Origin of the sequence: Phoenicibacter congonensis, from assembly GCF_902386915.1 — a bacterium.
Lineage (GTDB): Bacteria > Actinomycetota > Coriobacteriia > Coriobacteriales > Eggerthellaceae > Phoenicibacter > Phoenicibacter congonensis.
Map to the genome: position 1 here is coordinate 1 of NZ_LR698997.1, position 57,671 is coordinate 57,671.

At 42.7% G+C, this 57,671-nt stretch carries 53 protein-coding genes and 1 tRNA gene; 5 read left to right on the plus strand and 49 right to left on the minus strand.

Annotated features, from left to right (window positions below; genetic code table 11):
* Positions 1-566 precede the first annotated feature (566 nt).
* From FXZ76_RS00005 to FXZ76_RS00185, 38 genes are all read right to left on the minus strand, one after another.
* The gene (locus FXZ76_RS00005) at positions 567-1,565 is read right to left on the minus strand and encodes an NAD(P)H-dependent glycerol-3-phosphate dehydrogenase (protein ID WP_079535102.1); all 999 of its coding nucleotides are present in this window, start codon (positions 1,563-1,565) and stop codon (positions 567-569) included.
* 566 nt (positions 1,566-2,131) lie between these two features.
* A complete protein-coding gene (plsY, locus tag FXZ76_RS00010; RefSeq protein WP_079535103.1) occupies positions 2,132-2,794 on the minus strand; it encodes a glycerol-3-phosphate 1-O-acyltransferase PlsY in 663 nt (220 codons plus the stop codon).
* Complete coding sequence (locus FXZ76_RS00015; RefSeq protein ID WP_079535104.1) at positions 2,782-3,006, minus strand: glycerol-3-phosphate acyltransferase; 225 nt, start codon at positions 3,004-3,006, stop codon at positions 2,782-2,784. Before FXZ76_RS00015 ends, plsY begins: the two co-directional genes overlap by 13 nt.
* The gene (locus tag FXZ76_RS00020; RefSeq protein WP_147571462.1) at positions 2,994-3,218 is read right to left on the minus strand and encodes a glycerol-3-phosphate acyltransferase; all 225 of its coding nucleotides are present in this window, start codon (positions 3,216-3,218) and stop codon (positions 2,994-2,996) included. The genes FXZ76_RS00015 and FXZ76_RS00020 overlap by 13 nt, the downstream gene beginning before the upstream one ends.
* Positions 3,219-3,222: 4 nt before the next feature.
* The gene (gene der / locus FXZ76_RS00025; RefSeq protein ID WP_079535105.1) at positions 3,223-4,560 is read right to left on the minus strand and encodes a ribosome biogenesis GTPase Der; all 1,338 of its coding nucleotides are present in this window, start codon (positions 4,558-4,560) and stop codon (positions 3,223-3,225) included.
* 346 nt (positions 4,561-4,906) lie between these two features.
* Entirely contained in the window at positions 4,907-5,047 is a 141-nt protein-coding gene (locus FXZ76_RS06280; RefSeq protein WP_157887260.1) for a hypothetical protein, read from the minus strand.
* A gap of 71 nt (positions 5,048-5,118) precedes the next feature.
* Positions 5,119-6,300 carry an iron-containing alcohol dehydrogenase gene (locus FXZ76_RS00030; protein WP_079535106.1) on the minus strand — a complete coding sequence of 394 codons (1,182 nt, stop codon included), beginning with the start codon at positions 6,298-6,300 and terminating at the stop codon, positions 5,119-5,121.
* A 179-nt stretch (positions 6,301-6,479) separates the two neighbouring features.
* The gene (ispH, locus tag FXZ76_RS00035) at positions 6,480-7,403 is read right to left on the minus strand and encodes a 4-hydroxy-3-methylbut-2-enyl diphosphate reductase (RefSeq protein ID WP_157887261.1); all 924 of its coding nucleotides are present in this window, start codon (positions 7,401-7,403) and stop codon (positions 6,480-6,482) included.
* Positions 7,393-8,217, minus strand: coding sequence for a lysophospholipid acyltransferase family protein (locus FXZ76_RS00040; RefSeq protein ID WP_231961706.1), 825 nt, complete (start codon positions 8,215-8,217; stop codon positions 7,393-7,395). Before FXZ76_RS00040 ends, ispH begins: the two co-directional genes overlap by 11 nt.
* 24 nt (positions 8,218-8,241) lie before the next feature.
* Positions 8,242-8,916 (minus strand): (d)CMP kinase, encoded by a 675-nt coding sequence (gene cmk, locus FXZ76_RS00045; protein WP_079535109.1) that lies wholly within the window; start codon positions 8,914-8,916, stop codon positions 8,242-8,244.
* Entirely contained in the window at positions 8,917-10,242 is a 1,326-nt protein-coding gene (gene aroA, locus FXZ76_RS00050; RefSeq protein WP_079535110.1) for a 3-phosphoshikimate 1-carboxyvinyltransferase, read from the minus strand.
* Between the two features lie 39 nt (positions 10,243-10,281).
* On the minus strand, positions 10,282-10,998 hold the full coding sequence (locus tag FXZ76_RS00055) for a pseudouridine synthase (RefSeq protein ID WP_079535111.1): 717 nt from the start codon (positions 10,996-10,998) through the stop codon (positions 10,282-10,284).
* Positions 10,999-11,631 (minus strand): SMC-Scp complex subunit ScpB, encoded by a 633-nt coding sequence (gene scpB, locus FXZ76_RS00060; RefSeq protein ID WP_079535112.1) that lies wholly within the window; start codon positions 11,629-11,631, stop codon positions 10,999-11,001.
* Positions 11,632-11,644: 13 nt separating this feature from the next.
* Complete coding sequence (locus FXZ76_RS00065; protein WP_079535113.1) at positions 11,645-12,376, minus strand: segregation and condensation protein A; 732 nt, start codon at positions 12,374-12,376, stop codon at positions 11,645-11,647.
* A gap of 10 nt (positions 12,377-12,386) precedes the next feature.
* Positions 12,387-13,061: a site-2 protease family protein gene (locus FXZ76_RS00070; protein ID WP_079535114.1), complete on the minus strand. Its 675-nt coding sequence runs from the start codon at positions 13,059-13,061 to the stop codon at positions 12,387-12,389.
* A gap of 10 nt (positions 13,062-13,071) precedes the next feature.
* The gene (locus FXZ76_RS00075; protein ID WP_079535115.1) at positions 13,072-15,141 is read right to left on the minus strand and encodes an ABC-F family ATP-binding cassette domain-containing protein; all 2,070 of its coding nucleotides are present in this window, start codon (positions 15,139-15,141) and stop codon (positions 13,072-13,074) included.
* A gap of 9 nt (positions 15,142-15,150) precedes the next feature.
* A complete protein-coding gene (locus FXZ76_RS00080; RefSeq protein WP_157887262.1) occupies positions 15,151-17,268 on the minus strand; it encodes a DUF2207 domain-containing protein in 2,118 nt (705 codons plus the stop codon).
* A gap of 79 nt (positions 17,269-17,347) precedes the next feature.
* Complete coding sequence (locus FXZ76_RS00085; RefSeq protein ID WP_079535117.1) at positions 17,348-17,899, minus strand: LemA family protein; 552 nt, start codon at positions 17,897-17,899, stop codon at positions 17,348-17,350.
* Positions 17,900-18,485: 586 nt separating this feature from the next.
* Positions 18,486-18,560 (minus strand) — tRNA-Val (locus FXZ76_RS00090).
* A 96-nt stretch (positions 18,561-18,656) separates the two neighbouring features.
* Positions 18,657-18,995 carry a P-II family nitrogen regulator gene (locus tag FXZ76_RS00095; protein WP_079535118.1) on the minus strand — a complete coding sequence of 113 codons (339 nt, stop codon included), beginning with the start codon at positions 18,993-18,995 and terminating at the stop codon, positions 18,657-18,659.
* 18 nt (positions 18,996-19,013) lie between these two features.
* The gene (locus FXZ76_RS00100) at positions 19,014-20,288 is read right to left on the minus strand and encodes an ammonium transporter (RefSeq protein ID WP_079535119.1); all 1,275 of its coding nucleotides are present in this window, start codon (positions 20,286-20,288) and stop codon (positions 19,014-19,016) included.
* 337 nt (positions 20,289-20,625) lie between these two features.
* A complete protein-coding gene (locus FXZ76_RS00105; RefSeq protein ID WP_079535120.1) occupies positions 20,626-21,834 on the minus strand; it encodes a chloride channel protein in 1,209 nt (402 codons plus the stop codon).
* 330 nt (positions 21,835-22,164) lie between these two features.
* Positions 22,165-23,499: a threonine/serine exporter family protein gene (locus FXZ76_RS00110; RefSeq protein ID WP_079535121.1), complete on the minus strand. Its 1,335-nt coding sequence runs from the start codon at positions 23,497-23,499 to the stop codon at positions 22,165-22,167.
* 27 nt (positions 23,500-23,526) lie between these two features.
* Complete coding sequence (coaD, locus tag FXZ76_RS00115) at positions 23,527-24,012, minus strand: pantetheine-phosphate adenylyltransferase (RefSeq protein WP_079535122.1); 486 nt, start codon at positions 24,010-24,012, stop codon at positions 23,527-23,529.
* A 9-nt stretch (positions 24,013-24,021) separates the two neighbouring features.
* A complete protein-coding gene (gene hypD, locus FXZ76_RS00120) occupies positions 24,022-25,116 on the minus strand; it encodes a hydrogenase formation protein HypD (protein ID WP_079535123.1) in 1,095 nt (364 codons plus the stop codon).
* Positions 25,116-25,346 carry a HypC/HybG/HupF family hydrogenase formation chaperone gene (locus FXZ76_RS00125; protein WP_079535124.1) on the minus strand — a complete coding sequence of 77 codons (231 nt, stop codon included), beginning with the start codon at positions 25,344-25,346 and terminating at the stop codon, positions 25,116-25,118. The genes hypD and FXZ76_RS00125 overlap by 1 nt, the downstream gene beginning before the upstream one ends.
* A 2-nt stretch (positions 25,347-25,348) precedes the next feature.
* A complete protein-coding gene (locus FXZ76_RS00130) occupies positions 25,349-27,910 on the minus strand; it encodes a carbamoyltransferase HypF (RefSeq protein WP_079535125.1) in 2,562 nt (853 codons plus the stop codon).
* Positions 27,911-27,912: 2 nt separating this feature from the next.
* A complete protein-coding gene (locus tag FXZ76_RS00135) occupies positions 27,913-29,622 on the minus strand; it encodes a glucose-6-phosphate isomerase (protein WP_079535126.1) in 1,710 nt (569 codons plus the stop codon).
* A gap of 188 nt (positions 29,623-29,810) precedes the next feature.
* Entirely contained in the window at positions 29,811-30,761 is a 951-nt protein-coding gene (locus FXZ76_RS00140) for a thiamine pyrophosphate-dependent enzyme (RefSeq protein ID WP_079535127.1), read from the minus strand.
* Positions 30,761-31,978 (minus strand): hypothetical protein, encoded by a 1,218-nt coding sequence (locus FXZ76_RS00145; RefSeq protein WP_079535128.1) that lies wholly within the window; start codon positions 31,976-31,978, stop codon positions 30,761-30,763. The genes FXZ76_RS00140 and FXZ76_RS00145 overlap by 1 nt, the downstream gene beginning before the upstream one ends.
* The gene (locus FXZ76_RS00150) at positions 31,978-32,301 is read right to left on the minus strand and encodes a 4Fe-4S binding protein (RefSeq protein ID WP_197682067.1); all 324 of its coding nucleotides are present in this window, start codon (positions 32,299-32,301) and stop codon (positions 31,978-31,980) included. Before FXZ76_RS00150 ends, FXZ76_RS00145 begins: the two co-directional genes overlap by 1 nt.
* On the minus strand, positions 32,301-32,873 hold the full coding sequence (locus tag FXZ76_RS00155) for a 2-oxoacid:acceptor oxidoreductase family protein (protein WP_079535129.1): 573 nt from the start codon (positions 32,871-32,873) through the stop codon (positions 32,301-32,303). Before FXZ76_RS00155 ends, FXZ76_RS00150 begins: the two co-directional genes overlap by 1 nt.
* Before the next feature lie 167 nt (positions 32,874-33,040).
* Positions 33,041-35,575: a FeoB-associated Cys-rich membrane protein gene (locus FXZ76_RS00160; RefSeq protein WP_172618926.1), complete on the minus strand. Its 2,535-nt coding sequence runs from the start codon at positions 35,573-35,575 to the stop codon at positions 33,041-33,043.
* Positions 35,575-35,796, minus strand: a complete 222-nt coding sequence (locus tag FXZ76_RS00165) for a FeoA family protein (protein ID WP_079535130.1) — start codon at positions 35,794-35,796, stop codon at positions 35,575-35,577. The genes FXZ76_RS00160 and FXZ76_RS00165 overlap by 1 nt, the downstream gene beginning before the upstream one ends.
* A 502-nt stretch (positions 35,797-36,298) precedes the next feature.
* A complete protein-coding gene (locus FXZ76_RS00170) occupies positions 36,299-36,850 on the minus strand; it encodes an LOG family protein (RefSeq protein ID WP_079535131.1) in 552 nt (183 codons plus the stop codon).
* 494 nt (positions 36,851-37,344) lie between these two features.
* Positions 37,345-39,285, minus strand: a complete 1,941-nt coding sequence (lysS, locus tag FXZ76_RS00175; protein ID WP_079535132.1) for a lysine--tRNA ligase — start codon at positions 39,283-39,285, stop codon at positions 37,345-37,347.
* A gap of 11 nt (positions 39,286-39,296) precedes the next feature.
* Positions 39,297-39,764, minus strand: coding sequence for a transcription elongation factor GreA (greA, locus tag FXZ76_RS00180; protein ID WP_079535133.1), 468 nt, complete (start codon positions 39,762-39,764; stop codon positions 39,297-39,299).
* Positions 39,765-39,870: 106 nt separating this feature from the next.
* Positions 39,871-40,209 carry a twin-arginine translocase TatA/TatE family subunit gene (locus tag FXZ76_RS00185; protein ID WP_079535134.1) on the minus strand — a complete coding sequence of 113 codons (339 nt, stop codon included), beginning with the start codon at positions 40,207-40,209 and terminating at the stop codon, positions 39,871-39,873.
* Positions 40,210-40,311: 102 nt separating this feature from the next.
* Between FXZ76_RS00185 and FXZ76_RS00190 the strand changes: the two genes are divergently transcribed.
* The 3 genes from FXZ76_RS00190 to FXZ76_RS00200 all read left to right on the plus strand — a co-directional run bounded on the left by FXZ76_RS00190 (position 40,312) and on the right by FXZ76_RS00200 (position 42,991).
* Entirely contained in the window at positions 40,312-41,808 is a 1,497-nt protein-coding gene (locus FXZ76_RS00190; protein WP_079535135.1) for a CCA tRNA nucleotidyltransferase, read from the plus strand.
* Between the two features lie 143 nt (positions 41,809-41,951).
* A complete protein-coding gene (locus tag FXZ76_RS00195; RefSeq protein ID WP_079535136.1) occupies positions 41,952-42,368 on the plus strand; it encodes a C-GCAxxG-C-C family protein in 417 nt (138 codons plus the stop codon).
* Between the two features lie 170 nt (positions 42,369-42,538).
* The gene (locus FXZ76_RS00200; protein ID WP_079535137.1) at positions 42,539-42,991 is read left to right on the plus strand and encodes a C-GCAxxG-C-C family protein; all 453 of its coding nucleotides are present in this window, start codon (positions 42,539-42,541) and stop codon (positions 42,989-42,991) included.
* A gap of 6 nt (positions 42,992-42,997) precedes the next feature.
* On the opposite strand, the gene FXZ76_RS00205 is transcribed toward FXZ76_RS00200, so the two are convergent.
* From FXZ76_RS00205 to FXZ76_RS00240, 8 genes are all read right to left on the minus strand, one after another.
* Complete coding sequence (locus tag FXZ76_RS00205; protein ID WP_147571464.1) at positions 42,998-44,413, minus strand: TIGR04283 family arsenosugar biosynthesis glycosyltransferase; 1,416 nt, start codon at positions 44,411-44,413, stop codon at positions 42,998-43,000.
* A 163-nt stretch (positions 44,414-44,576) separates the two neighbouring features.
* Positions 44,577-45,596: a phosphotransferase gene (locus tag FXZ76_RS00210; RefSeq protein ID WP_079535139.1), complete on the minus strand. Its 1,020-nt coding sequence runs from the start codon at positions 45,594-45,596 to the stop codon at positions 44,577-44,579.
* 200 nt (positions 45,597-45,796) lie between these two features.
* Positions 45,797-46,570, minus strand: a complete 774-nt coding sequence (locus FXZ76_RS00215; protein ID WP_079535140.1) for a heterodisulfide reductase-related iron-sulfur binding cluster — start codon at positions 46,568-46,570, stop codon at positions 45,797-45,799.
* Entirely contained in the window at positions 46,570-47,259 is a 690-nt protein-coding gene (locus FXZ76_RS00220; RefSeq protein ID WP_079535141.1) for a TVP38/TMEM64 family protein, read from the minus strand. Before FXZ76_RS00220 ends, FXZ76_RS00215 begins: the two co-directional genes overlap by 1 nt.
* A gap of 2 nt (positions 47,260-47,261) precedes the next feature.
* Positions 47,262-48,743: a TVP38/TMEM64 family protein gene (locus tag FXZ76_RS00225; RefSeq protein WP_197682068.1), complete on the minus strand. Its 1,482-nt coding sequence runs from the start codon at positions 48,741-48,743 to the stop codon at positions 47,262-47,264.
* Between the two features lie 115 nt (positions 48,744-48,858).
* Complete coding sequence (locus FXZ76_RS00230) at positions 48,859-49,578, minus strand: YdjY domain-containing protein (RefSeq protein WP_197682069.1); 720 nt, start codon at positions 49,576-49,578, stop codon at positions 48,859-48,861.
* 278 nt (positions 49,579-49,856) lie between these two features.
* The gene (priA, locus tag FXZ76_RS00235) at positions 49,857-52,010 is read right to left on the minus strand and encodes a replication restart helicase PriA (protein WP_079535142.1); all 2,154 of its coding nucleotides are present in this window, start codon (positions 52,008-52,010) and stop codon (positions 49,857-49,859) included.
* Between the two features lie 134 nt (positions 52,011-52,144).
* Positions 52,145-53,488 carry a hypothetical protein gene (locus FXZ76_RS00240; protein WP_079535143.1) on the minus strand — a complete coding sequence of 448 codons (1,344 nt, stop codon included), beginning with the start codon at positions 53,486-53,488 and terminating at the stop codon, positions 52,145-52,147.
* Positions 53,489-53,566: 78 nt separating this feature from the next.
* Here FXZ76_RS00240 and FXZ76_RS00245 point away from each other — a divergent pair, with 78 nt between their 5' ends.
* Entirely contained in the window at positions 53,567-54,229 is a 663-nt protein-coding gene (locus tag FXZ76_RS00245; RefSeq protein ID WP_079535144.1) for a lipoprotein intramolecular transacylase Lit, read from the plus strand.
* 61 nt (positions 54,230-54,290) lie between these two features.
* Positions 54,291-54,584, plus strand: coding sequence for a hypothetical protein (locus FXZ76_RS00250; RefSeq protein WP_079535145.1), 294 nt, complete (start codon positions 54,291-54,293; stop codon positions 54,582-54,584).
* 180 nt (positions 54,585-54,764) lie between these two features.
* On the opposite strand, the gene FXZ76_RS00255 is transcribed toward FXZ76_RS00250, so the two are convergent.
* From FXZ76_RS00255 to FXZ76_RS00265, 3 genes are all read right to left on the minus strand, one after another.
* Complete coding sequence (locus FXZ76_RS00255; RefSeq protein ID WP_197682070.1) at positions 54,765-55,574, minus strand: serine O-acetyltransferase; 810 nt, start codon at positions 55,572-55,574, stop codon at positions 54,765-54,767.
* A gap of 5 nt (positions 55,575-55,579) precedes the next feature.
* Entirely contained in the window at positions 55,580-56,512 is a 933-nt protein-coding gene (gene cysK / locus FXZ76_RS00260) for a cysteine synthase A (RefSeq protein ID WP_079535146.1), read from the minus strand.
* Between the two features lie 134 nt (positions 56,513-56,646).
* On the minus strand, positions 56,647-57,450 hold the full coding sequence (locus tag FXZ76_RS00265) for a UTP--glucose-1-phosphate uridylyltransferase (RefSeq protein WP_079535147.1): 804 nt from the start codon (positions 57,448-57,450) through the stop codon (positions 56,647-56,649).
* Positions 57,451-57,671 lie beyond the last annotated feature (221 nt).

Below are 57,671 nucleotides of genomic sequence, written 5' to 3' on the forward strand. Positions count from 1 at the left end.
TGGCTCAACCGACGATTTCTGCATTCATGTCTGTCACCAGTGAAATTTATAGGCAGAGCTGTGAAAATTGAGTCAAAAAAGTCAAGATAATTAGTAAAAACGAATTTTTGCTACAAATGAACAATTCATAAAAACACCTTTATACAGGTAATTTCCCGATAAATCCCACAGTAAATTACCGATACATCACAAAATAATTGAACGAACCAAGTCAACTGTAGTTACTAATCATTACATCTGCGAACAATGTGTTATGCCTACCACCAGTGCAAGATCAGTACGACATGACTGACACCAATGAGACATGTCTGAAACCAGAACTAAAGACTATCATCTAATCCCGAATTCATGTCTGTCACCAATGTAACACGTTTGTCACTTTTGCGAATTTAGATCAGTCTGATGCGTTTAAACCAATCCCGAATTCATGTCTGTCACCACCGCTTGAAGACTGTCATCAATGGCAGCACTGGCACATGCAATCTTGAATTCATGTCTGTCACCAATGTAACACGTTTGTCGCCAGTGATACATGTCTGGCACCGACATTCAACGTGTGACACTATTTAAAACTCTTGTTTTAAAGGACGCGAAGCTAAGACTTTCACTTGCTCTAGCACATTTGCCCCATTCCATATAATGTCGTTAATCATGTTTGTAATCGGAAGTTCAACATTAAATTTCTTGGAGAGTGTTTGCAGATTCTGCGCAGCGACAGCGCCTTCAACAATCATCTTTGTGTCATGTTTAAAATCATCGAGCGTCTTGCCTTTCGAAAGATAGTCCTCTCCGAATCGTCGGTTTCTCGAATGTCTTGACATGCAAGTCACAACCATATCGCCGATTCCCGCAAGACCCTGGCATGTCCTCTCATCTCCACCTGCGCTTTTAACCATACGACTCATCTCAGCGACACCGCGCGTGATAATCAGAGCCGCAGTATTATCTCCAAAACCGAGCCCATAACAAAGCCCCACTGCTATAGCTATAACATTCTTAAAGGTTGCACACAACTCAACACCATAGACGTCTGTCATAGTGTAAACACGAAAATATTCAGAAGAAAAAACGTCACGGATTCTGTTCGCAAGTTCAAGATCAGAGCAGGCGCAAGTTGCTGCACTGTAGACCTGTTTTATCACCTCTTCTGCGTGGGTTGGACCACTAAGAACAGCGATTCTTCTCTCATTCCCCAAAACATCTGCTAAGACTTCGCTAGAAAGCAGTCCAGTGTCGTGTTCGGCGCCTTTAGAACAAATCACAATAGGTAAATCATCGTCGACAAAAGCCTTAAAACCCTCGGCAGTTGAACGTAAAAATTGTGATGGAGTCACCACAACACAGAGTTTTGCTCCATCTAAAGCCTCCTCAAAAGAATTTGTCGCCTTAATCCTGTCATCAAGAACTATGCTTGAGAGATAAATGGGGTTCTTGTGGGATATGTTAATCCCCTTCTCAACTTCAGGCTCAAGAGCCCACAGCATTATGTCATTTCCATTCTTCGCAAGAAGTTGAGACAGAGCACATCCCCAAGAGCCAGCTCCAATTACAGCTATCTTCGACACTTTCTCACCTCACAACTATTAAAGTTTCGAATCATATTTAGTATATTGTCTCATGCAAACAAACATCTTTTTGCAATTTGAGTCATGTTTCCATCAAGTATGTTAAGTATTTTTTATGTCTGGCACCAGTGCATCATGACTGTCACCAGTGCATACAGCGCAAACATTCAAGACTGTCACCAGTGTAAAATTTCTAGCACCATCGTGAAGAAAGATACAAAAAATCATGTCTGGCACCATTGGCAGACTTCTATCTCCCCCGACAAATCCAACTTATATGAATCAAGTATAAATTTGGGCATAGTGGTTGACAGTATTCGTTGGGTTAATGCAATTTATGTCTGGCACCATTGCATCAGTATTATTTATGTCTGGCACCAGTGCATCATGACTGTCACCAGTGCATACAGTGTAAACATTCAAGACTGACACCTGTGTAAAATTTCTAGCACCATCATGAAGAAAGATACAAAAAATCATGACTGTCACCAGTGCGGACAGTGCAAACATTCATGACTGACACCGTTGTGAAACGACGTAGCCGCCACTGTAGTAGCTGCAAGCAACTAGTTGTCGCTCTTCTTCGAAGCTCCTATTTTTCGCTCTGTTCCATTTTTAATGCGCACAATATTGCCGCGATGCGCCCAGATAACGACAAGACCCGCTACGCTTAAGATGAGCGCAGGAAGCGGGCTATTCCAATGGGTAACAAACGCAGCTAAAGGATAAAGCGCAGCTGCGGTCACCGAACCCGCTGACACATATTTCGTGGCCAAAACTACAAGTAAAAAAGCTCCAAAGAGTATACAAGCTACCGGAACGCTCATGGAAATGAAGCTAGCTCCAAACGCGGTTGAAATTCCTTTTCCACCTTTCCAACCAAGCCATGGACAAAAAATGTGGCCCATAGTTGCAAAAAAAGTTGCCAAAGCCGCAGTCAGCTCCGCTGGGTTTTCACAAAGCGGAAATTGAGCACCAGTTAAAAAAATTGGAGCAACATAGAGCCCAATTGCGGCAGCAAGCATGCCTTTCAAAAAATCACCAACAAAAACGGCTCCTCCGCCGACTTTGCCCATTGATCTCATCGAGTTAGTAAAGCCAATGTTTCCAGAGCCTTCATCTCTAACATCCTTATGAAAAAAGACTTTAGAAATCAAAACGCCGCAAGGAATCGAGCCTAGCAAAAAAGATACAAGCGACAAAAGCAGTAAAACAGCTATATTCTGCAACTCTCTAATCCTTTCAAAAAATCACCAACAAAAACGGCTCCTCCGCCGACTTTGCCCATTGATCTCATCGAGTTAGTAAAGCCAATGTTTCCAGAACCTTCATCTCTAACATCCTTATGAAAAAAGACTTTAGAAATCAAAACGCCGCAAGGAATCGAGCCTAGCAAAAAAGATACAAGCGACAAAAGCAGTAAAACAGCTATATTCTGCAACTCTCTAATCCTTTCAAAAAATCACCAACAAAAACGGCTCCTCCGCCGACTTTGCCCATTGATCTCATCGAGTTAGTAAAGCCAATGTTTCCAGAGCCTTTATCTCTAACATCCTTATGAAAAAAGACTTTAGAAATCAAAACGCCGCAAGGAATCGAGCCTAGCAAAAAAGATACAAGCGACAAAAGCAGTAAAACAGCTATATTCTGCAACTCTCTAATCCTTTCCGCGCATAAATATCTTGATTGGCGTTCCACTCAAATCAAATGAATCCCGCAGCTTATTCTCCAAAAACCGCTTGTAATTAGGCGTTACTATGTCGGGGCGGTTGCAAAAAATTTGGAAAGTCGGCGGTTTTACACCACTTTGAGTAATATATTTCATGCGAAGAATGGCCTTTCCAGAAGTGATAGTGTGACCTGAACTTCGTATGTCTGCAAGCCATTCGTTCAATTTGGCAGTGGATAATTTTTTGCAGTAATTGTCATATGCTATGTTTATTGAATCCCAAATCTTATCGACTTTCTTTCCTGTCAAGGCAGAAATAGACTGAATTGGAGCATAACTAGCAAACTGCATAAATTCTTCAAGGTCAGCGCGAATTTCTTTCTTCGCTTCTGCGCCTTCTACAGCATCCCACTTATTAAGAGCAATGCACATAGCGCAGTGCTTCTCTTCTGCATAATTTGCAACACGCTGATCTTCGTTCGTGATGCCAAGCGTGCCATCGACAACAAGTACAGCAACGTCAGCCCTATCAATTGCACGCATTGCTCGCACATAACTGAAATATTCCACATTGTCGTCAATCTTTGATTTCCTGCGCAAGCCAGCTGTGTCAATAATGCGATAGGTTCGCCCCTCATGTTCAACGACTGTGTCTATCGCGTCGCGGGTCGTTCCGGCGACATCACTAACAATAGAGCGGTTCTGATCGGTAAGCTTGTTAGTCAAAGTAGACTTACCAGCGTTAGGACGCCCTATTATCGCAACATTAATGAAATCATCTTCCTCACCAATAAAAGAATCCGCTTCGTCTTGATCTTGCTCAGCAACTCGTTTCAAATCGTCAACAACAATGTCTAGAAGATCCCCCGTTCCATGGCCATGAACAGCGCTGACGGCGATTGGCTGTCCGAAACCAAGCGACATGAAATTCCAAATCTCGCCTTCATCATCGGGGTTGTCCATTTTATTGACAGCTAAATGAACTTGTTTTTTTGTTTTCTTCAAAAGACAAGCAACGTCCTGGTCATCAGATTGAATTCCAACTTTTCCATCTACCAAAAAAACAATGGAATCAGCCTCTTCTGCCCCCATCAGAGCAGAACTGCGAATGTCCCCTTTAAAACAGTCGTCGTCCGACATCTCAAGTCCGCCGGTGTCAATCAAATCAAAAGCAACACCGTTCCACTCGCAAGGGTGGTATGTGCGATCGCGGGTCACACCACGACGCTCGTGAACAATCGCCTCGTCTCTCTCGCACAAACGATTAACAAGTGCCGACTTGCCAACATTTGGCCTTCCTACTATTGCAACTTTTAAATTCTTCATTTTGTCTTTCTTAACTAGTTAAAGATTCATTAAACCCGATAAAGTTTTTGCCTAACGTGAATTCTATCAACAAAACGAACATACACAAAGTGATGCTATATGCTAAGCAACCGCTACCAGATCCCGACAGCGTAACCATACCTACAGTCCTCTTGGTTAACGCAAAATAAAACTGACCTAGTCATAAAACAGCTAAATCTATAACCCCCCAAAACTCTAACAGAGCTTTAATGAACAACGCAGGCTAAACTTCTTCAATTAGTACGCACATTTGCGCGAGCTATTCAATTCGAGTTGTGCCCTCAATTTAGCTTGCACGTTTGAGGAAGACATGGGCACATTGTTATTAAAGCCACGAGATTATGGCAAAAATTGGGACAAATGCCAAAATCTCATCGGCAAGGCGCATACTTGGTTCGCCATAAAAGCCAACAAGCAGCTCCAGGATAATCACTAACACGTCGTCACACCCTGCAAAAGCAGGCATCACATTAGCTTGCGCCGCACATTATCGATGCGAGCATCTCACAAAACTACAACCTCTCGGTACCAAAAACCCTAGAGAGCGCTCTTGTAGATGTTTACTGCGTCTCCCATAGTAAGTTTCTTAAATGAACCAAAAAGCTCACCTTTGTTTTCCTTTAAAGTAGGAAGCATTTTTTCAATGTCGTCTTCCACAAATCCAAACTCTGAAAGCCTTGTTGGCATGTTCATCGAAACAAAAAATTCACGCGTAGCCCGAATCGCAGCACGGGCGTCGGCCTCAATGTCGTCAGTTGTGGTAATTCCAAAAACTTCTCTGCCATAAAGCGCAAATCTAGCAGGGTTTTCTTTGTAAACATAATCCATCCATGCAGGAAAAAGAACAGCCAACCCCGCTCCGTGGGTCACGTCTGGCTTTAATGCCGACAGCTCGTGTTCCATGCCATGGGTCGCCCAATCTTCATGTCGACCACATCCAGCAATTCCATTGTGACACAAGGCACCTGCCCACATGATGTTTGCACGCGCATCATAGTTATCAGGCTCCTCTAAAACTCGGAGAGCGTTAGCACGAATCGTCTTCATGAGCGACATGTTCAAGTTGTCTGTAGCTGGAATGTTTTCTGCATCGTCAAAGAAACGCTCTAGAAGGTGAGCAAACATGTCGGTACAACCCGCAGCAGTTTGATAGGCTGGAAGGCTCATAGTGAGTTCAGGATTCAAAAAAGCAAATTTTGGACGGTTAATGTCGGATCCAAAACCAGTTTTTAATCCCAACTCATCATTTGAAATTACTGAGTTTTTGGACGATTCACTTCCTGCGGCAGGAATAGTTAACACGACCGCAATTGGTAAGGCCTCTGTAACGGGTATTTTTTTGCACACAAAATCCCAGGGGTCACCATCATAGTGAGCAGAATCAGCTATACACTTAATCGAATCAATCACTGACCCACCGCCGACGGCAATCAAATAGTCAATATCATGTTCTTTGCAGAGTTTTTGACCTTCACGAACAAGGCTAATCTCGGGGTTTGGTCGAACTCCACCAAGATCAACCCATTCAACACCAGCGTCTTCTAGTGACTTTTCAACTTTATCAATCAAACCTGACTCTTTAGCGTGGTGACTTCCAAAATGAATCAATGCGCGTTTTGCTCCGGCTTCTTTTAATCTTTCTCCGACTTTGAGCTCAGCATCCTTTCCAAAAATAAATCTTGTTGGAGAATAAAATTCAAAATCATTAAATGCTGTCATAGCCCCTCCAAATCTACACACAAAAGATTATTTATTACAAAACTAGTATAAAACATGCCCATTAAATTCCCCTATCCAAGCGCTTTTCGCAAAATAAACGCAAAAATTGGAGAGCAAAAACTCAGCAAAAGAACAACGTTTCTATTCCGTGAGATAAAGAAGAAATGCAATCAAACTCTTTAGGAAGCTACAAAATTTTTATCTAAAAAAGATTCGAGCTCATCAATCTGAGAAGCAGGTGTGGAAGCACCAGCAGTTATACCGATTAAAAATTCAGAATCAAAGTTTTCACATAAAATCTTGCGAATATAGTCAACTAACGCGTCTAATTCCACCATTGATTCAATATGAAAGCAATGCTTGCATTTTTCTTGACAGAGTTCAAATAGACGCCGGGTGTTTGCCGACTTTTTCCCACCTAGAACAATCATTACATTGGCTTTAGCCGACAAGTCAAGTGCTGCCTCCTGCCGTTCTTTCGTTGCATTGCAAATTGTGTTCTTGATTTCCAGGTTTTGGGAACCCTCTGGCGAAAAAGGTTGCTTCTGTCCCCGGTTCATTCTTTTTTTAACTTCGCGCACAATTTTTGAAAAAGTTTCTTCAGATTGCGTGGTTTGCGAAACAATTCCTACACTATGCGGATAAGAATCTGGAAGATTATCAACATCCGGAACTAAGACAACTTTGGTTGCACCCTGTTTTGCATATTCAACAATCGCCTCAACCTCAGGATGCCCTTCCTCACCGACGACAATCACAAGTTCATGTCTCTCGCCTAAATTCTTAGCAGAAAGCTGTGCTTTTTTGACATAAGGGCATGTTGCATCGATTACTTTTGCATGTTTCTCAATCTCTCGCTCAACGCTTGGTTTAACACCATGTGATCGCAAAACGACAGTTCCACATGCCTCAGCCGGCGATTTGATAACAGAGACACCCCTGCTAGAAAAATCATTAACGACTATTGGATTGTGAATAATCTCACCAAATGTAGATACATTTTGTTCACTGTCAATAGCTTTGCTCGTTAACTCTAACGCGCGCACAACTCCATAACAAGCCCCTGCAGGATTGGCACAAACTACTTTTACCCTAGCACCCACCGAGAAGTTCCTCCGTTGTGTGATGAATGTGCAGGTTCTTTACCTCTTCGACATCAGAATAGTCAATATCATTAGGAAAAAGAGTTTTCATATCGACTTGTTCAGGCTTAATCGCATCCCTAAGCGCAAAAACCTCTCGCATAGCCCACCAACTGCAAATCGCAAGCCTATCTTTCTTCTCAAAACAGTCAAAATCAGAGAGCAAAATCGGATCTCCATATTCAATTTCAACTTTTGGAAAGTGCAAGCGCTCACCCTTTTTCTTAATCTTCCCAACATTTCTAAATGCACAAGGAATGATTGGAGCATCACCAGCCATCTTAGCTATGAACGCAAAGCCGGAATGAAGCGAGAGATCAGCCGTTCCGCGCCCTCTTCTTGTGCCTTCAGGCATAATCGTAACCATTTCTTTGCGTTGCAGCATCTTTACGGCACGCTTTAAAGATTTTCTGTCGGAAGTTTCACGCGAAATTGGGAATGCACCGGCACGCGCAATGATTTGCCTAGCAATCCATGGCTTACCTTCGAAAAGAGTCTCGCGAGCAACAATTCGTGGACAGCATTTGGGGCGAGGTCCAAGAAAAGCAAACACAGCATCAAGATAGGATTCATGATTTGCGATTATTATGCATCCGCGTTTGTCTTTAAAATCAGTAACTTTTCTCTTGTTAATAACTTTATAACGAAACGCGACTTTTGCAATAAAACCCAGCACAAAGAAAGCAAACCAACTAAACCAGTGGGTAATTCTGCGTTTAATTGGGATGCCCTCTTTATCAACGTTAAACTCTCCATCAAAGGGAAGGTCAAACATTTCCTCGGTTCGAAGTATTTTCATCTATCGTCTACGCTCGTTTGCAAGCTCGCAAATTTTTGCAATAACTGTTTCGATGTGATCGCCAGTAGAGTCAATTTCTACTGCGTCATCTGCTTTCTTTAAAGGAGAAGTATCACGGGTTGTGTCAGCTCTATCGCGTCTAATAATGTCGGCCAACACCTCTTCATAATCAATGGAACCCACGCACCTATCGGCATTTTGTCGCACTCTGCGATGTGCTCTTTCCTCAGGAGAAGCCGTCAAAAAGACTTTAACTTCAGCATTTGGAAAAACAACAGTGCCAATGTCGCGTCCCTCAACAACATAATCGCCAGCATTACCAATTCGTTGCTGCTGTAAAACCAACGCCTCACGAACGGCTGGTGCTGAGCTAACAGGAGACACGGCCTTGTCGATTTCTGCAGTTCTGATGTCGCTTGTGACGTCGTGCCCATCAACGAACACCTGATTTGGTGTTGGGTCTTCATTCGTGTGCCCAAAAGCGATTTCACATTCTCGAGCCACTTTACCAAGGGCCTCATTATCGTCCAAATCCACGCCATTGTGCTTGGCGAGCCATGCAACTGCACGATACATTGCGCCAGTGTCTAGGCATGAAAACCCGAGTTCACGTGCAACAACCTTTGCTACAGAAGACTTCCCCGCACCACAAGGTCCATCGATTGCAACAATCATTTATTCTCCTTTTGTTAATTTTTTAACGTCGTCAAGAAAGTGTGGATAGGAAACATCTATGCAGTCAAAATCTTCTACAGAGATTGATTTCTTACCCACAAGTCCGGCAATCGCCCAAGTTATTGCCATTCGGTGGTCGCGATGAGAAGGCATAACAAGCCCATCAGGCAAATCAAAGTCAGGATCTCCCTCGATAAACAAATCATCGCCATGGGTCCAAACACTTGCGCCAAGCTCAGTTAAACCATCGATTATTGCTTGCAGGCGGTCAGTTTCCTTGGCGCGAAGTTCTTCGCAATTCCGAAAAACCGTGACACCCTTTGCACAAGATGCAACAAGAGCAAGAATTGGAACTTCATCAACAACTGTTGCGAAATATTTAGCAGGAATCTCACAGCCCTTGATGTTTGGGGAATATTCAGCGTGAATGTCGCCATAATTTTCCTTGCCTTCCGAGCCTTTCACTTCCCAAGTGATTTTAGCGCCCATGCGCTCAAGGGTTCGCAAAAAACCAGTTCGAGAGGGGCTTAAAAGCACGTCTTTAACTGTAATAGAGCTCCCCTTTAAAAGAACAGCAAGGCAGCACAAAAAAGCAGCAGAAGAAGCATCCCCTGGAACATTCAAATCAGCTGCCTTCATTTGCACAGGTCCTGAAACTTCGGCATATCTGGTTTGAGCAACAGTTTCAACGCCATATTGGCTCAACATCAATTCGGTGTGAGTCCTCGATTGTTCTGGCTCTGTTACAGATGTCTTTCCATTAGCATAAACCCCAGCAAGCAGTACTGCCGACTTTAGCTGCGCAGAAGCCATTGGGCTTTCATATTGAATAGCCTTTAAATTCCTGTTTCCGTGAATTGTAATTGGAAGAGTTTCTGCGCCCTCCGGAGAGAATTTTGCGCCCATCAACATGAGCGGGGCCGTAATTCGGCGCATTGGTCGCATGCAAAGAGACTCATCACCCGTAATTTCAACCTCGATGTTCCAAGGTGCCAAAATTCCCATGAGCAAACGTGCCGTGGTTCCCGAATTCATACAATTAATTGGAGCAGCGGGTTGCTTTGGTCCTTTGCTTCCCCAACCAGTTATCTCTCCAGTAAGAGAGCCATCACTCTGCTTTTTTAAATCTACTTTGGCTCCCAGAGCAGTCACCGCCTCAATTGAAGCTCGAACGTCGGCTGAATCTAAAACCCCAGAAACTTTCGAAGTTCCTTCGCTCATTGCAGAAAAAAGAATCGATCGATGTGAGATTGACTTATCGCCAGAAACCGCGACAGACCCTTTAATTGGACCTGATAGAGGCTCAATTTTAACCGTGTTAGACATAATCTCCCCTCGCTTTATTGTTATAAAAACAATTCTACACTATACAAAAGAGCGCAATATTTCCAGCTCCTTGCCCTTTACTTCGCGCATTTGGCCAGCCTTAACAGAGTCGATTGAAATGTTTGCATATTTCGTTCTTTTAAGAGAAACAACAGGATGATTTACTGCAGAAAACATCCTGCGGACTTGCCTGTTTTTCCCCTCGTGAATTGTGATTTCAACAACAGATTCATCTTTATCTGACGACAGAAGCTTGCATGAAGCTGGAGAAGTTATAAAATCCCCCAGATCGACACCTCTTCTCAAAACATCAAGATCGCAAGATAAAACATTTCCTTGTACAGTAGCAACATAGGTTTTACGAACTTCTGATGAAGGATGCATTAATTTAGCACCAAGTTCGCCATCGTTTGTGACAAGCAAAAGGCCGCTTGTGTCAAAGTCGAGCCGTCCAACTGGAAAAAGTCCAATATGTTCACTTTTAGAAATTAAGTCTTTCACAGTTGGACGACCTTGTGGGTCATCCATAGTGGTAACAAAACCACAGGGTTTATTTAAAGCTAAGACGACCTTTTCTGCCGCTATTTTAACAACCTCACTATCTACTGCAACAACATCTACATTTTCATCAACACTCGTGCCAAGTTCACTAACCACATGTCCGTTTACAGTAACACGCCCTTCAGCAATTATTTTTTCAGAATTACGTCTCGAAGCCACACCACTTCTGGCTAGATATTTTTGCAATCTCATCATTTATCTGTCGACATCGTCCGCAAGTTCAGTGTTTCTTGACCTTAGAGCACCAAGACGTTCCGCAATCGAAATTCTTGCGTCTTCGTCTGGTGCAAATTCCTCAAGTGGAGGCAATTGTTCAATATCAGTTAAGCCAAATGAATTCAAAAATTGTGTTGTTGTCGATAAGAGTGCAGGATTTCCTGCATCTGTAGAGATTCCTGATTCAAAAATGTAGCCTTTATTAATCAAAGTTGTTACAAGTGAATCAGAATTAACACCGCGAATTTCTGCAATTTGAGAACGCGTAACTGGTTGCGTGTAGGCAACAATTGAGAGCACTTCCACAGCAGAAGCGGAAAGTTTGCGCCTGTCTTGATCAAGAATAAAGCTTTCGCATGCATCGAAATATTCTTCTTTTGTAAAAAGCTGATAGCCGCCAGCAACCTCTCTAATTTCTAACGCCGACTCATCTTCAAAGAGATAGTCATCAAGATCAGCAATGCTAAGCTCAATATCTTCTGCATCTTCTCCAAGGGCTGAGCATAAATCGTCCATCGAGACAGCCCCTTCCGACACAAAAAGGATCGCCTCAATCTTTTGCATCAATTTACGGTCAGACCTTGTTTTATATTCAGTAATCGCTTCAAACATTTTTCATTCTTTCCTATTCTTTTGCTTCAATTTCAATGTCGCCAAATTCACAAACTTGCTCAACATTTACAAGATTGCGTTTATACAACTCAAGAACTGCCAACAGTGTTACAACCACAATCTCACGCCGAGGAGATTCTTTAACAAGTTCGCTAAAACGCATCTTTCCTTCAATCTTGCATCTCGACAAGACAGTTTGTGCAAACACTTCAACATTTAATGGCTTTGATGCAATGTGAGAAGAAGCCAAAAGAAACTGGTCTTTTCGACCAAGCAACAATGCAGCCTTCTCAGAAAAAACTACAACTTCAACATCTTTTAAAAAATTCGGGGCTACTTCTTTAAAATCACTTGTTGGACCAAATGTGCGCGTGATGTGGCGCGTTTCGGCATCAAACATATCATTTAGTCGGGCGGAAACATTCTTGAATTGCTTGTAAACGATCAGCTTTTGAATCAGAAGTTCTCTTGCCTCTAATGGAGAAAGCATCTCATCTTCTTCTAAAGTGACAATTTGTTTAGGCAACATAGACTTTGCTTTAATTTCAAGCAAAGTTGCCGCTACCAGCATAAAATCGGACGCTGTCTCTGTGTCTAAAATAACCATTCTTGACACAATTGCGAGATATTGATCGGTTATCTCCGAAATCGAAATCGAAGAAATGTCAACCCGTTTAGATTGAACAAGCTGAAGCAGAAGGTCGAAAGGACCTTCAAAGTTTGCAGTTTTGATGTTGATACTCAAAACTTGCCTTCTAGTAAAAAGGAATCATGAGGCGTCCGAGATTTCCCGCAGTTAAATTTAAATAGGCCGAAATTAGATCAATGTTGATGATGTATGGAATAACAATTATCGCAATTAGCAAAATTGGAAGCGCATACTGCTGCATTGCATACCATTTTGGCAACTTGTCCTCAGGAATAAACAGAGCGATTATCGATGAGCCGTCAAGTGGCGGCACTGGGATCAAATTAAAGAACATCAAATAGAGGTTAATCAAAATAAACTGAGGTAAAAACAGGAAATAAAAGTAATAGCCAATCACATTGTTATAAATAGCAAACGCTTCCCCTTTAAAGAGGTTCATAATCAATGCGCCAACAAATGCCATTACAAAGTTAGCCAAAGGACCTGCAAGTCCAACAATACAGTCACCTTTTCTTTTGTCCTTAAAATACATTGGATTGTATGGAACAGGCTTTGCATAACCAAACACAGGCAGGTTCATTATCATAAGAAACAGTGGCAAAATTACCGTTCCAAAAATGTCAACATGCTTCGCTGGATTTAGAGAAAGACGGCCTGCCTGCTTCGCCGTGGGGTCTCCTAGTTTATATGCAGCAAACCCGTGAGCGACTTCATGAAGAACAATTGCTGGCACAAAAGCCAGTATTATGCAGGCATATGAAGCAATAGTGTCAAAATTCATAGACTTAAGTTTAACAGTTCTGCTGGATTACAGCTAACTCTTCGCTTCTTTCCAGCCACTCTGCTTCAATTTCAGGCAATCTCTCTTTGAGCATTGCATGTTCTGTTATTATCGCCGTTGGGTTTTCAGCGGTCATATAAAAATTTGGCTCAGCCATTATTTTTAAAAGCTCATCGATTCTTGCGCTATCTTCGTCCATCTGTTTTTCTAGATTAGCCAGTTGTTTACGCAAATCTTTAGTGATTGTGGACATTTTGTTTCGAGCCTCAGCTTCTGCTCGTTTCTGTTCTTTTGTTTTAGGTGCACCTCCACGTGACTGACCTGAACCATTTGCAAATTTATTTCCACCATTAGCTTTATCAGAGGAAGAAATCTTTCCTCCACCTGCAAGACCTTTGGCATGTTTTGGGTTCGCTGCATTAAAAGATTCACGTGCAACTTCTTCTTTAGCGTGTGCCAGCTCATCGTTATTCATCATTTCGTCTTGAGCGCTTTTAAAAAGATAGTAATCATAATCGCCGTTATAAACGTTGATTTGTCCATCTTTTACTTCTGCAATTTTATTGGCAACACTTCGTATCAAGTGGCGATCGTGAGTAATGAACAGAATGCTACCTTCAAATGAATTTAGTGCCTGTTCTAAAACGTCTACGCTGGCGATGTCAAGGTGATTTGTTGGCTCATCCAAACACAAAAGCGGCTTTGGTTCAACAAGCATCTTAGCAAGCGCTAGTCTACACTTTTCACCGCCAGACAAGACGCTAACTTTTTTGTCCACATCATCACCTTTAAACAAAAAAGCTCCAAGAAGCGAGCGAACTTGAGAAATTGTCCATCCAGGCGCTGTTTGATCTAACTCTTCAAAAACCGTGTTTCGAACATCAAGTTCATCTAATTGATGCTGGGCAAAATAGGTGTAGTCAACATGAATTCCATACTTTAACGTGCCGCTATCGGGCGTGATAGCTCCTGCGACCATCTTTAAAAGTGTAGATTTTCCAGCTCCATTCGGGCCAACAAGTGCAATCTTGTCACCTCTATACATCGTAAAATCAACGTCATCATAAACAACATGGTCACCAAAAGCTTTGTGAATAGAGCGCATTTTGACAACTTCATCACCGGTGCGCTGTGGTTGAACAAACTTGAAGTGAACCCTTTTCGGCTCCGGCGGGATCTCAATTCTGTTTTCGTATATTTTCTCGAGTTTACGCAAGCGATCCTGAGCCTGCTTAGCCTTCGAAGCTTTATATCTAAATTTACGAACAAAATCTTCCAGATGCGCAATTTCAGCATCTTGTTTGACTTTGTCTTCTTTTAGCTGCTCTATTCTAATTTCACGAAGCTTTAAATATTTAGAATAATTTCCCTCATAGCACTCCGATTTACCATTTGCAATCTCAACAACACGATTGACCACGTTATCCATAAAAGCACGATCATGAGAGACAACAATAACTGTTCCCGAATAGCCCTTCAAAAAAGACTCAAGCCAGCGCACACTTTCAAGATCAAGATGATTTGTTGGCTCGTCAAGCAGCAAAATTTTTGGTGCTTTAACAAGCAATTTCGAAAGGGCAATTCTCATTTGCCAGCCACCTGAGAATTCAGACGTTTTGCGCTTCATGTCTTCTTCTTTAAATCCAAGACCGAACAAAACAGCGCGCGCGTCGGCCTCTAAAGTGTAACCTCCAGCAAGCTCAAACTTTTCACGAACTTCGCCAAGACGAGCAACCAAAGAATCGTCTTGTGTTTTTGAAACTTCGTCTTCTAAAGCATGAAGCTCTCTCTCAAGAGAAATGAGCTCAGTCTGCGAAGAAATCACCTCATCGAAGACTTCGTTGTCTTCCATTTCAATTGCTTCCTGGCGAAGATAGCCAATATCAGCACCTTTTTCGACAATAACATCTCCATTGTCAGGGTGTTCTACCCCAGCAATAATGTTTAGAAGCGTGGTCTTTCCAGCGCCATTTACTCCGACAAGCGCCAGACGCTCGCCTGACTTGAGACGAAAAGTGACATCACGAAACAGCGACCCAAAGCCAAAGTCTTTTGATAAATGTTCTACTTGTAAAATCATGCTTTAATTTTAGCGCGCTCCGCCGAAGCCTCCTCCGCCGAAGCCTCCTCCGCCGCCACCAGAGAAGCCTCCACCACTAAAGCCACCGCCGTCAGACCAGTCACCGCCAGTGGCAGATGATATGGCGCTCGTGACTTCATTAAATGAAGTCTCCAGGCTCGAAATTCCATCAATAAACGATGCGCCTGTTTGATTAACTCCTGGAGAATACCAGAACCACCAAGGCATCACAGAAATGTCATTACTCTCACCGACAAAAATGTTCGGGTTAGCAATCTTTAGCTGCTCAATGGCTTGCTTAGCAACACCAAGGACATAGGCATAAACCATGAATTCGCCCCACACAGTTGTATCAAGTGCAGGACGCTCGCCCAATGCTGTGAAATCGCAAAGCCATTTCTTAAGCGCTTTAGTCTTCGCGTGGGCTTCGTTCGCCCGAATTGTGCGTCGAAGCATCAGGTGGCTAATTTTCTTGAAGATGATTCCAACCACAAACATTAAAATCACAGCGAAGATACCATAAACCACAAGATCCCCAGAAACAATGTCGGTATCCCAAAGGAAAATAAGGGCCAGAAGGATTAGGAACATAATTCCTGTAAGTATTCCCGAAACAGTGTTGAATACTGTTGAAATTTTTGTTCCTTTTTCCTCGAACAGTTGTGCTTTATCAACTTCTTTAGAAAGAACTCCTTGCCAATCACTAAGACATGATTCAGCATAAACCCCATTATCTTTTGCCATGTCAGAGATGTCGGAGAACAAAATCGAAGTGCCTTTATATATTTCAAATGGGTCTAAATCCCCAAGAACCGACACAGAGGAAATATTGCTCACCGACACTGATGGAGTTTCGGCTCTTGCATCGAATTGCCCTGCAGATTGCACAGATTCTGAAGACCCCGAATCATATAAATTATTCTGTGCGGACACAGAAGCCGAGGTACTTGACGAAGGCTTTCCCACGCCAACAGGAACTTCTTCAAAAAGAAAGCGCAATGTTTCACGCTCTAATGCAGAAAGTTTTTTAGCCGTAGGGTTGCCAATAGAGATAACATAATCGTTCTTATTTCTCTTAGATTTATCATTGTGCGATAGCCCACAGTCTTCAATCTTAATAATCCCTCGTGCATGAAGATGCATTATTGCTGCGATTAAATCAGATTGCTTCTCTTTTCCCCAGTTCTCATTTCGAGAAATCACACAAGGGCTCCATTCGGGGTCTGGTACGTCGCGCCAATAATCGCCCTGAAACACAGGCTTGTGTTCCTTTCCATATTTAAAGAACAGGATCAAGAAAACAATTATGAGAACAATTGGCACTGCAATCAAAGCGCATAACAATGCCAAGTTTTTTGTGCGTTGAAAATTAGCGTCGTTTGCATATTTATCTTCTTCAGCAAGAATAGAAGAAAGCATTTCACGTCTTGGATTTGCCCCTTGATAGGCACTGTCATAGCTTGTTATCCAACTATTCGGAAAACAAACGCGAGTCTCAGCAAAAGATCCTGATGCCACCGAAGGAACGCTCATTTGAATGGACGTTTGATTGTTGTCGATGTGTCCATCTAGAGGCCCATGAGCCCATGCCCTAACATCTTGAGAAGGAATAACACCTTCAGGAACTGGCAAGTTCACCGTGCACGTGACATCGCTTGACTTCTTTTCCCACACATCAGAGACAAACTTCCAATAGAGCTCTGCAGTGTCTTTATAAACACTGACGGCGTTTTTATAAACATAATTTAGAGTGATTTCGTAGGTTCCAGATGAATAGCTAGAAAACACATAAACCGTGCCATCGCTATTATCGATAGTATATGCGGCAACGTCTGGCCCACCGGAATATCTCCATTCAGACACAAAGTCAACTTGTGGCAATTCTTCGGGGGCAAAGCCTGCTTCATCAACCCTCTTAACTGTCACTGAATCAATTTCAAAATCAGCATCACTGCCGAGAGGAACCATTAGAAGCGAAAAAACGCCATCGAATTCTACCTGGCGAGATTGTGTGACGTTCATGGAAGTGTCACTGTTGACAGTCGCAGTTATGTCTGTTTTTGTGAGCGAATAGTCTTTCGCAAAAGCAACTCTTTGCGGAACCAGAAAGACTACAAAAACAAACAAGGCAATTAAAAGCGTGGTTGGCCATAGCGCTCTTTTGTATTGAGAGTGCATAATTCTCACCTTAAAAACGAACGGATTTCTAGAATTGAACTTTTGGAGCAACCTCGGCACCCGACGCTGCATCAAAGCTTGGGCGTGCTTGAAAGCCAAACATTCCAGCAAAAATGTTGCCAGGGAATGTTTGCAAAGCGTTGTTGTACTTCATAACAACGTCGTTGTAGCTCTGACGCATGTAGCTGATTTTGTCCTCGGTGTTCGAAAGCTCGCTCTGAAGCTCGAGGAAGTTTGTGTTTGCCTTCAACTCTGGATAGGCTTCAGCAACAGCGAAAAGCGACTTTAATGTTCCTGTAAGGACATTATCTGCGGCCATTTTTTCCTCAGGCGTCGATGCGTTTGCAACAGCAGAACGAGCCTCTGTGACTTTCTGGAAAGTTTCTGACTCATGTTTTGCATAGCCTTTAACCGTTTCGACAATGTTTGGGATCAAATCAAGACGACGCTGAAGTTGTACATCTATTTGCGCCCATGCGTTGTCGCAAAGATTGCGGAGTTTTACAAAGTTGTTGTACATCGAAATAAGCAGCAAGGCTAGTGCCACAATAACAACGATGACTACGATAATGATGGTCATGTGTCCTCCTTAAATAATTTAAAAACTTTAAAACAATTATATAAGGGCACTAGTTTTAGCAGAAGTGACATATGTCAAGTGTTTCTCTTTTGGAACATAAAAATTACACATGTGAGTTTAGGAAAACATACATAAGGCACTTTTCCTGTTAAATGAAAGTATTTTTTTAGAAAACAGGACGGTAATAATGGATAAACAAGAGGGATTTCGATAAAAGATGCAGTTCAGATTCGCTTGCAATGTGAAGATAAAGGAGAGCTAAGACTATAGGAGGTAGTTTCTGAATGAATCTGACGAGCGCAATTCGCGGGAAAATCGAACGAGGAAAATTCTAGCGTACTTTGCGTACGTGAATTTTTCGAGTTGAAGATTTTTCGCTCGGCAATCGAGACGGACTTCAACGAGCAATCATAAAATGGCGTTCAAACAAAACCAAGCAAAAATGACATATACGATAGTTTCTGAATGAATCTGACGAGCGCAATTCGCGGGAAAATCGAACGAGGAAAATTCTAGCGTACTTGGCGTACGTGAATTTTTCGAGTTGAAGATTTTCGCGCGAAGTGCGCCGTCAGATTCATTCAGATGGTGGTCGCTACTGGGTTTGAACCAGTGACCCCCGCCGTGTGAAGGCGATGCTCTCCCGCTGAGCCAAGCGACCACAATAAATAACAAGAAAACATTATAGCAGTAAAGAAGGGCGTCATTTCAACGCCCATCTTTTAAGGATTATGATGTTCAAATTTTGTGTGATGGCTTAAACTGCCTTGTTGCCACGCTCTCCTGTCCTAATTCTCACAACCTCGTCAACTGGTGTGACAAAAATCTTCCCGTCTCCAACATTGCCAGTTCTTGCGGTTTCGCAAATGATGTCGACTATTTCATCCACGCGTTCTTCTTCAGTAATAATCTCGAAACGAATCTTAGGAATCGTGTTAAGCATCACCTCAGTTCCTCGGTAATACTCTTTCCATCCATGCTGAGTGCCACAACCCATCACTTGCGAAATTGTCATGCCATTAACTTTGGCGGCCGATAGCGCCTCTTTTAACGCTTCAAGCTTTTCGGGTCTAACTATTGCTGAAATTCTTTTCATGATTTGCTCCTTTCAACTCTAATCAAGACCGATGTAGGCTGGGTAAGCCGACTCGCCATGCACCGAAACATCGAGGCCAAGTGCTTCCTCTTCCTCAGAAACACGAAGGTCCCCTTTAAAGATAGCCTTAATAACAAGACCGATAATAACATCTGCTACAGCGACAAAGACAATTGTAACTAGAATGCCGAGAATTTGACTTAACAGCAAGCTTGGATCGCCAGTGTAAATTAAACCTCCTTTGTCGGTCCAGCTGAGATCTGGGACGCAGAAAACGCCTGTTAAAATGCCGCCGATAATTCCGCCGACCGAATGGCAACCAAAAGCATCAAGTGCGTCGTCGTAACCAATCTTGGCCTTTAAGAAAGAAACAGCAAAGTAGCAAATTGGAGCAACAATGATGCCCATTAGAACAGCTGCCCATGGCTCCACAAAACCAGCAGCAGGTGTAATTGCCACCAGACCAGCCACAAGACCAGTTGCAGCACCAACTAACGTCGGTTTTCCATTTCGAACACGCTCAACAGTCATCCATGCAACAAGACCTGCTCCAGAAGCAACAACAGTGTTGAGAACAGCTAGTGCTGCAACACCATCCGCAGCAAACTGGCTTCCTCCATTAAAACCGAACCAGCCAAACCACAGAAGTGTTGCGCCAAGGGCTACAAATGGAACGTTGTGAGGTCTGTAGCTCATAACTCCAAAACCCTTGCGCTTCCCCAGCAAAAGAGCCAAGATCAAACCTGTGAGACCCGATGAAATGTGGACAACATCACCACCTGCAAAGTCAAGCGCGCCAATTGTGTCACCAATGAAGCTGCCATCTCCACCCCACGCCATGTGAGCCAGTGGTGGATACACAACAATTGTCCAAACGGCAACAAAAGCACAAATTGCACCAAACTTCATTCTTCCTGCAAGAGCGCCTGTGATGATTGCAGTTGTAATCATGCAAAACGCCATTTGGAAAAAAACATCTACTAACGCAGGATAGGTCTCATGCGACAGTGCACTTGCATCCTCGTTTATGAGGTTGCCAACCAAACCAAACAGCCCAATTTGGTCAAATCCGCCAAAGAATGGAATCGAGCCATCCCCCCCATAGGCAAAAGACCAGCCAAACATGGTCCAAGTGAGAGCTACAATTCCAAGCACTCCAAAACACATAATCATCGTGTTGACGACATTCTTGCGGCGCGAAAGACCGCCATAAAAAAACGCCAACCCCGGCGTCATGAGCAGCACGAGCATCGCACAAACAATCATGAATCCAGTGTTACCAGAATCAAACATCATTTCCTCCCATCCCTAAGTTTTTCCATTGAATAACTCCGATTATGAAACTGATGAATTTAGACACTGGACTACAAACTGAATTTAATAGAGAGTTAAACACTTGGCAATTAAACAGAAACAGCATCGAAACTGACTTGAAATAATCCCAGTGTAAACATGTTTTTTAATGTCACAAGACGTAGTGTTTAAATAATGCATTACACCTTTACCTCGGTGCCGCAAGCAAAACTGAACTCTATATTAGTCATGCATACTATCGAGCAAAGCGAAACAACCGCGCCACAAAAACAAAGCATGAAACGCAGGTTAAAGCAAAGAAAGAGACTATAAACCTCTACCAAATGCGTTCAAGAAAGCCAAGTTGCTGCTGAGAATAGATTCTAAATTTTCCTGATGCGATGAGAGATATTCCAACAACGAGTAGGAAAAATTCAGGGGTTACAAAACCAAACAATTCAACTGCAAGCAGAAGCGAAGCTAGAGGACACTTCGTTATTCCGCAAAACATACCAATCATGCCAAGCGCAGCAAAAACAACAACGTCAACAGAAAATATTTGAGCGTAAAAGTTACCAAAAGTAGCTCCCACAAACAGAGCAGGAATAATTTCTCCCCCCTGGAATCCGCCACCTAGGCTAATGCATGTAAACAGCAACTTCAAAACACAAACATACCAAGCAAGTCTCAAAGATGCGTTAGTTAAACAAGCTAGGATTGTCTCAGTCCCAGCGCCATTGTAGGTTTGATCTCCAACAAGATAGGTTCCTGCAATGATGATTAGCGATGACCACAGAATCGGAAGAATTTTGCTCTTAGACAGCTTTTTGTAGAGAACTTTCGTGTATTTAATGCTCTGAGAAAAAATAACGGAAGCAGCAGCGCAACACAATCCAAAAAAGCAAACTATGCCAGTCGTTTCTAGGTTAAAAGGAAGAGAGGTGTTCAATTCGGCGATTAAAAAAGGAACGTTTAAAAAGCCTGCAATTACTCTGGCAATCAATGCTGAAATTGCTGCAGGCAAAATAGCTTGAGGCGTGCTCACTCTGCCTTTTTCTATTTCTAGGGCAAAAACGCAAGCTGCCATCGGTGTTCCAAAAAGAGCAGAGAAAGCCGCACTCATGCCTGAGATGATAATGATTGGAGAATCAGAATCTGGGACCTTAAACAACCGGCCGATGGTACTTCCAAAAGAACCACCAATTTGCAACGCTGCTGCCTCCCTGCCGATGCTAGCACCAAAGAACTGGGAAACTAAGGTCGAAACAAAAATCAAAGGTGTCATGACCCATCGAACATATTTCTTCTCATGCATTCTCTCGATAACGAGATTAGTTCCACCAGGGTTATCCACCTTCGCAGCGTGATGAATTGCCAAAATGAAAAGCCCACCAAAAGGAAGAAGCAATACAAGCCACTGGCGAGTTGCGCGAAACGAATTACACCAAAAAAGGGCGAGCGCAAACAGGGAAACCAGCAGCCCTACTGCCAGCCCAATTACGATTGAAACAAGCCCAATTTTGACAATCTTTAAAAACCTCTCCACAGCAAAACATTATATTGCTAGGCATGCCTCTCAAACATGACTAAAAAGAAAGCGAAGAACCTCTGTGCACATTGAAAAAAGGAAGGATTAACGCAGGTCTAAAAAGAGAACGATCTCATCTGCTGAGCGAACGTGTCAAAAAACAATGAAAGTAATGAGAAAACCTCAGTAATGCCCAAATAAAAATACAATCAAGGTGAAAATTCTCTTAAAAATTTGCAATTCAAAGCATTAACTAGCGTTATTTGAATCGAAAAAACTACATAAATGCGTAAAGCAACGAGAACTTAGATGTTTTTAAATCGCAGCAACTAAAACGTGCAAAAGCAACTAGGAAGTGTGTCTCCAGTGAGAGTCTGTTAGTGCTCGAGCGAGAACTAACCCAAACGGCAAGCAAACGATAACCATAACTCCGTGAATTAGCCAAGAGAAAGCTTCTCCTGTTTCGAACTGCGCCATAAAGAACATAGCTTTATAAAGATAGAGCCCTGGCACCATGATTACAACTGAGGGAACAGTGATGGCAGTGCGTGGATACCTCGTTTTTTGCCAAACTAAACTAGCAAGAATACCTGCGGTAAATGCCCCAACAAAAGCTCCTATTTCAGGTGCGAATCCAAAGTATTTTACGAGTTCCAGATTTAGAGTGTCAGATATTCCGCCCATAACGCCTGCAGTAAATGCAACTTTAACGGGAGAGTTAAACATTATCGAAAATCCAAAGACACCAACGAAAGCCGCAACTAATCGCAAACCGCACATTCCAATCTCAGGGATGTCAAGTGGCAGAAAATCTCCAGGTTTTAATTGCAAGAAGACCGCAAGCATCCACCCGACGAGAGTTGCAAGCAAAATTGTGAGCGATGCATAAACTAGGCGCTCAATTCCGCTTCGCATGTCAAACAAATACATGTCTAGCGCGGCAGTAATCAGAGGAAATCCAGGGATAACGAACAGCATAGCGCCAATGTATCCCATTTGATGCATCAACGCGTCGGGAACAAAAAGACTAATGAAACACAACGAAAGGAAATATGCGAGACAAGAACATGCAACTCCAAGACCAACTGCCAGCAACTGATTAATTCTGTTAGCAAGAAGGAGTCTCCTTACAATTTGTCCGATTCCAGCTCCAACAAAAGCACAAATCATCTCTATGAGTCCTCCGCCCAGCAAAAAAGTAAATGCGCCGCAAGCAGCTGCCGAAGCAAGGCCACTAACATAGGGATTGTAAAGAGCTTTCTTGTTCCTGGCCTCATCCATTCGAAGATGATAGTTGGTAACAGAGATGTCATATCCATGGTCGTCGATCTCAACGAGAAATTTATCAAGATCAAGAACGAGATTGGTGTTAACACCACTTTCTGGAATTACAACAGTTTGTGAAATCTGTTCTGCGCCCTCTCGCACAGTACACTCAATGTCGGTGAGTCCAATCGACACAGTAGCCGTGACATTCAAGGCGCGGGCAGTTCTGTTTACAGCATCTCGAACACGCCATCCACCAGAACCACTTTTAAGGAACAAAGCCGCCATGCGACAAATAATGGAAGTTTTTTCGTGAAGAGTTGCATGACCTGCTGGGACATTCCTGTCGGTTTCGATTTCTTCATGCCAAGCAACAGGCATATGATGATTTGTGCCAACAGGTTTTACTTTGTTCATTCTTTTCCTAAAACTCCTAGTATCAGGTTACTTCTGTTTTTTCAACTCTGCGTAATAATTTAGCACACACTCTGGCACAAGTTTAGAAATGTCGGCATCGAGTTCGTGTAACTCTCTCACAACCGAGCTTGAAACATACATATACTCAGGTGCACTCATGATATAGACATTCTCGAGATTTGGATCAATTTGGTGGTTTAATGCACCCTGCTGAAACTCATATTCAAAATCAGTAATCGCGCGCAGTCCCTTAACAATAACTTCAGCGTTATTGTCTTTAGCAAATTTAACGAGCATATTCGTAAATGGCTTAACTGAAACGTTGTCCATGTCGCCAACGGCTTCACTAACAAGTTTCACTCTCGTGTCAATGTCAAACTTAGGATGCTTGTTTTTAGATGCAGCAACACCAACAATCACGTCGGAAAAAAGCAGAGACGCGCGTTTAATAATGTCAAGATGACCAAGCGTAATGGGGTCAAACGTGCCTGGCACGATTGCAATTTGTCGCACAATTTCTCCTTAGTAATAACGATAATATGCCGCACAGCTTCCTTCAGAAGAAACCATACATGGCCCAACTGGGTTTTCTGGAGTGCAAACCTTGCGGAATAATGGGCACTCTTTTGGAGATATTACACCTCTTAAAACATCACCGCAACGACAACCTTTCGGTTCCACAGTTGGCTCAACTTCTAGGCCAAATCTGCTCCATGCGTCAAATTCTTTATATTCATCACGAATTCTGTAGCCGCTGCCAGCTATTTCCCCAATTCCACGCCACTCGGCATCGCATGTTTCAAACACATTAGCAATTGCCTCCTTGGCAGCAACATTACCTTTGGACTCGACAGCTCTTGCATATGCATTCTCGATTCTTGCCTCACCATCAGAAATCTGACACATTAACATCTCTACGCCTCGAAGAATGTCAACAGGTTCAAAACCTGTTACCACACCTGGAATGTGATATTTTTGCGCCAGAAACTCATAGGGTTTCGTGCCGATAATGACTGACACATGGCCTGGTAAAATCAAGCCATCAACTTTAACTTGAGGGTCATTGACGATAGTTTCCAATGCGCCTGGCATGTTTTTGTGGGCCACGAAAACTGAGAAATTATTAAGCCCCATCGATTTTGCTCGAAGAACAGTAGAAGCTATCAAAGGGGTTGTAGTCTCAAAACCAACTCCAACAAATATCACCTGTTTATCAGGCGACTCCACAGCAACATTCAGAGCGTCAAGCGGTGAATAGACGATTCGAATGTCTGCACCTCGTGCCTGCTCTTTTAGCAGACTCGAAGTCGACCCTGGCACACGCGTCATGTCCCCAAAAGTCGTTATGACAATATCAGGCATTTTAGTGAGAGCAATAACCTTGTCTATGTCTACATTTGCAGTAACGCAAACAGGACAACCTGGACCTGATATCAAATGAATGTTTGACGGAATAATTGATTTAATTCCTGCGCGCGCAATCGAGACCGTGTGAGTTCCGCAGACCTCCATTAAGTTGACATCTCTGTCAACATTGTGGTTCTCTATCGCTTTTATTAGCGTTTTTGCAAGGTCTGGATTGCGGAAACCTTCCAAAATGCTTGGCACTGGCTCCATTAACAAATCTCCGAAAACTCAGGCATTTCTTTTATTAAATCGAGGGTCTGCTGTGCAATTACCTCATCAACAATTTCAATCGAGAAACCAGCGTGAACAAGAACATAATCATCAACTTTAACATCTGGCGTTAAGTCGCAAGAAACGCGTCGTCTTGTTCCCAAGATGTTGACATTGGCGATGTTGCCTTCCTCTAATGATTCAACTTTTGCTGGAATTGCCAAGCACATGTCTACTCTTCGACCGCCTTCGCTCTATGTCGTGCACAGTTAACTATTGCTTGCCCATATGATACCCCACCGTCGTTAGGTGACAGGTCTCTGTTCAGAATAACGTCAAAGCCATCGCTCTCTAGGGCAGCCACACTACTTTCGCACAAATAACGATTCATCCATACGCCGCCAGCCAAAACGCACTTTTTAATGCCATAAATTTGGTAGGTAATTTGCGCAATCAGTCTAACTAGCTTCACTATTGCATCATGGAATCGTCTCGCAATAACCGCTTTGTCAACATTATTTCTAATGTCTTCAAGAATCGCGGCGACCACTTTTTTGGGATCAATTACAAACATAGAAGTGTCTAGAGCTGTTGAGTGTTCAGTAGCGGAATTCTTTTGCACTTCAAATGCATATCGCACATCATCCGAATCATAATCATCAAACTCGAAGTTAAACATGGCTGCCTCAAGCTCAATGGCAGCCTCGCCCTCATATGTAGGCTGAACGCAAATCCCTAACAGTGCAGCAACAGCATCAAATAATCTTCCCACTGAAGAAGTGTAGGGAGTGTTGGTGCTAGACTCAATGAGCGATTCACACGCTTTCGCCTCATCTCCCATCTCACTCACGAACTCTCTTGCCTCATCAAGAAGATCGCAAGAATAAAGCAAGCCATATGCAGTGCGAGTTGGTTTTTTGACTGCCCCTGCCCCACTAGGTAGCGGAAAATAGGCAAAATTAGCAACTCTTTCATAGGTCTCAAGGTTTGAAAGAAGAACTTCGCCACCCCAAATGCAACCATCTGCACCAAAACCTGTTCCGTCAAAAGAAAAACCGATGGTTGCTTCATCAATTCCATTTTCAGCCATTGCTGAAACTATGTGCGCATGATGATGATAGACTTCATCGAACCCAAGCGGTTCCTCTGCTTCAATTACATGTTTTTTCGCCCATTTGCTTGTCAAATATTCAGGATGTTTGTCACACACAATTGCGCAATGATCACTCAAATCAAACAAATTCTCAAACCGAGATTTCGTCTCAAACCAAGCGTCAGAAACATCAACATCTCCAACGTCGCCATTGTGTTGCGAAACAAAAGCATGCTGCTTGCGCACAAAAGTGAATGTGTTTTTTTGCTCAGGGCCAGTTGCAAAAGTTTCAAAATCATTTTCAAAAGGAACGCTCAAAGGACGAGGTGCATATCCCCTAGCACGTCGAATCATTTGTACTGCTGACTCATCGTTTCCAAAATCAAGAACACGCACAACCGAATCATCAAAACGCGTGAGTATCTCTCGGTCATTTCCAAGAATTGCATCTGCTATCCCCAAAAACTTTGTTTTTGCCACATCATCGTCTGTGACAATTGGCTCATCATGCAAATTGCCCGAAGTCATAACAAGAACTGCAGAATCATCATTAGAAACTTTTTCGAATGATTCAAGCAAAAGCGCTTGAACGGGAGTGTATGGAAGCATCACACCAAGTTCTGGCAAATCTCCAGAGAGAGCATCTGGAAGATTAAAACATGCAGTGCACCTACTTGCTGAAAAATCTTCATTGGAACATTTTGCTGCAGAAGTGTCAGAGCAATTATCGTCTGACTCGAAGGCATCGTTTATTGATGCGTGAGTAATCTTGTGAGTCAGGTAACTGTCACCGCAACTGCGAGAGTTCTGCGAGATAGAACTGAGTTTTTTTAAAAGAACGATAGGTTTTTCAGGAGAATCCAAAATGCTTGCTTCTGCGTCGCTTACATTGCAAAAACCCCTCACAACATCTACGCTTTTCATCATGACCGCAAACGCTTTGTTGTCGCGGTGCTTGCGAGCACGCAGCTTGTTTAATGCCTCTGGATTTTTCCCGTCACAAACGAGATGAAAACCGCCAAGACCTTTTACTGCAAGAATCTCACCATCTTTCAGACGCCGTGCACATTCCGAAAAAATAGCATCTGAAATTTCGAGATTCGTTCCCTCTTTAATGGAACAAAAATCGTCAAGATAAACATGGGGACCACACTCAAAACAGGCATTTGGCTGCGCGTGAAAACGCCTGTTTGCAGGATCTCTATATTCGATTTCGCAAGCTTCACACATCGGGAACTTCTTCATCGAAGTCTTAGGGCGATCGTAGGGAAGCTCATCAATAATCGTAAAACGAGGACCGCAATTTGTGCAGTTAATAAATGGGTAGTGATAACGCCTGTCATTTTTATCAAAAAGTTCTCGCATGCAGTCGGTGCACATTGCAATGTCGGGAGAAACAAGAGTTTTTTCGTTTACGCAATCCTCGTCTGACATGCGAATCTCAAAACCCTCAAAGTGTTGCAATGGAATGTCTTCAATGCTAATTTCTTTCACGCTAGATGCAGCAGGAGCATTTTCAGAAAGCGCCATAATAAAAGAGGCAACGTTTTTTTCTTCCCCTTCACCTTCAACATGCACGCCATCGGAGGCATTGAGCACCCAGCCTGAAATCAAATGCTTCTTTGCTTCACGATAAACAAAGGGTCTGAATCCGACCCCTTGTACAATGCCTTTTATGTGTAATCTAACGCAACGATTCAAAACTATTTCGCCTGCTTTTCTATAATCATGTCATCAATCACGTCTCGAACAATGTGATTCAAAAGACGAATTGCAACACCTGAATTATTTGGGAGATGAATGTGTAGCGCTCTGCGTCCTCTCTCACTCAAGATTTGCATGTCGCCAATCGCTTGGGCGTGTGCTAAAGTTCCAAGAGTTGGAGCTTTCGCATGATCGCCAAGCTCAATGTCTTTTAGCTCACTAGCTGAAACAATTAAAAACACGCCGTTGTTAGGGCCACCTTTTTGCAACTGACCAGTGCTGTGTAAAAATCTTGGACCAATTTCAAGGCAAGACATAACTCCAAATGCATGAGCCACACTTGAGCGAATTTTATCGAGAGCCTCACGACGTCCTTCTCCAGTAAATGGCAAAAAGGCATTTACACTGAAATAGTCGCCAGGTTCTATTGACTCAAAAAGAGCGCGAATTGATTCATGCAATGTGTCACACTCAGGAATTGCATCACTTGCAAACACAAGAGCTTCGCCCATGTACGCCTCTTCTGCATAGCTAACTTTTCTTCCGCGATCAAGGTTTCCTTCTTCCAAAACCTTTAAAGTAGCAGCTTTTGCAGAAGCAACATCTGGCTGGTCAAACGGACAGATTTTCATAAGCCATCCACACATTGCAATTGCATATTCCCAAATTACAAAATGTTGTGCAAGCTCGTAAACACTAGAAATGCTGAATTTCTTAACAGGAATGTTTTCATCAATATATTTCAAAGACAACTCAAAGGAAGCCTTTTCATCCCAAAAGTCAGTCTCAGTTTCGTACATAATTGCAGTTCTGTCGCCGGTGTCTTTTGAGAGAAGAAGCGAGTCAATTTCAATGTTAGGCGTGACGCCTTTTCCATTCTTGCCTAATGACTCCGCAACGAGCTGTTCAATCCACAGGCCCAAAACACGACCACGTTTTGGTGTGAGAAACGAAAACTTGTTGCGACCACGCTCGTAGTTTTCAAAGAGAAACGCAGCAAGTTCAACAGCGGGATTTGAGGTCACATCTGCTCTGCATTGCTCTTCAGCGTCTGCTGCAAATTCAAGAAACTTAATGATGTCAATTCCAGTTAAGGCAGCAGGCACTAAGCCAAACACCGAAAGTGCGGAATAACGGCCTCCAACGCTTTCCTTCCCATAGAAAATCTTTCGCCAGCCTTCTTCTTGCGCCATTTTGTCAAGCGAAGAGCCAGGGTCAGTAATAGCAACGAGGTGGTTAGGCAATTCATCTCCCAAAATTGGCGCGAAAGCCTGTTTAATTGCAATTAAAAGCGAGTTTGGCTCGATGGTGCCACCACTCTTTGATGAGACGAGAAGAAGCGTCTCGAAAGGGTTAGTTGTTTCCAAAAATTCACGAACACGCACAGGTGAGACCGAGTCAATAATGCGAAACGTGACATTTCCACGATCTTGCTTGTCATATTTTGTGATTGTCATTGGAGCTTGCGTTGAGCCGCCTTGCCCAAGAAGTACAACTTTGTTCAAGCCGTCATTTCTCGCCTGTCTTGCGAAAGAAATGATAGAGCCTGGCGAAACAGGAGGCCTTGAGGCTAAATCGCGCCAACCCATAAACTGCGCGGCACATTCCATTGCGTCTTCAGAAAAGTCGTAGAGGCTTGCATCTCCTGCACCAATTCTTCTAGCTACGCTGTTTTCCACCAGCAGCTTTGACGCTGAATTATCGCTCATATAAAACTCCTTTAGCTAAAGTCATGATTATATCACGCTGGGACTTTCGCTGCACTTCGCTTGAGCTTGCGCAAACGCCAGCACGTGTGCCAGACACACAATCTTTAAAAGAAAAAAAGCCCAGCTAAAGCCAGGCTTTTCATTGTTATTTATTCAAAAATCGGAATTCTGCAAACCCTAAAACGAGCCTACTCTGCAGGATGCGTTGCTGTCTGCATTCCCTGGAGATAGTTCCAATAGGAATCGACATCTTCTTTAATTTCCTCAAGAAGACCAGCATTTTCCGGTTTAAAGAGATGTTTGAAACGACCTTGTGGTTTCAAGAAGTCCTCAAGAGGCACACGCTTGTTCTCTTTAACGTCGGTTACGTTCCACACACCATTTTCAACTTCGAACAAAGGCCAGTAACGTGAGTTAACTGCCGCACGACAAATTTGAGCCGTCAAATCCTCGGAATATCTCCAACCACGTGGACAAGGAGCAAGCACTACGAGGAAGGCAGAACCTTCGCACTCAAACGCTTTAGCTGCCTTTGCAGTGAGATCTTTCCAATGTCCCACAGTAGATTGAGCAACATATGGAATGTGATGAGCTGCAATCACACTTGCGAGGTCTTTTCTGATTTGTGGCTTGCCTTGCTGTGCTGCACCAACTTCTGAAGTCGTTGCCCAAGCACCTTTTGGGGTTGCAGATGAGCGCTGAATGCCTGTGTTCATGTAGGCATTGTTGTCATAGCAAACATAAACCATGTCGTGTCCGCGCTCCATTGCACCTGACAAAGACTGAAGGCCGATGTCATAGGTGCCACCGTCACCGCCAAATGCCACAAACTTGCACTTTTTATTCTCAGGAATTTTTCCCGCGCGCTGCATTGCTTTGAACGCAGCTTCAACACCAGAAACCGTCGCTGCTGAGTTTTCAAACGCATTATGAATAAAAGGCACATTCCAAGCGTTATATGGATAAATCGTAGTCGAGACTTCCAAGCAACCAGTTGCACAGCCAACTACTGGTTGGCAATCCTCTGGCACGCCCATGAGCACCTGACGAACACACATTGAAGCGCCACATCCAGCACACAAGCGATGGCCTGGAGCAAGTCTTTCAGGAAGTTGAGAAAGTTCTTTCAAATTAGCCATTATTCTTCCCCTTTCTCATCCATGTATCCAATAAATTTAAGAGTACCGCTTTCAGTCCCGTTGTCTCTCAAATCTTGTGCCTCAGAAATGATTTGGCGAACAAGCTTTTCAGTAAAGTCAAGACCACCAAGGCCAAAGACATAATTCTTGAATGGAACATTAACGCCTGCTGCAAAAAGAGCCGATGCGACATCTGCACCAAGTGGTGCAAAATGGTCACCAATGCTGTCAGCACGGTCGAGAACAACCACGCTGCATTTGCGAGCATCTGCAACTTGCTTGATGGCATTAACAATAATCTCATCAGGGAAAGGACGATAAACGCGAGGACGAATTACGCCAACATTAACGCCTTCCTCACGAAGAATCCTTGCAACATGACGGACATTGCCGCCAGCCGAACCAAGAACGACAACGAGAATGTCAGCATCCTCGCATCCCCAACAATCGACAAGGTCGAATGGACGACCAGTTATTTCTGCCCACTCTTTGCCATATTTCTCAATAATTGGAAGAGCGGCGCGTGATGTGTCACGAAGTACTTTGCGTGTCTTCATGTATGAAGAACCGTTAGCAAAAAGACCATGACCCACAGGCTCAGAAGATGTGAGCAGTCCGTTTTCTCCTACATAGTCGCCAACGAAATTCTTGACTGTTTCATCGTCTTCTTTAACGCAATATTGCATTGCATGAGAAGTAGTGAATCCGTCAAGCGTTGTCATTACAGGCAAATGAACGTCTCTATCTTCCGCAATTGGAAAAGAAATGATTGAGTTGTCATATGCCTCTTGAGCAGTCTCTGCAAAAAACATAATCCAACCTGCGTCGCGCGCACCCATAACGTCGGAATGGTCGCCGTGAATGTTAATTGGTGCTGAAAGCGCACGATTTGCATTCGCCATGACGATTGGAAGTCTCATGCCGGAAGCGATGTAGAGTTCTTCCCACATGAGAGCTAATCCCTGAGAAGCAGTTGCAGTTGCCACTCGAGCACCAGCTGCAGAAGCACCAACACAGGCACTCATAGCTGAATGCTCAGATTCAACAGTAACAAACTCAGTGTGCACGAGTCCATTGGCCACAAACTTCGCATATCCCTCAACAATAGTGGTTTGAGGGGTGATAGGGTATGCAGCCATTACATCGGGATCAACCTGACGGAATGCCTCAGCAATCATCTGGTTGCCAGTAGCTGAAAATGGTTGTGAAGTTGCCATTATTCGTCTCCTTTCGCCAGAGCCTCAGATTCTTTAATGATTGAGAGTGCATCAAATTTGCATTCATGAACACAAACGCCGCATCCTTTGCAGTGGTCGTAATCAATACCAATCATTTCTCCGTCTTTCACTTGAATTGATGAATCAGGGCAAACTACCCAGCACATCATGCAATTCTTGCAAGCATCTTTTTTCCAAACAGGGCGCTTTGATCTCCAGCCACCTGTGACATATTCTTTAGCTGTGCCTGCATTGCACACATATCCTTGAGGAATTTCTTCCGGACGCCACTCGTCGAAAGTTTCAAGATTTGGCATCTGCATTATTCTTGCACCTCCTCATATGCACGATCAACACTTGTTAAATTAGCATCAATGATTTCCTGCGTAAATTTCTTACCGAATGTTGTCTTGAGATGTTCTTTAATCCCATCAAGAGAAACCACACCAGTCACCTTAGCCAAAGCTCCGCAAATTGGGGTGTTTGGGATGTCTCTCTTAATAGTTGAAAGAGCAATGTCGGAAGCGTTAACGGCAGCCACTTTTACACTCTCAGGAGCATTTAGCTTCTTTCTGGCATCAGCAACGGTCATTGCAGTGTTCAAAATAACAACTCCGTCGTCCTTGATGCCTTCCAAAACATCAACAATATCAAGAAGTGTTTCGTCCAAAACAACAACGATGTCTGGGGTTTTGATTGAATTGTGTACTTCGATTGGTTGATCAGAAACACGAGTGTAGGCCTTCAAAGGAGCACCTGTGCGCTCTGGACCATACTCAGGCATTGCTTGGATGTAGGCACCAGCTGAAAGCGCAGTGTCTGCAATGAGTTTTGCAGCAGTAACAGCACCTTGGCCAGCACGAGCATGCCATCTGATTTCTGTCATCTTTGCCATACTTCCCCTTTCTTTGTAAATTGACAATTATCAATTCTATGTTCTTAAAGACGAACAAAAAAACCTCGCCGTGACTTTTTCGGTCAACGACGAGGCTATCTAGGAGTATATCGAATAACCTGCTGTGACTAAACCCAGCTGATATATTCGCAAAAAAGAGTTAGCGCCTACTTGTGGCAGAAATCCTTTGCAGGACAACCACCGCAACTTCCGCAATCGCAGAGTGCGCTTTTGCCTTGGCGCTTTTTGTCAACCATTCTCCAAATAATGATTGCAACTATTAGAACAAGCAGAACAACAACACCAGTAAAGTCAAATTGACCAAGAATAATGTTGCCAATCTGATTAATTAGAGTACCAACGAGGTAGGCAAATCCACATTGATAGCCAATGGCGAACCAGAACCAACGTGCGCTGTTCATTTCGCGCTTGATTGCACCCATTGCAGCGAAGCAAGGTGCGCACAGCAAGTTGAAGAACAAGAATGCAAGTGCTGCAGGTGCCGCCATAGCGCGGAAGAACTCGCTCACGCCAATGCTGCCACCATAAATAACAGACATTGTTGAAACGAGGTTTTCCTTCGCAACAAGACCTGTTAGGCATGTGACAGTTGTTTGCCATTCGCCAAATCCAAGTGGGGCAAAAATCCAGCAGAGAGCATTGCCGATTGCGGCAAGTATTGAAGAATCAATTTGATCTTCTTCAAGCATTCCGAATGAGCCTTCTGCAAAACCAAAGTTCTGAAGGAACCAAATCACAATAGTTGAAAGGAGAATGATGGTTCCAGCTTTTTTAATGAAGGCCCATGCACGGTCCCACATTGTTTTCAAAACAGAAGTGAGTTTTGGAAGATGATATTGTGGAAGCTCCATGATAAACGGTGATGACTCTCCCTTGAAGCGGTTTAACCTTTGGAGGAAAAGTCCACTAATCAAGATTGCGAAGATGCCACCGAAGTAGGCTGCAGTTGTGATTACTGCCGCATACTCACCGCCCATGACTGCGCCCGCAATGAGAGCGATGATTGGCAACTTAGCAGAACAAGGAATCATCGTTGTGGTCATGACAGTAATTCGACGTTCCTTCGGCTCCTCAATTGTGCGCGTTGACATAATCGCAGGCACGCCACAACCTGTTGAGATGAGCATTGGGATTATGCTTTTGCCTGAGAGTCCAAAGCGTCTAAACAATCTGTCAAGCACGAATGCAACACGCGCCATATATCCGCATTCTTCAATAAATGCAAGGCAGATGAACAATACCATCAACTGTGGAACAAATCCGAGTACCGCACCAACACCACCAATAATGCCATCAACTATCAAGCCCTGTAACCATGATGGCGATTCAAGACTCTCGAGCCAATCACTTGCAGCATTAGTTAAAGAAGGAATAAAACCATCATAATCTGCAGGGTCAGGTTCGTCAGCCTGAGCAAGGACAGCTTCCTCAAAGTCCGAAGAAGTAACCTCAATCTTGTCTCCAGTTGGGACATCGTCTTCATACAAGTCAACATCTCTTGCCGTGAAAGACGCATTAGCGGTCACAAAATCATCAAGCGTTTTATTAGCGTCAGCGTCTTCTGGATCTTCTGCTAATGCATCAACCGCACCTGAGACTTCTTCAGTGTCAATGCCTTTAGCCTCAGCCGCAGCGAGATATCCACTGATCTTATCAGCATAATTTCCTTCTGCATACTCATCAGCAGCCTCTTCATAGGCCTGCTGGCTTTCGCTGTTTACAAAAAAACCATCGCCAAAAAGGTTATCGTTTACCCAGTCGGTTGCTGGCTGACCAACCCAAACCATCGCGATGTTAAAAATCAAGAACATCACAAGGGCAAAAATTGGAAGTCCCAAGACTCTGTTCGTGACTACACTGTCGATTTTTTCGGAAATCGGCTTCTTTGGCTTTTCTGGTGCTTTTTTACACTCTTTAACGATTGGAACAATGTAGTCATATCTTGCATTAGTGATGATTGTTTCCGCATCATCCCCAAGTTCTTGCTCAGCAGCTTCAATGTCATGCTGCACATGCTCACGATCTTCTTGTGAAACGCCAATCTTATCAAGGATTTTTTGGTCGCCCTCAAAGATTTTAATTGCATACCATTTTTGAATCGACTCTGGGAAATCATGCAAAACGCGCTCTTCAATGTGCGCCAGAGCGTGTTCTACACAACCCGCATAGCTATGACACGGAGCTCTGTCGCCCTTCCTTGCAGCTTCAATTGCCAGTTCAGCGGCTTCCTGCACATTTTCGCCTTTTGCAGCTGAAATCTCAACTACTGAGCAGCCTAATTTTTCCCCGAGTAGTTTCGTGTTAAGAGTAACGCCGCTTTTGCGAACAACGTCCATCATGTTAATAGCAACCACAACCGGGATGCCAAGCTCGATTAGTTGTGTAGTGAGATAGAGATTCCTCTCAATGTTAGAGCCGTCTACAATGTTCAGAATTACATCTGGACGTTCATCAAGAAGGAAATTTCTAGCAACAACTTCTTCCTGAGTGTAGGGGGACAAGGAATATATTCCTGGAAGGTCAGTGATGCGAACGTCTTTGTGGCCTTTAATGAATCCATGTTTCTTTTCAACAGTTACACCAGGCCAATTGCCTACATATTGGTTAGCGCCTGTGAGAGCATTAAAAAGAGTCGTTTTGCCACTGTTAGGATTGCCAGCAAGTGCGATTGACATGCCCATTATTGCACCTCAATCATTTCTGCATCTTTGCGACGCAAACTCAAATGATAATCCCTCAACTCGATTTCCATAGGGTCTCCTAGCGGAGCAACCTTAACAACCTTGAGTGCAGTGCCACGAGTGATGCCCATATCCATGATTCTGCGACGAAGTGCCCCAGACCCTTGGATATTGGCAACAATGCTCACGTCACCCACCTTAGCGTCTTTCATTGTTTTCATCCAAAAACTCCCAAACATTTAATAAGCAACAAATAATTAACCTGAGAAATTAACTGTTAGCAATAGCTAACATAAATTACCGATACCTATGTTAGCACATGCGAACTCAAATTAGCGAAAACTTTTTAAATCTCTGAATTTTTAAGGAATCAGCCAACATAAATCCAAGTTAGGCACCCCATTTGCATTAGTGCCAGGCATAAAAGTTATGACATTTAGGCAAGTTTTGCAGGGTACAACAATAGTATTTACGTTAATTAAAGCTAAATTGGTGCCATACATAAATTCAAGGAAGAAACTAAATGTGACAAAGGTGTGTTAATCCCCACGAACAAGCTATCAATTCATACAACAAATACACCCGGGAAACACACTTGGTAAAGTTCCTTCTTCACAAATTGGAATTGACTTTGTGCCGAATACAAACTCACCTGAGGAATAAGTTTGGTAAAAGTGTCTGCTAGGGCCACTTTTTAAAGGAGTTAAAAATAAATTAAAGGTGCTAGCTACTTTTCTCAAGCACATGCGAAAGAGTTTTTTTTAATTCTGCGACAGTAGAAACAAACTGAATTTCTGAGAGACGCGAAGGCGTTGAAAAGCCTTTTTCTATCATCTCATCAAGAAGTGTTCGCAGAGGATCATAATAGCCGTCGAGATTGAGGATGAAGCATGGCTTGTGCAGGCGATGAAGCGAACACAGCGACATGATTTCTGAAATCTCTTCAAGTGTTCCAGTTCCTCCTGGGAGAGCAACATAGGCGTCACCCTTTTGTAACATTAGAGCTTTTCGCTGTTGCATGTTCTCTGTCACAATCAAATCAGATACTTCCTCGAACTGCAAATCTTGGTCAATAAAGAAATGAGGCTCAACTCCAGTTACATGTGCACCGTGATCAAGTGCACTTTTTGCAACGGCGCCCATGAGCCCGACTTTCGAGCCGCCATAAATTAAAGAGTGACCATTGTCTCCAATCCAAGCGCCAAATTCTTCGGCAGCTTTTTTATAATTAGGGTCGTTCCCAAAGGAAGCACCCAAATAAACAGTAATGTTCATGTTCTCTCCAAATAAAAAGAAGTCAATCGCTTTCATGAAATGCCACGTGCAGAATAGATGAGAAATAACTTGCCGCACAAGAGGCATTGTATTGACTCTCAAACCTTAAATAATTATATAAAACGCGACTGCCCAGCAATCTTGTTAAGCTTTAAAAGAGAAATGCTTTATTGGCGGCGAAGTAAATAATAGTTTCCAAATTCGGAAACAACCGTTCATTAGGAAGTCTTCCACTTTTTTATACATAAAAACGTTTGGATTATTTTGAGGAAAACCTCAAGTTGTGTTTCCCACAGACAATCACCAGCAATCGTTCTCCGTTCGAAACATTGCTAAGGGAGAAATCACTCGAGAAGGTACAAAATTTCTTCAGCAATTCAAAACACTTAAGCCGTAACTTTTGCATCTATCATGACTAGCTAGATGCAAATAAAAAGAGGGCATTTAAACTCAAACGCCCTCATAAAAAATTGCGTGACCAAGACGACTATTAACTAGTAGAGTTTTGCACCTGCAGGAATGTGATTATCAACAATCAAAAGGTGAAGTTTCTCAGCACCCTCTTCTTCATGTACAGCCGAGATCAACATTCCTTCTGAGGCAATGCCCATCATCTTTCGCGACGGCAGGTTCACTATCGCAATTGCAGTTTTGCCAATTAGCTGTTCAGGCTCATAATAATCATGAATTCCACTCAGGATAGTGCGATCTTTTCTTTCACCATCATCAAGCGTGAACTTCAAAAGTTTTTTCGACTTTGGAACTGCTTCACAATCCAAAATTTTTACTGCACGAAAATCAGACTTTGAAAACGTATCGAAGTCCACCATTTCCTCAAACAGAGGCTCTACTTTTACTTTAGAAAAATCAATTGTTTCAGGTTCAACCACGCTTTCAACAGCGACTTTCTGAGCTGAGTCTGCCTTTTTAGTAAAGTCAGCAGATGGTTTCATTGCCGGGAACAAAAGAACATCACGGATGGAAGCGGAATCGGTCAACAGCATCACAAGACGATCAATTCCTATGCCGCAACCACCAGTTGGTGGCAATCCATATTCAAGTGCACGAATGTAGTCGGCGTCAAATCCCATTGCTTCATCGTCACCCATGTCCTTTGCAGCGACTTGAGCTCGGAAACGTTCTGCCTGATCAATTGGATCATTTAATTCGGTGAACGCATTTGCATATTCATGACCACAAATAAACAACTCAAAGCGCTGGGTAAGCTCTGGGTTATCGGGGCATTTCATTGCGAGCGGAGAAACCTCAAGTGGATGCTCCGTGACAAATGTAGGTTGAATCAGCTTCTCTTCTGCAACTGCCTCAAAGATTTCCGCCAAAATTTTGCCTTTACCCCAAGCGGCCTGAACATCAACACCATTGTTCTTCGCTATAGAAGCAAGCTCCTCGCGACTGCGGTTGATGTTTACATCTTCACCTGAATATTTAGAAGCAAGTTCACTCATTGTGGCAACTGCAAAATCTCCAGAAAGATCAATGTCGGTTCCCTGGTAATTAATTTGCAAGGTGCCATTTGCCGCCATACAAGCGTCCTGGATTAACGCTTGAGTAATCTCAATCATTCCATTGAGGTCAGAAAATGCTTCGTAGAACTCAATCGTTGTAAATTCTGGATTGTGATAGGGGTCCATGCCTTCGTTTCTAAACTGGCGACCCAATTCATAAACACGATCCATTCCACCAACAATGAGACGTTTCAAAGGCAACTCAGTTGCAATGCGCAAATAGAAATCAATATCTAACGCATTGAAGTGAGTTATGAACGGTTTGGCATTTGCACCACCAAGAATCTGGTGCAAAAAAGGAGTCTCTACCTCGTGATAGCCACGATTATCCATAAAGCGGCGAATCGCTGAGACTATCTCAGAGCGTTTAACAAAAGTATCTTTTACCTCAGGATTCATGATGAGGTCAACGTAACGCTGACGATATCGCGTCTCCTTGTCAGTGAGACCATGGAACTTTTCTGGCAAAGGACGAAGAGACTTGCTCATCAATTCAAACGACGATACGCAAATCGAAACTTCTCCGCGCTTTGTTTTCATCATGGTGCCTGTGACCGCAATCCAGTCACCGACATCAAGTTCTTTCATCTTTGCAAATTGCTCGTCGCCAAGGTTGTTGATTCTACAGAAAATTTGCATTTTTGCAGTGCTGTCCATTACCTCCATAAAGGCAACCTTGCCTTGGCCACGCTTTGCCATTAAACGCCCTGCGATGGAAACTTCATCCTCTGTGAGTTCGCCATCTTCAAGACCAGCATATTTTTCCAAAAGCTCACCAACGTAATCGCTTGGAGAAAAAGCATGACCATAGGGATTTTCGCCAGCGTCAATCATTGCTTGACGCTTGTTTTTGCGCACTTGGACTGGGTCGTCCTCTGCAACTAGTTTGTTTAGTGTTTCTTCAGCCATATCACCAATAACTATTTAAATGACAAAATTTTTATTTGAGTTTCGCGGCCGTTTGGCCCAACTGCTATTACTGTGTCACCTTTTTTAGATCCAAGAAGAGCCTGTCCAACAGGGCTTAAATTAGAAATCTTGCCAGCAGCGACGTTGCTTTCTGCTCCACCCACAATTGTAAAAACACGCTCAGCACCGTTCATTTCAACTGTGACGGTGTTGCCAATGTTTATTTTAGAGCCCTTTTTTGCAGCAGAAATAATCGTTGCTTCCTGCAAAATGCGATTTATCTCAACAATTCTGCCTTCCATCATCGCTTGCTCATTTTTCGCATCGTCATACTCAGAATTTTCTGAAATGTCACCAAACTCGCGTGCAACCTTAATGCGCTCTCCAACCTCGGCACGTTTCTCAGTTTCGAGATAATGAAGTTCATCAAGAAGGTCTTGTTTTCCTTCTTCCGTAAGAATAATTTCTGAATCAGTCATTTTTTCTCCTCGTTTTATTTGCCCTAACTGGGCTAATCCTTAACTGAATTATTGTGTCATTAGTTCTGCGAAATACATCACTTTAAAAAGCATTTGGCAAGATCTGCTATTTCTTAACGACTACTCTTTTTACCTTTTTCTTAGGTTCTTCATCGTCAGCATCTGCTTCCTCAGCTGCTTCTGGTTCATCGTCATTCTCGATGTCTTCGTCATCTTCAACCTCAACAACTTTCACCTTTTTCTTAGGTTTTGAAGTAGACTCAACCTCTTCCTCTTCAGCTGCTTCTTCTTTGCCCTCGTTCAAGCCATCTTTTAGGTTCTTAACTGTTTTTCCAAGAGAGCTTCCAATTTTAGGAAGATTCTTTGCAAATTTTGCGCCAAACAAAACAAGAACAATAATAAGAATAACGATTAGTTCTGGAGTTCCAAGACCAAAAATTTTCATTTCAATAACCCTTCGTACAGCGTTTTATTAACGCCTTGCAGACGTATAATTAACCGTTAGATAATATCACACACGCGCAGGCAAAGGGAGATTTCAAAGCTCATGAATAAAGAGTCAATTTCCACGATGAATTTAAGTGCAGGCGCGAAATTTTGCATCGACACACTTGAAAATGCGGGCTTTGAAGCGTGGGTGGTCGGAGGCTGTGTCCGTGATTCTATTCTTGGCTATGCTCCACACGATTACGACATAGCAACAGACGCCAAGCCAAATGAAACAGAAGCTGTTTTTAGCAAAGCGGGTCTAAAGACATTCGATGTCGGAAAGAAGCACGGCACTATCTCTGTTCTATTTGAAAGCTCTTTAGATGAATGTGGCGCAGATACTTGTGTCAGGCCTGAAGCTTTCATGAAAGATGTCAAAGCAAAAAAAGAAACTCCACACCATCAAAATGAAACCTCAGCTCATCAAAAACAAGAAACGATTGAGATTACAACCTATCGCGTTGAAGGGAAATATTTCGACGCACGCCACCCCGACTCTGTCGAGTTCGTGCGCTCAATCAAAGAAGACCTGAAACGCCGAGACTTTACTATGAATGCAATCGCATTCAACCCTCGACTCGGCTTTTTTGATCCACTTGGAGGGATGAAAGACATAAAGGCAAAAGTCATTCGTTGCGTTGGAGATCCAAAGAAGCGCTTTAAAGACGACGCGTTGAGAATGCTCAGGGCATGTCGCTTTAAAAGCCAGTTAGGTTTCATCATCGAAGAACAAACATGGGCTGAAGCCGTTCGTCAAAAGGCAGGGATTCTTTCAATTTCGAACGAAAGAACAACTTCTGAAATCAACAAACTGCTTCAAGGCGAACATGTTCTTGAGGCACTAATTTCGTGTCCCGACGTTTTAGAAGTCGCTCTTCCGGAAATCACTGCATGCAGAGGGTTTGATCAACAGACAAAATATCACGCATTCGACGTTTGGGTCCACATCGCCCACGTCGTCGCCCACGTAAAAAACACGCAACTTTTGCGCTGGGCAGCACTTTGCCACGACATCGGCAAACCGTCCACATTCTTTCTCGATGAAAACAAACAAGGACACTTCTACGGACATGCTGTTCAGAGTGCAACCTTAACAAAAAACGTAATGAGCCGAATGTGCCTTGACAAAAAGACAAAGCAGCAAGTCATAACCCTTGTCGAACGTCACAACGACACGCTTTCCCCTGAGAAACAAAATATCACACGAACAATTAGGCTAATGGGTGGCAACGTGTGGCTCTTTCGGCAACTATTGCAACTCAAGCGTGCCGACTCTTTAGGGCATGCCTCACAATATCAACGAGAAACAAGTGTTTACGACGAAATAGAAAAATCACTCGACGATTTGCTTGCTGACGGGTATGTTTTCAACGTGCGAGATCTTGAAATCTCTGGCAAAGACTTGTTAGCGCTAGGCATGGATGAAGGTCCACGAATAAAAGAAAAACTAGGAGTCGCCCTTGAATGGGTGCAAACTGGAGTCTGCAATAACAAAAAAGATGAACTCATAGCTCAAATGGAAAAGCACCTTACAAGAAACTTAAATCCTTTATGAGTTAGCAAGCTTGACTTAACCCAGGGTTAAAGGCACAAAATACGAAATCAATTTTTTATTAAAACACATGCGACAAAGGCACTTAAACGCACTCAATCGCCGAAATATATGGCAGAATTTATGCAAAGTAACTAGGAGGAAAGATGTCAATCACGACAGACGAAATTCAAGATTTATTCATGAACCAAATTGACTGTGGAAGTGTTGTAGCTTCACAATTTTCTGATGAAACAAATAGGTCAGCATCTGACCTAATGAAGGCATGCAGTGGATTCGGTGGTGGTTTATTCTGCGGCGAGACCTGTGGTGCTATTGCTGCGGCTAACGTGGTCATAGGATTAAAATATGGAATCGACACTCCTGGCGATGAAGAAGGCAAGACGGAACTTATCAAGAAAGTGAGTGAATTCAACGCAAGAATGCACGAGAAATATCCCAGCTTTTTGTGCACTAATCTTTTGGGGTCTGATCTTGCGACAGCTGCAGAGTCAGGAAAAATGATGCAGTTCTGTCCCAATTTCTGCAAAGAAGTAATCGACGTCTTAAAAGAAATAATCTAGATTGATGGCAACTGATTTGTGCTTTTTTACAACTTACACAAAACTAAACATAATTAATGAATTTTTTCGCATTGAGCAACCATAAAAATAGATTTGAGCTGCTTTATGCGTGGCGCACGTGCATAACACCAAGCAATGTGCTTTTATAGAATGTATTAAGGAGAGAAGAAATGGCAAAAGCAGACACAGCAGAAGAATTATTTCGCGAAGGGTTTAACTGCTGCCAATCAGTCTACTGTGCATTTGCAGAAGAAATGGGATTAACACCTGCCGAGGCTGCAAAGAAATCTAGTCCCTTTGGAGCAGGGTTCGGGAAGCTTCGGGAAGTGTGCGGTGCTGTCACTGGAATGGTCATGGTCTTAGGAGAAATGGAGGGCTACAGCGACCCAAAAGACTCTCAAGGCAAAAAGGAGTTATATGAGAAGGTGCGTCAACTCTGCAATCAATTTGAAGAATCAGAGGGAAGCATCATTTGCAGAGAACTCTTAGGGCTCAAAAAGGGTGAGGAGCTAGAAGAGCCAGCAATTAGGCCAGCCAATTATTATGAGACTCGCCCTTGTTTAAAAGCTTGTCGTCGTGCGGCAGAAATTTTGGAATGCCACCTAATTAAAAATGCGCTCTAAAAAAGATTATCGAATGTCTCTGTATGCCGCAGCGATTTCCTCTATGGGAACGCCGTCGCGATAGGCTTTACGCAGGCGGTTCATCTGCCACATAACTTTTAGCTTTCCCCCTTCATGATAGCGACGACTCGATGTCTCTATCAGCCCCTTTGCAACACCAATTTTTTCCCCTCGTTGTTTTAAGGTGAGTGAAAGCTGGTAGTCCTCCATTATTGGCAAATCTGGAAAGCCACCAATCTCGAAGAAAAGATCTTTTTTAATGAAGATTCCTTGATCTCCGAATACTACCTTTCGGTCATAAATCCTATTATTCGAAATTATTTGACAGATTTTCATAAGAGGATCAGAGTCGTCAAACTTCACTCCAAAACATCCCCAGTTGGCTTTCTTCAAAGTTTTACGAACTTGCTCAACAAGGCTTTTTGGAGGACGGCAGTCGCAATGCAAAAACATGAGAATATCACCCTTTGCAAGCCTGGCAGCCTCATTCATCTGTTTAGCTCGTCCTTTTTCAGTTCGAATTAATCGCGCGTTAATAGGCAGGTTTTCCTGCAGATAGCCGACAGTTCCGTCGCTAGACCCTCCATCAGCAAAAATAATTTCGGCTTTCTCAGCTATTGGACCAACGCTTTCCAAAAAAGTAGAAATTGTAGAAATCTCGTTATAGATTGGGACAATGACAGAAACAACGCTTCCGCATAGCCCTGCGAGCTCAAAACGCGAAGTATCGAAATTATCAAGAAAAACCTTTGTTAAGCTATTCGACGAAAGAAACTCTCTCTTTTTCCACAATTCATAAAAATCAGCTGGAACATCAACGTCTTTTTCTTCTTTTCCAAGAGCCACATTAAGAGTTTCTTTGCCACACTGTTTTAAAGTGTCGTCTAAAACCGTCTTTTGACCTTCGTTCTTAACGTGAAAGATGCATGACTTTAGCTCATTCAATCCGACATAGCAATAGCCCCCATCATCAGTTGGGCCAATAACAACATCAGACTCTAAAAGACTTCTAAACGCACATGATATTGAGTCTGCATCTATGCACGGAACATCGCAGCCAACCAGAACTTTTCGACCAGGCGCCCCGAATGCCCAAGAGTCACTAAAAGCATTATTCATCCGGTCAAAAATGTCGGTGCCCCGCTGCGGAAATGTGCAAAAAGGAATCGAAATCTCATCGTTTAGAAATGAGCGGAATTCATCTTTGTCATCATCTGTCGCTTCTCCATCTTCAAAATAGCAGACATCAACTCGATCAGCAATCGAAGAGATGACCCCTAGTTCATCTGCCATAAAAGAGTAATGAAGATTTACACACTCATCGGGTGTCAAAAAAGGACTGAGTCGAGTCTTGGTTTTTCCCGCTACTGGAATTCTAGTGAAAAGGATTATAGTTTTTATGTTTGTATAATTGCAACTCATTGAATCAATGTATTCTCTAATTTTTAAGCTTGGCACAAACCCCACATGTCAGTCACTATTTTAACAGCCTCCAAATTCATGTGTGACCCCATTGCCAGGCCCCTTGTCAAAAGACTAACCTCCTCTAAACATAGTGAGAGAAGCATTTAGTGCCAAACCAATATTAAAGCGACACAGATTTCAAATAATTAATGTCCAAATAATGACCAAGTTTTTCACGTGTTACGTCATCAAGTATTTCCTTCGAATTGCTTGCATAATCCACACTTGCCTGCGCACACCATGTTATTCCTCGCAAACAAGTAAAATTCGCAAACTTCAAACAGCGATCCTTCAAGCCATCATCTTTAAAACGACCAGAAATGTCGTCGATGTATTCGCCAACAAAATCAATCTTCTCACTCTGCGTGAAGAAAAAGTCGGTTTTCCAAAATGTAGTGGTGTCTGCCAAAAAGTGCCCGATGTCTTGAGCGGGGTCGGCAATCAGCGGCTTTTCCCAGTCAATTAAATAGCTAGGCTCAGAATCGCTTTCATTTATTAAAAAATTAGTGTTGTTAACTTCGGTGTTAATGATTGAGAAATGATTGTTTATCTCTCCAAGTCGAACAAGTGTCTTCTCAGCCTCAGAAATTAAACGCACGATTTGGGCCTTAATTCTAGACTCGCAGATGCTAGATTGGAAATAGACTGCCGCCATCTTTTTGCATTCTGCAAGCATTTCAGCAAATGCATTGTTTGCTTTTATTAGGCCAGTGTTGTCGGGGATTGGAAATGAATGAATGTCAGCAAAGATTGAAGCAGCTTCGCTAAGATGGCATCGTTTCTCATAGTCGAGTTTAACGCCAGGAAGAAATTCCTCTACCAATACGCCATTTCTGCAAAGTGAGCGAGACCCATCACAGTAAAAAGCCCTCGGAGTTCGATTACATTTCTCAAGGGCTTTTAAGCCAGAATATTCATATTCAATTTGATTCTCGATTCCCATTTGAGAACCACGCTCAACCCGAAGCAACAATTTTTTGTGCGTTGTGGGGTGCTCGAAAATAAAATTTTGGTTATATTCGCCATGTGCAAAGTCGGAATATTGTTCTTCTACCTCCAAGGGCAGTAAAAGCGCTTCCCGATATTGCCGAGAAGACACAACTTTTGAAAGTCCTGGGATGGCATTTAAACATTCATTCATAACATTTGCCTTTCAGACATTGTTTTAATGCAGAAATTATCACCTAAAAATTATGCCTAGCACTAAAGCTCAATATTTAATGTATTCACGTTTCAAGTTCGTAAATAACACCTAAATAAAAAAGGCTTAACTCGAAATGGACTTAAAAAAATAATCATTGGAACTGCGCACAAAAGCGAAGCACAGAGCAATGAGCTCGGCTACACAACAGGATTGCAGTTTTTTGCAAACTTGCATTTTGCCCTGTTCATAAAAGCATTCTTAGAATCAGGCACTTCATTAACACCAAGAATTAACGATAAAACATGGGCACAGTTATCATTGCCCAAACGCGAAAACTGTCCAAGGCATGAAGCGCAATAGGTGATAATTGTTTCGTTTTCTGCAGCGTCCATGACCTTATGAGTGCATTTCTGAACGGATTTAGGGCCTTTTGCCATAATTTCAGGCAAAAGACCACAGCACGGAACCTTTGACATCGTTTCCACATTCTCAAATGAAACACAACTTCTAACTTCTGATTCGAGCTCGTGGGCAGGTCGATCAGGACACGGAACAAAGAGTTTTCCGTGTACCTCGGCAACAGAAGTCGAAGGTTTAAGGTCTATCTCTTTTAGATATTCATAAATTGAAACAACTGGCAATTGCAAACGCCCACGCATTAATTTCCAACAATTAGGACACAAAACAACTACACGCTCACAACCAATCTTTTTAAGCCTTTTCTCTATTCCGCGCAGAACACGATCCGTGCCGCCATGAACTCCATAGCCATCCAATGGATGACCACAACACGCATATGCAACTCCACATCCGTGATCGTTGCAAACTTTGGCAATTGCCTCCATTGTTTTTGGGAATTGAGAAGGAAACGCACATGCTGGAAACAAGACATCTTTGCATTTTTTAGAAGGATAGCACTTGAAAGGATAATGCCCTTTTTCAAGGCAAATCATTTTTGTAGAAAAACTCATTATTCAATGTTCGCTTTCTTCTTCAAAAAATAGGCTATCAAAAGTGTGACAATCAGCAGGATAGCCGCAAAACCAAAATAGAGAAGTCGGTTGTCAGCATCAAGCAGCCCAGCTGAAGCTACTGTGTAAACTGCAGTCCCCGGAATCATAAAAATTGCGGAATAGAGCGTGTATGAAAAAAAGCTTATGTCTGTTATTCCATATGCAAAATTTTGAAGGTTATAGGGAAAAATCGGAATCAGCCGCGTGATTGCAAGGAGATAAATGTCACTTTTGTGAGCTCCCTCAAAAAACAACTTGTTAAGCTGCCTATTCTGAGACAGTTTTGGCTTTAGCGAATCTTTCAAAAAATAACGTCCGACAAGAAATGAAACCATTGCGCCAAGCGTCACGGCGAGCCAACACAAAAAAGTTCCAGTAATCGCGCCAAACAAAGTGCCTGCCGCAATTGCAAAAATAACGCCAGGCAGGGCCAAAACTACACATCCAATTATTGATAACACTACATAAATGATTCCAGTTGTAACAGGATGCTCAACTAGCATCGATTTGAGCCAGTCTATAAATTGGCCATTAGCAATCATGTCAGACCAACCAAAAACAAAATTCAAAACTACAATCAAAACTACAAGCCCCAAGAAAACAAGGAGCTTGTAGTTTTTTTTACAAAATTCGAGAGCCGAAGCCATGACTATTCCTCAACAGAGGTTTCCGATTCTTTGGTTACAAAAGACTCCGAAACATTCTCTTTAACTGACTCATCAGATTCTTTTACCGAATTAGAACCACTTGAGATTGCTTCTTCTTCAATTGGCTGCACAGGAACAACATCGGCCTCAGCCCTAGATTGGTTAGGTTTCGCCTTTCTGCGCGTGTTGAATTTGCCTTCAGCATTAACTTCAATCGCAGACTTTCCATTTGCAGCAGCTTCAGCATCTGCAGTCTCGTTAGATTCATCCATGAGTTCCTTATGACGTGATTTCCAAACGAGCGCAAAAAACCAAACTACGCCCGCAATGATAAACATCATAATCATGGCCATAAACACGGTGTAAATCTCACCTGTCAAGGTTGATCCTACATAGGAGTAAACAATAGTTGCAGGAAGCTGGCCAATGCCTGTCCAAATAAAGAAGTCAAGAAAACTCATGCCTGTAATGCCAGCAGCATATGAAATGTAGTCAAAAGAAACAAATGGAAGAAGGCGACAAATGAGAATCGCATTTTTGCCATACTTTGTAAACCATCTGTCAACACTAGCCAAAGCACCTCTGCTCATAAAAAGCATAACGGCGTCGCGTCCAAATAAACGTGCAATATAAAAACAAATTACAGCCGCAAGCATAGCTGATGACCAAGAAAGAATCGCTCCCCAAACCCAGCCAAAAACAGCAGCGTTTGAAAAAGTAATCAAGAAAGCAGGAATTGGTGCAGCTAGAGACTGGAACACCATCAAGAAAGTAGAAACCAAAGGTCCCCAAACACCTGTTCCTCTAATGAGTTCTTTTACCTTTTCAATGTCACCAGCTGACAAAAGATTAAAGACATATCCAATTGCATCATGAACTGGCTGATAGAAGCTACAAACTAAAATTATTACAAAAAGAATGAAAAATGAAATCCACTTGACGCGACTTTGGTAGATTGAGCGTCTTCTCTCTTCTTCGTCCTCATATGGTTTTTCAGGGGCTTTATGGACAAATTCGTAAACAAAAATAGCAATGCCACCAAGAACAAAGAATGCAAACAGTAACCAGGACACCATTTGAATGTTCCAATGGAAAACAATACCGAAGAAACCGCGCTTCGTGAACATGCCAAGTGCGCGCACAATATGCGCAAAATCAGCTCCATAGACGATAATCGCAAACATTATCGTGCACATCACTGAGCCCAGAGTTCCTCTCCAGCCAACACCACGGCGATGTCCACGTCCTCCATAAATCGCTCCAGCAAGACCAATCAAGAACACATACCAAAAGATGTATCCAAAATATGACATCTGAATGCTTGTCTGACCGAAGCAAAAATACTCAACCGTGCAAGCCCAGCAAAAAGAGACATAAACATAGGAAAAATATTTCATGAATGTCTCAAGTTTTTTAACACCTGTCGTTCTGGTGTCAGGTTCAATCACCTTTTCCGCTTTTTCTTTCCCCTTTAAAAGGGCCATCTATTACCTCCATAATCAATTAACCAAAGCTAACCCACCGAACATGAAGATAGCCACAGTGAGTTGCCGTGGCTATCTTTCAAATTAATTTAAATAGACGCTTTCAAGCAAGGCATTAAGCCTTAGCTTTGAATGTAACTACAACTTTAGTTCCGCCAGCTGGGAGGACGTCCTCACGACCGTTGAACCAAGTGTAGTTAGTTGCTGTTGTTGTGTTTGATTCCCAAGCAGCGTCAGAACAAATTCCAACTGCACAGGAGTCGAGGCAAAGTACGCATCCGGTATTCTTTGCTTTTGCACGATCAATGTTGCCTCCAAATCTCCAGTCGGCTTGTCTCTGCTCGCCATTCGTTGTTTTGAAGCATTTCTCAATTGGGAAAGGATCTTTTCCGTCCCACTGAATTGTAACGTCAAGCTTGTCGCCCTCGATAGATTTTCCCTCACCAGGAGCCGCAGACATATCAGCAGCTGTTAGATTGTTTCCAGGAGTGAAACCGAGATCCATCATGTCTTGATAGAACTCTTTTTCATCGCCAAGACCAGTGAGAACAGACTTGTCTCCATTCGAACCGCCCTTGTATACAATTGCATGGCGTGTGTTTTCGGTGAAGTAAATGTCATTTACTTCAGCAAGGTATCTAATCTCTTTTTTCTCTTTGTCAACGACGATAGGCTTTGATTCAGTTGGCATTTCAACAGATTCTTTCTTTGTATCATCGCTCTTTTGATCACTTGAAGAAGAGCCGCATCCCACAAGTGCGAAAGCAAGAAGCGCTGCACATGCAGCAACTACAGCAAGCTTAATCCAAGACATAGCTGTCTTTGAGTTATTCATATTTCCTCCCTATAAAAGATAATCCCATCCAAAATACAATTGGAAGAGAGACATAATTCCCCCGCAGACACGGGTAATGCAGATCGGTTTCCTGAAGCAGAAAGCGTCTATGAAAAATTTCAAAAAACCTGAACTATATTATAGCACTGTTAAGAAAAAGTCATTCAAGCACGCCACAAAAAACACACAGCAAAGACGCTGTAAAAACAACTTTCACACTTGCATTGCTAAAGCACAAAGCAAAGAATATTGGCAGGCTAGTTAAAAACCCACAGATGCTAAACTAGGGAAATTGGGTCAACGTCGACAGCTGTCGAAACTCCTTTAGAAGCATTGAAACAACGAAACACTTTTTCAATCTTAGAAGAAATTTCCATTTCGAGTGGCACCTTTAGCAAAACATGAAAATGCCAGCTCTTTTGCACCTTCTCAAACGGGCAAGCAGAAGCTGGAGAGATAATAAGACCAGACGCTTCTTCTTCTGACAACTCATCAACGACTCGTTCGCGCAGTCTGTCAATGTCTTTGCGAGCAAGCTCTTTGTCAGTCGACCAAACAAGAAGCCTAACTAGTGAAACATAAGGTGGAAATTTTAATACTTTTCGCTTTGGCAGCTCCACGCGCAAAAACAACTCCCTGTCATGTTCTTTTGCGGCGCGCAGTGCCGAATTATCGGGCTCATAGGTTTGCACAATGACTCTTCCCTCGTAAGTTGACCTTCCGCAACGCCCGCTAACTTGTTCAATCAAATCAAAAGTGCGTTCTGAAGCTCTAAAATCAGGAACGTGCATTACAGTGTCAGCATTAATCACTCCAACAAGCGTAACCTCATCAAAGTCAAGACCCTTAGCAATCATTTGAGTGCCCAAAAGAACAGAGCGACTTGCATCATCGAATTCTCTAAGGAGCCTCTCATGTGAATTAGCCCTTTCGGTTGTATCGGCGTCCATTCTAACAACTAGAACATCTTCAAAACCTGGTCTCTTTGACAACAAGAGGCGCAGTTCCCCTTCAACTTTTTGAGTTCCAGTTCCCAATCTTTTTAAATAGGGAGATCCGCAAGCAGGGCAAACGGCAGGCGACTTTACGTCATAGCCACAGTGATGACATTTCAACTTATTTCCATCTTCATGATAGGTCAAAGAGGTGGAGCAATTCGGGCATTCAGGAACGAAGCCGCAATCTCGACACAAAAGAAATTTTGAGTAGCCGCGCTGATTAAGAAGAAGCACCACCTTGTGCCCCTTTCCTAACTCCTCAAAAATCGAAGACTTCAAATGCGGAGAAAACAGGCTGTATTTACCGCCTTTCGGAAGCGTAGTCATGTTCACAATTTCCACTTTTGGCATAGATTGCCCCGTGGCCCTTGCACTGAGTTCTACTCTTCTCCAATCTGCGTTATGCTTTGAGCAATAAATAGCTTCGATGCTCGGAGTTGCACTGCCCAAAACAAGCACTCCCCCAGCCTCTTCCATCAACTTCTTTGCGACAGTTCGTGCGTGATAACGCGGGGCACTTTCCTGTTTGTAGGAAGTTTCATGTTCCTCGTCGATAACAACTATTCCAACATTTTTTAAAGGAGAAAATAGCGCACTTCGTGCACCAATCACCACTCTGGCGTTGCCATCTTTTATCCAAAACCACTGTTGGCGTCTTTGTGCTTGTGTCATTTTTGAATGCATAACAGCAATCTCATCACCAAAGCGCGACTTAAAACGCGCAACGGTTTGTGGCGTCAAGGAAATTTCAGGCACAAGAACTATCGCATTTTTCCCCTCACTCAAAACTTTTGAAATAACTTGAAGATAGACCTCTGTTTTGCCAGAGCCTGTGACACCATCAAGCAAAACACAAGAGCCGTTTTGCAAAGATCGCATCTGTTCAATCACATTAATAGCATGATTTTGCTCCGACGTTAAATGCTCCGGTTCTGAGTAGTTGTTAAATATTGAATCAACGTCTTTTTTGTCAAACTCGATTTTCTTAGGTCGGCGAGATGCTTTTACTAACGAAGTTGTGCCGTCTTTATGAGATACAAAATGTGGCGTTCCACCAGAAGGCAAAGCAAGTCGCACAGCGCTTGAAAGTGGCGAAACATATTTATGAGCTATCCAAATTAGTTCTTCTGCCCTTTGCCTTTCAAAATAGCTCTCGCTCAAAACGTCTTTAATTTCCTTGACTTCAAAATCTAAATCAGTTGCGTTTTGGTGAAGATTAACTGAAATGACAAACCCCACAGCAGGTTTATTTCGGCATTCAACAAGAACAGCCTTGCCAACTTCCACAAACTTTGCTTCTCTAGATTCACAAAAATTTTTAGATAAAGTTTTTGTTGTTACATCGTGAGGCAAAAATCGATTAGGGATAGCATAGGTAAAAGCTCTATCTATCACCTTTGAAGTTGAATCTATTACAATTTCTGCAGTTGCCACAGTAAACACCCACTAATTCAAACTAGACAAAACTAACCAAAGATTTCATATTCCATCTAAAACTTTTATAAAAATCTATTCGTATAACGCAAACTCAAATGTCACAAAGTGCGGAAAAGTTATTAGGCAAACAATTAGAAATCAACCTTGAAAGCAGGCTTGACAAGCCCATTGTGGTCAACAGCTATCACTCCCTCATTGCCACAACGCAAATAAATGCCTGCAAATTTTCCGTTATATGAATAAAGTCCTGGCATCGCATTGAACTTTTGCACTGGCGTCGTGTTGTCAAGTTTTTCGCCAGTAAACAAAACATCTGTTTTGTGTTGCTTAGCATACTCCTGTGCAACATAACCCGTGTTAACATGTGATTTCACAACTTCAGCCCATTTTTGTGTATCCTCAAAATCAGGACCTGCAAAAACACCTTTTGCGCCGTAATCATCTTCAGGTTTCAAAATCCATCCATTAGGATTGTTCTGAATTTCGTTTACATCAACAATGCCACCAGAATCGAGACGATAGGTTCTAGGGCAATGAGAATCAATAAAGTCACACTCTGAGTCTGTTAAAAACCTTCTTGTTTCAGGCAAAAATAAAGCGATGTTTACAGTTTTTGTGTGAACAACTGTGGTTCTAAAGTGCCCAACTAAACACACTTTTTCTGCTGCAACAGCATCGATTAAACCACAGCATGAATCAATGTTATTTTGAATGTCACATGTTACAGCGCGTCTATAAACACAGTCAACAACTTCACCATCTTTGTTGTCTTTAAGATGCTCTCCATCAAATTCAAGATCGCGAATGTCAACGACTCGAGCTCTCACACCGCAACGTTTAAATGCATCTGCGAATCGGTCAAAGTCGGAATAAGTTGCATGCTCATCCATGAAATCAGCAATCACCACAAGAGGATTCTCGCGATAAAAACAGCACTCCCTGTAGTTTTTCAGACACTGATTCGCCCAAGAATCAAAGAGCTCATAATTCTCAACCGACTTGTGTGCATTTGCAAACTGCTTAAAAGCATCACCTTTAGCAATAGCCTCGCCCAGAACAAGGTCACGAGACATGCAGCTTGTTCCATCGGTGTTAAACTCGCAAAACTTGAAGTCTAGAGTTTCTTCATCCATAAAAATGTCAAAGCGAGCCATTGGCAAAAGCTCAGAATATTGACAGGGCAGCATTATCAACTCTTCAAGCTGTTTTGAATAACCAAATAGTTCTCTATAATTAGCATCTTCTAAATAGCGGCGAATGATTTTTGTGAGTATTGAATGAGTGGTTGAAACAATTTCTTCAAAATGCTTGTTTAAATTTTCATTCACAAGATAGGGAAAATAAGAAAAATTGAGAGGTTCTCCATGAGCGTCGACGTCACTGCGAACTAGATAGTCAAGTGCAGCTTCTCTGCCAGTCAAATCACCATCAAGTTCACACAAAATTTGCTTATATTCATCGTTAAGAGTATTCACTATGCGCCCCTCCATTTTCGCAAATTTCAATGTCACAATTATAATTTAAGGTTCTAAAGCAAATTATGAGGAGGAGTCTTGCTCTTAGTAATTCCAAAAGCACTGGCAAGAATCGTTTTGGCGATAACAATCATTTTGGCAGGACTAATGGTTTGTATCCACATCCCACAAGTCACAGAAATAGTTTCAAGGTTGACTTCTAATGCCGCTTCTGTGGGATTGTCATCGGATGCGATGGCAAAAATTAGCGTTAGCACAAGGGATTTTTCGTTAGGGTTAATTGGACCAGAAGGACTTAAAAGCGTGCTTGCAACCCTCGGAATTCCAACTAGCGCCCTTGACGAATCGATGCTCACCCATTTGCAAGATTGCACATGGGTGTTCAATCTAATGACAGACCTGTTCAAAGCATTAGGAATTGCATCATTGGTGCTTGCAGTGCTCGCACTAATAATAGGTCGAAGAAATGAGCTTTCGAAACTTCTGTTGCAATCTTCAATTCTTGCAATCCTAATTCTTGCTGCTTTTGGAATATGGATTACCGTTGGTTTTGATTCATTTTTTACATGGATGCACTCCCTGTTTTTTGCTTCTGGCACCTGGACCTTTCCGGCCGACTCATTCCTAATTCAGATGTTTCCCGAAAGCTTTTGGATTGGCATGGGGGTTGTGTGGGGCGCTTCGTCGGTTCTATTCTCACTTGCTCTAATTCTCATATCGCAGGTAATTAAGAAACGATAGCCCTGTGCTAGAATTTTTCTGCTGTGATATTGATTTGAGTGTTTTAGAAGAAAGAGGAAAAATGAAGATTTGGGACAAAGTCAATGAATGTGACGTAGAAATCGATTCATGGGATGACTTGATGCAAATCATGATTGACGGCCGACAGGTTGATATCATCGTTGGACACGAGAAATCGGATGCTGACGGCTACCTCACATGGGACGTTGAGCATTGGTCAGCTATTGATGACAGAAGATTCATCAGAACATATGCATTAAAAGGACGCGAACTCGGAGAGTCAACTGGACACAACATCTATGACCTAAAAAATGAGTTCCACCCAGAGGATGCAGAGAAAGTTCAGCTTTCATAAACAATCGATTTTTTTAACCTTGAGGAGCAGCTCTCTTTGTCAACCTTAAGCTGAAGAAGAGTGCCTGACAAAAGATATTAGGAATTAAAAATGCCCTGCTCGAGCGGGGCATTTTTAATACAAACAATTTTAAAAGGGTTATCGCCAATCAAAATTTAAATCAACATAGCATTTGCAAAACTAGACGACCAAAGTTCCAGGTTCAGTCGATTTTGTAACCCAAGTGTTTGAACCAACAGTGCAACCATCGCCAATAAAGGTGTCTCCTCCAAGGATAGTTGCATTTGCATAAATTACAACATTGTTGCCAATGTTAGGATGACGCTTTCCGCCCTTTACAGGATTTCCATTTTCATCCTTCTCAAAACTTTTTGCGCCAATGGTCACACCTTGATAAAGCTTCACATGATTTCCCAAAACGGCGGTTTCGCCAATCACGATTCCTGTCGCGTGATCAATACAAAAATATTCTCCAATAGTTGCGCCAGGATGAATGTCAACACCTGTCTTTTGATGAGCAAATTCGCTTATCAAACGAGGAATAACAGGGATTTTCCTGATGTAGAGCTCATAGGCGAGACGATGACAAAAAGAAGCGAAATAGCCAGGGTAACAAAGAACAATTTCTTTGTAGGACAAAGCGGCGGGGTCTCCATCATAAATTGCTTTTATGTCTTTATTGAGCATTTTTAAAATTCTTGGCAATTGCTCAACAAAATCATCTGCAACTTCAGCAGCTTTGTCTTCAGCTTCACGCCCTATAACGCCAATTTCTGAAAGAGCAATCTCAATTTCAGAAGACAAATTTCTTCTTAAATCGAAGACTAGCTCATATTCCCCTCTGTGATCATTAAAAATTGATGGATACATTAAAGCTTGAACATCTTTAATGACATCTTGAATTACCTCGCGATGAGGTGCGCGACCGTCACCCTCAACGCAAGGATGACGGTTCGCGATAATTTCGTGGATTACTTTTTCGGTGTCCAAATTCTCTATTCCTCATAAAGTGCAGTTGATAAATATCTATCGCCCGAATCAGGAAGAATAACGACTATGTTCTTGCCTTCGTTCTCGGGGCGCTTAGCAAGTTCTTTTGCTGCCCACACTGCAGCACCTGCAGAAATGCCAACTAATATTCCTTCGGTTCTAGAAAACTCACGTCCCGTTTCTAGTGCATCGTCATTTTCAACTTTAATGATCTCATCGATAACATTCATGTCCACAACATCTGCAATAAACCCAGGAGAGATTCCTTGGACCTTATGAGGTCCAGGCTGTCCTCCAGAAAGAACTGGAGAAGCGGCAGCCTCAACAGCCACCATTTTAACAACAAGTCCCTTTTCCTTGAAAAGTTTGCCAATTCCACTGATTGTTCCACCAGTGCCGACACCTGCGACAACAATGTCGACTTCGTTATCAAGAGCATCTAAAATTTCAGGACCAGTAGTATCATAATGAGCCTTCCAGTTAGCAGGATTCGTAAATTGGCTCGGAATAAATGAGTTTGGAATTTCTGCTGCAAGCTCTTTGGCTTTTGCAATTGCGCCCTTCATTCCACCTGCGCCGTCAGACAAAACCACCTCGGCGCCATATGCTTTCATTAACTTTCGACGCTCAACGCTAAATGTCTCAGGCATAACAATAATCACGCGGTATCCCTTATGGACCCCAACCGCAGAGAGTCCAATGCCTGTGTTTCCGCTGGTGGGCTCAATGATTACAGATCCCTCTTTTAATTCGCCAGACTTTTCAGCTTCCTCAATCATCGACAAAGCAATGCGGTCTTTAATTGAACCAGTGAGGTTGAAAGCCTCAACTTTTCCGAAAATGTTAGCTTTATTGTTAACAGCCTTTTCCGTAGCAACCAGCTCCACCAAAGGCGTGTTGCCAATGAGCTGTTCTGTACTTTTTAAAATGTTTGCCATTGTGTAGTCTTCTCCTTTAATTTTAAATTTTGAATAAGAAAAAGAATAATATTCAGTTCATGCACCAACTAAAGGTGCCTAAAGAAGACATCGAGGAATTACGAAATGTTCGAATGTGATTAACATGGTTAACATCATACATGTTTTTCCAAAAAGTTGTTTGCAAATAACCAACTTTCTGGAGTGCCTGTGTCAAGGCCATCTTCTGGCGCAAATTCCACAGCATACATTTCTTCTTCTGACAAAAGGGCGAAAAGCGCATCAGTGAGCTGGATTTCCCCACCCACGCCAGGCTTTGTCTCCGCCAAAATTTTCATAACCCGTGGAGACAAAAGATATCTTCCGAACACGCAAAGATTAGTGGGAGCGTCTTCAAGCGAAGGCTTTTCTACCAATGTGTCAACTTTCCAAACACCCTCACCCAAGTTTTCACCGCCCATGATTCCAAAACGGTGAACCTCTTCGTCAGGAACTGGAACAACAGCGATTACACTTGCGCCACCATGGGATTCTGAAACCTCTTTCATGCGAGGAAGCATTTTGTTTCCGGGAACAATAACGTCTCCTAGACAAACAAAAAATGCTTCATCTCCAGTTGCAGGAGATGCGCACAAAACTGCATGACCAAGGCCCAAAGCCTCATCTTGATATACATACTCAACATTTAAATTGCCAGCATGCTCGACTCGATTGGCGAGTTCATCTTTCCCTTTTGAACGAAGATGATTGACTAGCTTTTCATCAGGAGAAAAATGCTGTTCAATTGCTGCTTTCTCGCGCGAATTCACAATGACAACACCATCGGAGACATCAAGTCCTTCTTCCACAATCCACTGAATTGCAGGCTTTCCGCCAACTGGCAACATCTCTTTAGGCACGGCTTTGGTGATTGGCAAAAAACGAGTTCCAAGCCCAGCAGCAGGAATAACAGTTTTCATTTGTCCTCCAAACTATTTCGACTAATACAAAAGAATTATAATTCATTGATTTAGACACCAAAAATGCCAAAAGAATTACTATGAAGGTTAAAAGTTGAGGGAGAGTCTAAACAAAACAAGTCGAGATAAAGATTTACTGTTTGAAGCTAATTTAAAGCATCAAAAAACTATATATAAAAACAGTCTTCCCGAAAAAAGAAATTAGAAAGTCGAAAGGAACA

Bases quoted from the DNA above. Each gene is read 5' to 3' on its own strand.
- der (WP_079535105.1), bottom strand. From the start codon at position 4,560: ATGAAGAATTTAAAAGTTGCAATAGTAGGAAGGCCAAATGTTGGCAAG.
- FXZ76_RS06280 (WP_157887260.1), bottom strand. From the start codon at position 5,047: ATGCCTGCTTTTGCAGGGTGTGACGACGTGTTAGTGATTATCCTGGAG.
- FXZ76_RS00030 (WP_079535106.1), bottom strand. From the start codon at position 6,300: ATGACAGCATTTAATGATTTTGAATTTTATTCTCCAACAAGATTTATT.
- FXZ76_RS00040 (WP_231961706.1), bottom strand. From the start codon at position 8,217: ATGTTTGACCTTCCCTTTGATGGAGAGTTTAACGTTGATAAAGAGGGC.
- cmk (WP_079535109.1), bottom strand. From the start codon at position 8,916: ATGATTGTTGCAATCGATGGACCTTGTGGTGCGGGGAAGTCTTCTGTA.
- aroA (WP_079535110.1), bottom strand. From the start codon at position 10,242: ATGTCTAACACGGTTAAAATTGAGCCTCTATCAGGTCCAATTAAAGGG.
- FXZ76_RS00055 (WP_079535111.1), bottom strand. From the start codon at position 10,998: ATGATGAGATTGCAAAAATATCTAGCCAGAAGTGGTGTGGCTTCGAGA.
- scpB (WP_079535112.1), bottom strand. From the start codon at position 11,631: ATGTTTGAAGCGATTACTGAATATAAAACAAGGTCTGACCGTAAATTG.
- FXZ76_RS00070 (WP_079535114.1), bottom strand. From the start codon at position 13,061: ATGAATTTTGACACTATTGCTTCATATGCCTGCATAATACTGGCTTTT.
- FXZ76_RS00075 (WP_079535115.1), bottom strand. From the start codon at position 15,141: ATGATTTTACAAGTAGAACATTTATCAAAAGACTTTGGCTTTGGGTCG.
- FXZ76_RS00085 (WP_079535117.1), bottom strand. From the start codon at position 17,899: ATGACCATCATTATCGTAGTCATCGTTGTTATTGTGGCACTAGCCTTG.
- FXZ76_RS00095 (WP_079535118.1), bottom strand. From the start codon at position 18,995: ATGAAAAGAATTTCAGCAATAGTTAGACCCGAAAAGCTTGAAGCGTTA.
- FXZ76_RS00100 (WP_079535119.1), bottom strand. From the start codon at position 20,288: ATGTTTGATTCTGGTAACACTGGATTCATGATTGTTTGTGCGATGCTC.
- FXZ76_RS00110 (WP_079535121.1), bottom strand. From the start codon at position 23,499: ATGAACAAAGTAAAACCTGTTGGCACAAATCATCATATGCCTGTTGCT.
- hypD (WP_079535123.1), bottom strand. From the start codon at position 25,116: ATGGAGCCAGTGCCAAGCATTTTGGAAGGTTTCCGCAATCCAGACCTT.
- FXZ76_RS00125 (WP_079535124.1), bottom strand. From the start codon at position 25,346: ATGTGCTTGGCAATTCCAGCAAAAGTTGAATCATTAGAGGAAGGCAAC.
- FXZ76_RS00135 (WP_079535126.1), bottom strand. From the start codon at position 29,622: ATGAGCGATAATTCAGCGTCAAAGCTGCTGGTGGAAAACAGCGTAGCT.
- FXZ76_RS00140 (WP_079535127.1), bottom strand. From the start codon at position 30,761: ATGGCTAATTTGAAAGAACTTTCTCAACTTCCTGAAAGACTTGCTCCA.
- FXZ76_RS00145 (WP_079535128.1), bottom strand. From the start codon at position 31,978: ATGGCAACTTCACAACCATTTTCAGCTACTGGCAACCAGATGATTGCT.
- FXZ76_RS00150 (WP_197682067.1), bottom strand. From the start codon at position 32,301: ATGCAGATGCCAAATCTTGAAACTTTCGACGAGTGGCGTCCGGAAGAA.
- FXZ76_RS00155 (WP_079535129.1), bottom strand. From the start codon at position 32,873: ATGGCAAAGATGACAGAAATCAGATGGCATGCTCGTGCTGGCCAAGGT.
- FXZ76_RS00160 (WP_172618926.1), bottom strand. From the start codon at position 35,575: ATGGGCATGTCAATCGCACTTGCTGGCAATCCTAACAGTGGCAAAACG.
- FXZ76_RS00165 (WP_079535130.1), bottom strand. From the start codon at position 35,796: ATGAAAACAATGAAAGACGCTAAGGTGGGTGACGTGAGCATTGTTGCC.
- FXZ76_RS00170 (WP_079535131.1), bottom strand. From the start codon at position 36,850: ATGAACATTACTGTTTATTTGGGTGCTTCCTTTGGGAACGACCCTAAT.
- lysS (WP_079535132.1), bottom strand. From the start codon at position 39,285: ATGGCTGAAGAAACACTAAACAAACTAGTTGCAGAGGACGACCCAGTC.
- greA (WP_079535133.1), bottom strand. From the start codon at position 39,764: ATGACTGATTCAGAAATTATTCTTACGGAAGAAGGAAAACAAGACCTT.
- FXZ76_RS00185 (WP_079535134.1), bottom strand. From the start codon at position 40,209: ATGAAAATTTTTGGTCTTGGAACTCCAGAACTAATCGTTATTCTTATT.
- FXZ76_RS00190 (WP_079535135.1), top strand. From the start codon at position 40,312: ATGAATAAAGAGTCAATTTCCACGATGAATTTAAGTGCAGGCGCGAAA.
- FXZ76_RS00195 (WP_079535136.1), top strand. From the start codon at position 41,952: ATGTCAATCACGACAGACGAAATTCAAGATTTATTCATGAACCAAATT.
- FXZ76_RS00200 (WP_079535137.1), top strand. From the start codon at position 42,539: ATGGCAAAAGCAGACACAGCAGAAGAATTATTTCGCGAAGGGTTTAAC.
- FXZ76_RS00205 (WP_147571464.1), bottom strand. From the start codon at position 44,413: ATGAGTTGCAATTATACAAACATAAAAACTATAATCCTTTTCACTAGA.
- FXZ76_RS00210 (WP_079535139.1), bottom strand. From the start codon at position 45,596: ATGAATGAATGTTTAAATGCCATCCCAGGACTTTCAAAAGTTGTGTCT.
- FXZ76_RS00215 (WP_079535140.1), bottom strand. From the start codon at position 46,570: ATGAGTTTTTCTACAAAAATGATTTGCCTTGAAAAAGGGCATTATCCT.
- FXZ76_RS00220 (WP_079535141.1), bottom strand. From the start codon at position 47,259: ATGGCTTCGGCTCTCGAATTTTGTAAAAAAAACTACAAGCTCCTTGTT.
- FXZ76_RS00225 (WP_197682068.1), bottom strand. From the start codon at position 48,743: ATGGCCCTTTTAAAGGGGAAAGAAAAAGCGGAAAAGGTGATTGAACCT.
- FXZ76_RS00230 (WP_197682069.1), bottom strand. From the start codon at position 49,578: ATGAATAACTCAAAGACAGCTATGTCTTGGATTAAGCTTGCTGTAGTT.
- FXZ76_RS00250 (WP_079535145.1), top strand. From the start codon at position 54,291: ATGAAGATTTGGGACAAAGTCAATGAATGTGACGTAGAAATCGATTCA.
- cysK (WP_079535146.1), bottom strand. From the start codon at position 56,512: ATGGCAAACATTTTAAAAAGTACAGAACAGCTCATTGGCAACACGCCT.
- FXZ76_RS00265 (WP_079535147.1), bottom strand. From the start codon at position 57,450: ATGAAAACTGTTATTCCTGCTGCTGGGCTTGGAACTCGTTTTTTGCCA.